This window comes from Bacillus cereus (genome assembly GCF_002561295.1).
GTDB classification, from domain to species: domain Bacteria; phylum Bacillota; class Bacilli; order Bacillales; family Bacillaceae_G; genus Bacillus_A; species Bacillus_A cereus_S.
Genome location: NZ_NTUG01000028.1, coordinates 1 through 57,232, shown reverse-complemented (window position 1 = coordinate 57,232; position 57,232 = coordinate 1). Strand labels below are relative to the sequence as shown.

Below are 57,232 nucleotides of genomic sequence, written 5' to 3'. Positions count from 1 at the left end.
CGAAAAAATACCTCGTGAAGTGTTATTAGAAAAAGTAAAAGATAAACAGGGCTTACTTAACTTTGGTGCAAAAATTGATGAGGAGTTATTACAAGCAGCTCCCCATTTAAAAGTTGTAAGCAACATTTCCGTTGGCTACGATAATTTTGATTTAGAAGCGATGAAGCGTAAAAGTATAATTGGAACAAATACACCGTACGTATTAGATGATACCGTTGCTGATCTTGTTTTTGCTCTCATGCTAGCAACAGGACGCCGCGTATGCGAACTTGATTCTTATGTGAAACAAGGAAAATGGGATGATGAAATTAAAAAAGAGCATTTCGGATTAGACATCCATCATAGTACAATCGGGATTATTGGAATGGGACGAATTGGAGAGACTGTTGCCAAGCGTGCAAAATTCGGATTCGATATGAATGTGCTTTATTATAACCGTCGTCGTAAAGAAGAGGCTGAACAAAAATTCGATGCTACATACTGTGATTTAAATACGCTACTAGCGCAATCAGACTTCATTGTCCTTTTGACTCCATTAACAGAAGAAACATATCATCTCATTGGAGAAAAGGAATTTTCATTAATGAAAGAAACAGCAATTTTCATTAATGCTTCTCGCGGGAAAACAGTCGATGAGGCGGCATTAATTGAGGCCTTGCAGCAAAAGAAAATCTTTGCAGCAGGCATTGATACATTTACACAAGAACCAATCCAAAAAGATAATCCGCTATTATCTTTAACAAATGTCGTTACACTACCTCACATTGGATCTGCGACATTAAAAACGAGACACGAGATGGCAATGACAGCTGCGAAAAACCTAGTAGCTGGCTTAGCAGGCAACACGCCACCTAATATTGTACGTCTATAAAGTGAAACTTTACAAAAAAGGCAAGATGGATCTCCCATCTTGCCTTTTTTTGTTAACATAAATCTCTTCTTACTAGGAGATGATATGAAAAAAATCAATGGAGTGACAGAAAATGAACCATAAGATAGAACATCCTTACTTCACTTTTTCCACTCGCGGCACTACTGTTCACTACGAGTTATATGAGCACCATAATAAAGAGGAAAGACCTACGTTTGTACTCATTCACGGTTTTCTATCCTCCTCGTTTAGTTATCGTCGACTCGTTCCACTATTAAAAGAAGAAGGAACTGTGATTGCACTTGATTTACCCCCATTCGGAAAAAGTGATAAATCCCACCATTTCACCTATTCCTATCATAATTTAGCAACCATCATTATCGATTTAATGGAATATTTAACGCTTAAAAATATCGTGCTCGTTGGTCATTCTATGGGCGGACAAATTTCACTCTACGTCAATCGCCTGCGCCCTGATTTAATACAAAAAACCATTTTACTCTGTAGTTCCAGTTACTTAAACCGAGCAAATCTACCTTTAATTTATTCTTCCTACTTACCATTTTTCCACTTATACGTGAAGAATTGGATTATTCGAAGAGGCATTGTTCATAATTTAATGAATGTCGTGCACGATCACTCTTTAATTGATGATGAAATGATGGAAGGTTACGCTGCTCCCTTTTACGATAACCGGATTTTTCCTGCCTTAACACGAATGATTAGGGACCGAGAAGGTGATTTATCGTCAGCTGAATTACGAAAAATTGAAACACCTACTTTACTTATTTGGGGTGAAAAAGATCGTGTTGTTCCCCTTCATGTCGGACAACGGTTACACGAAGACTTACCAAACTCTACATTCATTTCATACGAAAATACAGGTCATTTACTACCAGAAGAGAAGCCCACGCATGTATATGAAGAGATTATGGCATTTTCAGCACAGTAGTATTCAGATATCAATTTATACTTGAATTATAGAAAAAACAAAGGCTGCCGGAGCACATCCGACAGCCTACAATGAACAACTTCCACCTTCTTTTAATAGCAGTAATGCCTCCGCTAACTTCTCGCATTTTTCGATAGCAAGAACTTCCTCAAACGACATGAAATAAATATGTTGTATTTTTTTCGCAATATATTTCGGGTCTTCAAACGTGCTTACTACGTACACAACATCACTTGCTTCTGTTTCATAAAATTCCGGTCCCATTTGAAAAGGGTCCCAATCCTTCACCATTTCTACCATCTTTTCATATGTTCCCATTTCCTTCCCGCCTTTTCCTGTTTTTCGCTCTTTTCTTTATCGTATCACATCGGCTATGCTAGAAGAAGTAAGGAACTTTTGCAAAACAATAAAGGGGGCAAAAAATATGCAGCAATTTCATAAAACTTTAAATCGCCGTGGGACCCATAGTGTAAAGTGGGATACCTATAAGGATGAAGCATTATTACATGCATGGATTGCAGATATGGATTTTCCTATTCCAGAGCCAATTCAGGCAGCACTACATAAACGCCTGGAACACCCTGTTTTCGGCTATACAATACCACCAGAAGAAATCACCGAGACGATTTGTCAATGGACAAAAAAACAATACAATTGGGAAATAAAAAAAGAATGGATTGTATTTAGCCCAGGTATCGTTCCTGCTCTTAGTACAAGTATACAAGCTTTAACAAATGAAAATGAATCTGTGCTTGTACAACCACCTATCTATCCACCATTCTTTGATATGGTCATCCAAAATCAGCGCCATCTATGTGAAAACCCGTTACATGTGCAAGATGGCTTCTACACAATGGACTTTGAACATTTAGAAGCACAATTTAAGCAAGGTGTGAAACTCATGCTTCTTTGTAGCCCTCACAATCCTATCGGACGCGTTTGGACAAAAAGTGAGCTTACAAAACTAGCAGATCTATGTGAACAGTATAATGTAACCGTTGTCACGGATGAAATCCATGCAGACATCATTTTCTTAGATCATACTCATACACCGTTTGCTTCCTTATCTAAATCATTGGCGGCACGTACAATTACTTGTATGGCACCAAGTAAAACATTTAACATTGCTGGATTACAAGCATCCATCATTATTATTCCAGATCAAAAGATTCGAGATGCCTTTACATCTGTCCAACATCGCCAAGGCTTTCATGGGCTAAATATATTTGCTTATGTGGCAATGCAAAGTGCCTATACAGAGTGTAACGAATGGTTAACAGACATTCGTTTATATATAGAAGAAAATGCTCAATTTGCTCGTGAGTTTATTGAAACGCATATCCCTTCACTTTCTGTCATTCAATCGGAAGGAACTTTTTTACTATGGATTGATTGTTCTCGCCTTGGACTCTCTCAAGAAGCGCGCACAAAACAACTTGAAGAAAAGGGAAAAATTATCGTTGAACCAGGTGAAAAATACGGAACAGGCGGAGGACAACATATTCGGATTAATATTGGCTGTCCAAGAAAGCAACTTGAGGAAATATTGCACAGACTGAAATATACCTTTTCATGATCAACTAAAAAGCTACCCTTCCAGGTAGCTTCTACTCTTTCTTAACCTCTGATGCTTTTTTTACAATAACACCACAAGCTATTCGATTCCCTGCATTTCCAGCAGGCTGGGTCATACCATCATCAGGCTTGTCCGTAATAATAATAGATGCACCATCTTTTCGATGAAGTGTCGTTCTTCCTTCTTCAAGCGATACATTTGGTGCCGCAATTTCCGCTTCAATCGTACCTTTATCATCTGCAATTACGTTCGGTAAATCCCCGTTTTCTGCACCTTTTGGATTCATAAGTCCATGCTTCTTCTTCTCATCCAAATTAAAATGACTACCAGCTGATATGAAACGAGGTGCTTTACATTCTCCAATCTCATGAATGTGCAATCCATGAGCTCCCGGCTCAAATCCTTCTGCTTTAATGGCTATCTTGACTCCACTCGTTTGTTGTGTCACCTTCGCTGTTCCCACTTTATCACCGGAAGCATTATATAATTTCACATCAATTTCTTTCGGATTTCCTTTATCACAGCCTGTCATAAGAAATAGCAAACAACATCCAAATAAAAGCTGCTTTTTCATCACAATTCCCTCCAAAATACATTCTGCCCTTAGATTGTCCGAGCATAGAGGGAAACATACTACGTTACCGTTTCTTCTCAGCTAATAACTTCTTTTCTATCTTCTGCAAACGTTCTGCTTCTTTCTTTGATACGCGAATAAACATGCGCCACGTTGCAACCGCACCAACGATAAATAAAACGCAAACAATCCCTGGAATAATATATTCCGTTTTATCTTCTGGAAAATATAAAGGCATCATAAAGATCACTCCTTTGTTTTTCGGCATTATCTTATTCTGTAAATTCCAAGTGGAAATATATCTCTATCTGTACATTCATCGACGTAAACGATACACACCTTTTGAATTATTAAGATTTTTGTCGCATTATTTTGAATTATAACATTTCTAACAAACAAATTCATTCTCAACTAAACGATTTCTTTGACTACATCTCGCTCTTTCCTTACTATAAAATTGAGGTGAAAAATATGAGCGAAACATTCCAAATTGGTGAAATTGTCACTGGTATTTATAAAACAGGAAAGTATATCGGTGAAATTACAAACAGCCGACCTGGGAGTTATGTGGTCAAAGTCTTAGCTGTTTTAAAACACCCTACGCAAGGCGATTTACATAATGTGAAACAAGCTGATGTTCCATTTTTCCATGAAAGACGCGCTTTAGCTTTTCGCGAGCAAACAAACATTCCGCAACCAATGGTAAAAAAATATGAAGGGGATATCCCAGATTATAAAGAATCGCTGCAGATTGCATTAGAATCACAAATGAATGCATTCTCAGAAGATGATTCTCCGTTTGCAAAGCGCAGTTTACAGACGCTTGAACAGTTAAAACAAGATTATAAGTTGTAAAAACAAAACGACCAAATTACACAATTTGTAATTTGGTCGTTATTGTGTGCTCACTTTCTTTAACACTTTTGAAAAATCAATAAGCTCTCCTAAAGTGGGTGGCGATGGCTTTACTAAATATTCTTTGTCCTTTTCAACCAGCTTAAAAATGTTATAAGTCGTCATGGCATCATCAAGCGCACAATGATGCTTTCCTGTTCCTACTTTCCCGTATGCCTCAATTGCTTTCCATAATCCTGTTTGATTCCGTTCTCCAAAGAAACGTTTATACTCGAGAGATAAATCTCGGCACTCCCCGGAAAAAGGAAACGTTACACCTACTGCCTCACAATTATGCTTCAATACTTTCATATCCATATTGCCCCACGTTACAATCGTCGTTTGACAACGCTTTTCATATTGGGCAAGTTTTTCGACAAGTTCCAAGAAAGAAATTCCTCCATCTACCGCTTCCTGTTTAATCCCTAAAAATTTTTTGCACCGCTCTGTTAAACATGAAAAAGTTTCAGGTCTTACATAAGAAGCATACGTATCTTCCACTACACAATTCACAACTGATACGAGCCCTACTTCAATAATCTCTGGGAAAAACCCCTTTGGTTTTTTCCTATTTTGTGGCATCGTGAACTCGAAATCTAAAAATATAAATTGTTGTTCATCCATACAATCCCTTCCTTATCGTTTCATCTACTTTTTTCCTCCTACACGAACAGGCTCGAATACGAATCATTCAGATCGGATGTATCTTATGTATATGTCAAATAACCGCAAATATTTTCAAAAAGGAGAAAAATTCATTTCCATAGAAAATATGACAAAACAAACCCTTCCATTTACATCCGACATTTTTCTACTTTATAATGGCTTTAAGTGTGTTTCTTCCCAAAAATTATGACACACTAAGAAAAATGACCCGGAGGGAGATGGAGTTTTTGCACGAAACAACGCAAGAAATCGCAAACTGGCAATATTACTTTGCACTCGCAGTCTTTTTAATTACATATGCCATTATCATTTCAGAAAAAATTAATCGTGCTGTTATCGCACTTCTTGGTGCGGCAATTATGGTAATAATAGGTGTTGTTGATCTGCACAACGCTTTTACAAAACATATCGAATGGGGAACAATTACACTACTAATCGGTATGATGATTTTAGTTAACATCACGAGTAAATCTGGTGTGTTCCAATACGTCGCAATTAAAGCAGCTAAGCAAGCAAAAGGTGATCCAATTAAAATTTTAATTTCTCTTTCTTTGCTTACAGCAATTGGTTCCGCATTTCTAGATAACGTAACAACTGTACTTCTTGTTGTTCCTGTTACTCTATCTATTACGCGCATTTTACAAGTAAATCCTGTTCCATATTTACTTTCTGAAATTATTTTTTCAAACATTGGAGGAACAGCAACATTAATTGGTGATCCCCCAAACATTATGATTGGTTCTGCAAATAAGCATTTAGATTTCAATGCTTTCTTATTCAACTTAGCACCAATCGTAATTATCATTATCGCTGTAACAGCAATAATGTTTTACTTTATGTATCGCAAACAATTAATCGCTGATCCTGTACAAGTAAAAAAATTAATGAGTTTAGATGAGAAACAATACATTAAAGATCCTGTATTAATGAAAAAGTCTTTAACAGTTCTTGGGCTTACAATTCTCGGATTCATGACTCATTCTATTTTCCACATTGATGCAGCGGTAATCGCACTAACAGGTGCTACTGTACTTATGCTAATCGGTGTAAAAGAACATGAAGTCGAAGAAGTATTTGCTCACGTAGAGTGGGTTACAATTTTCTTCTTTGCTGGTCTATTCGTCCTTGTTGGTGGACTTATCGATATCGGACTTATTAAAATGCTAGCTCAAAAAGTAATTAATTTAACTGGTGGGGACATTTCTTACGCATCTATCCTTATTTTATGGGTATCTGGTATTGCATCCGCAACCATTGATAACATTCCATTCGTTGCAACAATGATCCCGCTTATTAACGATATGGCAGTCGGCCTTGGCCTATCACCTTCTGATCCACAAATCGACGTACTATGGTGGTCATTAGCATTAGGAGCTTGCCTAGGTGGAAATGGAACATTAATCGGTGCTTCCGCTAACGTAATCGTAGCAGGAATCGCAAGCCGTGAAGGTCATAAATTTAGCTACATGGAATTCTTAAAAGTCGGTTTCCCAATTATGATCGTTTCATTAATTATTTCTCACATTTATATCTACTTCCGTTACTTAATGTAGATATAAAAAGCGGCAGTGGCTCGCTTAGAAAAGAAAGGCTATCGCATACAGCGATAGCCTTTCTTTTATTATATATCAGCGATTTTTTCAATATATCGACTGTTCGACGATGTTCAACAGAACACCTTAATTAAATCCTAATATTTCGTTGGCTCGTTTCGAATTAAAAACAGGTGAATCGGAAGAAAAATAGAGAATGTTATCACATGAATAACAGTAAATAAGATTGCGTTCGTACTATACCTCTCCAAAATGGCATATATCAAATAAACGGATAGAACGAGTGATACTCCTGTCGCTAAAATACTTATAATTGGAATAAAGTTCAAAATAAAACAAGCAACGTATATCCCAAATACTTTCCACCCTGCCTCTTCCTTTAAAAAACTAGGCAACTTCTCCTTCGCTAAATCCCCCCATATTTTACTATTTAAAAATGGAATAAACGCCAATACACCATCATTTGCACCGTCATTTTTCGCCATCGTATAAAGTGCAAATGCAGTTAATACATACGCAAGAAGTGCCCATACTAAAATAATAACAATTGCGGCGAAACTAAGAGCAAATAAACTCGCTAATACACCTTGATCCTCCATTTTCCCCTCTCCTCTCAGCATATTTTACATTTCTATTCCTTATATTCCCTTGTATAATATGAACAAGAATAGGAAAGGAGAACCATTTTATGCACCCATTTGTAGCAGCCTTACAGAAACATTTCATTGCACATCAAAACCCTGAAAAAGCAGAACCAATGGCTCGATATATGAAAAATCACTTCCCCTTTCTCGGTATTCAAACACCGGAAAGAAGACAGCTATTACGCGAAGTCATACAAGTACATAAGCTTCCAGACAAAGAGGAGTTTCAAATTGTCATTCGTGAACTTTGGTCTTTACCAGAACGCGAATTTCAAGCTGCCGCTCTCGATTTATTACAAAAATACAAAAAACATCTCGATAAAACCCACATCCCTTTCTTAGAGGAGCTCATTATAACAAAGTCATGGTGGGATTCCGTTGATGGTATCGTCCCTACATTCTTAGGAGAGATCTTCTTAAAACACCCAGAGGCTATTCCTACCTATATTCCGAAATGGATTGCTTCAGAAAATATATGGTTACAGCGTTCTGCAATTTTATTTCAACTAAAGTATAAAAAACAAATGGATGAAGACCTTCTCTTCTCAATCATTGGACAACTCAAATCTTCAAAAGAATTTTTCATTCAAAAGGCAATTGGCTGGGTACTTCGTGAATATGCAAAAACGAGCCCAAATGTTGTATGGGAATACGTTCAAAGCAATGAACTTGCCCCCTTAAGTAAACGAGAAGCGATTAAGCATATTCGCTCTACTATGAGCACCTCTTCAAACTAAAAGGATAGTAAAACAAGTGAAACACTACCGTATATATCCCTTTAACCCCTTGCTATGAAAACAAAAGAAGATATCCACTCATTTCCTCCTTCTGTTTTTACATGGCATGGGGCTAAAAAAAGCACTGTCCGCTTCTATCCATGAGCGGATTCTCTCTTCCACCAAAAAAGAATGGTTTTACATCTGTTTTTCTTTTGTATCGTTCCTCTATTGTGATTTAAAAAGGAACGTGATAGAATATGGTCATTATTATTAAATATAGTAGCGATGACGGACTTATAAGTACTTGCACAAAAAGCGATTCAGGGATAGTGAAAGCCTGAAAAAGCGAGGAAACGGCAGTCTCGAGCAATACGTCATAAAGTGGTTGTGTGTTACGCGCACAACAACTAGGGTGGAACCGCGGGTATATACAAGCTCGTCCCTAGGCATAAATGCCTAGAGACGAGCTTTTTTGTATTTAAAAGCGCAAGCGGCTTGTTTAGAACAGGAGGACATTGGAGGCCCTGACGAAGAGGCGTTGTTTGCCTCACAGGAAGGGGTGAAATGACCGACTGTTCTAGCCGCTGGAGCTGGATACATTTAAAAGCGCAGGTGGCACGTTCAGCTCTGACTGGCTAAGGTTCTTTCGCACAGAAAGTGTTTTTTACTTTCTCGTGCGGAAGGTTCTTAGACACGAAGAGCTTGCCACCGGAGCTAGATATCCCTAAAAGCGCAAGCGGCTTGCTCAAGAAATTACCCTTTTCACAGGTACCCCTGTCATCGCCAATACGTTAACTTTCAAAAGGAGGATTTTATTATGTATTCAATGGAACAAGTTGTAAACTTAGCGAAGCATCGTGGTTTTGTTTTCCCTGGTTCTGAAATTTATGGTGGTCTTGCAAACACTTGGGATTATGGTCCACTTGGTATCGAATTAAAAAATAACGTTAAAAAAGCTTGGTGGAAAAAATTCATTCAAGAATCTCCATACAACGTTGGTTTAGACGCAGCAATTTTAATGAATCCCAAAACTTGGATCGCTTCTGGTCACGTTGGTAACTTTAACGATCCAATGATCGACTGTAAAAAATGTAAAGCGCGTCACCGTGCTGATAAATTAATCGAAGATGCTTTAGATGCAAAAGGTATCGAAATGATCGTCGATGGTTTAACTTTCGATCAAATGGCTGACTTAATGAAAGAACACGAAGTAAAATGCCCAGACTGCGGTAGCCAAGAGTTCACAGAAATCCGTCAGTTCAACTTAATGTTTAAAACATTCCAAGGTGTTACGGAATCTAGTACGAACGAAATTTTCCTTCGTCCTGAGACAGCACAAGGTATTTTCGTAAACTTCAAAAACGTACAACGCTCTATGCGTAAAAAACTTCCATTTGGTATCGGCCAAATCGGTAAAAGTTTCCGTAATGAAATCACGCCTGGTAACTTCACATTCCGTACGCGTGAATTCGAACAAATGGAGCTTGAATTCTTCTGCAAACCTGGTGAAGATTTAGAGTGGTTCACATTCTGGCGCAACACTTGTAAAAACTGGTTGCTTGCACTTGGTATGAACGAAGAAAGCATGCGTCTTCGTGACCATGGTGAAGAAGAGTTATCTCACTATAGTAACGCAACAACTGATATTGAATTTAAATTCCCATTCGGCTGGGGCGAACTTTGGGGCGTTGCATCTCGTACAGACTTCGATTTAAAACGTCACATGGAACATTCTAACGAAGACTTTAACTATATCGATCCACAAACGAACGAACGTTACGTACCATACTGCATCGAGCCATCTCTTGGCGCAGACCGCGTAACATTAGCATTCTTATGTGATGCATACGAAGAGGAGCAATTAGAAAACGATTCTCGTACAGTTCTTCGTTTCCATCCTGCTTTAGCACCATATAAAGCAGCAATCTTACCACTATCTAAAAAGCTATCTGAAGGTGCTGGTGAAGTGTTCGCAGAACTAGCAAAAGACTTCGTAGTAGACTTTGACGAAACTGGTTCTATCGGTAAACGTTACCGTCGCCAAGACGAAATCGGTACACCGTTCTGTATCACATATGACTTCGATTCAGTTGAAGATAAAGCTGTTACAGTACGTGACCGTGACACAATGGAGCAAGTTCGTATGCCAATTAGCGAATTAAAAGGCTTCTTAGAGAAGAAAATTCAATTCTAATTATGAAAAGGCTGCCCAAGGGCAGCCTTTTTGATTTCATATATTATAGAATTAACGATATATTGATGCTCTCATAAGAAATAGGCTACCTACCGATGGCCTATTTTTCTCTCTTCTCTTTAATTGCGACTGTACATCTTGAAATACATAGTAAATCATCATTTTCATCAATGATTCTTACATCCCAAACCATCGTCGTTTGTCCTTTATGGATAGGTGTACCGATTGCTGTTACGATACCATCACGTTTCGAGCGAATATGATTCGCATTAATTTCTAGACCAAAGCAAATACACTTTTCTTGATCAATTAAATTATAGGAGCCTACGCTCGCTACCGTTTCTGCAAGTGCAACTGATGCGCCACCGTGTAAAAAACCAAATGGTTGATGTGTACGTCCATCTACTGGCATCGTTGCTACCACTTTCTCCTCTGTCATTTCTAACAGTTCAATCCCAAGTGCATCCATTAATGTTTTTGTCATGCTACTTCCCCCTTTTTCTTATTTAAAAATGTATAATTTCCCCTATTTATTTTCAAACTATCCATAGCACTTATATAAGGAGGTTCTATCTACATGAAAAATAAATTTTGTATTCTACTACTCTTTTTCTCCTTGCTCATTATTGTACCAAATTGTACGAATGCAGCACACCCTTCTAACCTGACAATTGATATTAAGACTATTACGCAAAAAGGTAAAAAACCGTATTTAGAATATCAAATTAGTAGACCTTACTTTCATAACTTCTACGATCAGGAATTTCAAAAGAAGTTAAATACATACTACAAAACAATGACAAGCCGTTTTAAAACAACATTAGCAAACGAAGCGAAAAAATACTATAAAGAATCTCAAGAATCAGATGCTCCTTTCCACCCATATGTTGCAAACGTTGATTATAAAGTCACATTACAGCAGTCCCCCTTGCTTAGCTTATATTTAAATTATTATCAATACACAGGCGGAGCACACGGCATCTATACATGGAAAGCAAACACATTTGATTTAAAAGAAAAGAAAGTACTACGTTTAGCTGATTTATTTCAGAAGAATAGCAACTATAAAGATACCATTCGTACAGAAATCGTTAGACAAATTAAACAAAATGAAAGTATTTACTTTCCAGATGCGGCTGAAAAAGTGATGAGTACAAAGAAATTCAACTACTTTTTAGAGCCAGATAATCTTGTCATCTATTTCTCTTTATATGAGATTGCTCCTTACGTAAGTGGAATTCCGCAATTTCGGATTCCATACACATTACTTAGGGATTCACTAACTCCTAACTATCAAAACATTTTGATTGACAACAAATAGATACATTCGCTACGATAATGTTAACCAAACAACAACAGGAGGTTAACATTATGAAACAATTACGCGCTTTAGATTTAGCACTAGCTGCTATGTTCGTTGCCCTCATGGCAATTGGTGCAAATATCGTATCTTGGGCACCGTTTTTACAAGTTGGTGGAGTTCCCCTTTCTATGCAACCCTTTTTCGCTATTTTAGCAGGACTTCTTCTTGGGAGTAGACTTGGTGCCTTATCTATGTTTGTTTATATGCTTGTTGGCGTTGCAGGAGCACCAATTTTCGCAAATTTCAAAGCTGGGTTTGGAGCACTTTTAGATCCTACTGGTGGTTTTATTATCGCATTTATTATTGTTGCTTACGTATCAGGAAAACTAGTAGAACAAAGAGAAAAACCACAGTTTGGTACATTTGCCATTGCATCTTTTACTGGAATTATTTTAACTTATATCATCGGTACTACTTATATGTATGCAGCTGTAAACTTTTGGATGGGTGGAGATATGAGTTACAAAGCGGCTTGGGCAATTATGATGTGGTTTGCCGTTAAAGATATTATCTTCACCATTATCGGCGCTGTCATTGCACCTCGTATATATTATGCAGTTCGTCGTTCTGCTTATCAGCATTCTCATTCGACACTATAATGCAAAAAAAGAGTTACTCCATACGTTGAGTAACTCTTTTTTCATTAAGATTCTTACTTCATTTGCTCTTCTAAAATCTTCTTCATCATCACAAGCATGTCATCTCTTAACTCTTCATGCTGCAGTGCCATTTCGATTGTCGTTTGAACAAAGCCTAATTTTTCACCAACATCGTAACGCTTTCCTTCAAAGTCATAAGCAAACACACGTTGAATCTCATTTAAACTTTGGATTGCATCTGTTAATTGAATTTCCCCACCAGCACCAATATGCTGTTGCTCTAAGAACATAAAGATTTCAGGTGTTAAGATGTAACGTCCCATAATTGCTAAGTTTGAAGGTGCTGTGCCTTGCGCTGGTTTCTCAACAAACTTTCGTACTTGGTAACGACGTCCTTCTTGTTCTAGTGGATCAATGATTCCGTAGCGATGTGTTTCTAATTCAGGAACTGTCTGCACACCGATAACAGAAGAAAGTGTTTTATCATATTCATCCATTAATTGACGTAAACATGGTTTTTCAGCTTGAACAATATCATCACCTAGTAAAACAGCAAATGGCTCATCACCAATGAACTTACGTGCACACCAAACCGCATGCCCTAGACCTTTTGGCTCTTTTTGACGAATATAGTGAATATCAACCATTTTCGAAGAAGCTTGTACTTTTTCAAGCAACTCGTATTTTTTCTTCTCTAATAGATTTTGTTCTAATTCGAATGCATTATCAAAATGATCTTCAATAGAACGTTTACCTTTACCCGTAACGATAATAATATCTTCAATTCCAGATGCCACTGCTTCTTCTACAATGTATTGGATCGTTGGCTTATCCACAATAGGAAGCATTTCTTTTGGCATTGCTTTTGTTGCTGGTAAAAAACGAGTTCCTAGTCCTGCGGCGGGAATAATCGCTTTCCTTACTTTTTTCATAATAAATACCCTCTTTTCTAATCATCAAATATCTTTTTACGATATAATCCGTATTCTTTCGTTCTTAAATTTCCATACAAGAAAGAGGAGGCGTTCTACGTTCTCCTCTTTCTTCCTCTATTAATGGAGGTAATACCTTATCTTATTATAAACGATTCATAATATCTTCTTTAATAGCAAGCAACTTTTGTTCACTATTTTGTAAGGAATCATCTTTTACGCCAAAATAAAACTTGATTTTTGGCTCTGTTCCTGATGGACGTAAGCAGAACCAAGAACCATCTGCTAATTGATATTTTAACACATTTGATTTCGGTAAGTGAATCTCTTTCTTACTTCCATCTTCTAGCATTGTAATCATGCTTGCTTTATAATCCTCTACTGAAGTTACCGCTAAACCAGCTACTTCTTTTGGTGGATTTGCACGGAATGATGCCAGCATTTCTTGAATCTTCTCTGCACCATCTTTTCCTTTTAACGTTAACGATACAAGGTCTTCGCGGAAGAAACCATACTTCGCAAATACTTCTAATAAACCGTCGTATAGCGTTTTTCCTTGTGATTTATAGTATGCTGCAACTTCACACGCAAACAATACAGATTGTACTGCATCTTTATCACGGCAGAATGGACGAATTAAATAACCATAACTTTCTTCATAACCAAATTGGAATTCATATTGTCCACTTTCTTCATATTGCTTAATTTTTTCACCGATAAATTTAAATCCAGTTAATGTATCTACTGTATCTAATCCGTATGCTTTTGCAATTGTACGACCGATTTCAGAAGTTACAATTGTTTTTAACACGACGCCGTTTTCAGGAAGCGTTCCGTTTTCTTTCTTTTGTGATAATAAGTAATCGAGCATTAATGCACCTGTTTGGTTACCCGTTAACACCTGGAACTCACCATCATGATTACGAACAGCTACACCAAGACGGTCTGCGTCCGGATCTGTTGCGATTAACACATCCGCACCTACTTCTTCCCCATCACGAATCGCAAGCTCAAATGCTGCGTGCTCTTCCGGGTTTGGTGATTTTACTGTTGAGAAGTTTGGATCTGGTAACTCTTGTTCTTTTACAACTGTTACGTCCGTAAATCCAACAGCTTCTAAACCACGGCGTGCTGGAATATTAGATGTTCCGTGTAATGGGGTAAAGACGATTTTTAAGTCTTTTCCAACTTCTTGGACCATTTCTTTATTAATGATGACTGTTTGTAACTCCGCTAAATATGCATCATCTACTTCTTGTCCAATAATATGTAATAAACCATTTGCTTTTAATTGTTCTACATCAGCAACTTCTACTGTTAATTCATCTGCTACTTCGTTTACATAGCTAATTAACTCGTCTGCCTCTTTTGGGGGCAATTGTCCACCATCTTCTCCATATACTTTATAACCATTATATTCAGGTGGATTATGACTTGCTGTAAGAACGATTCCACTTACTGTATGTAAATAACGAACTGCGAAAGAAAGCACTGGTGTTGGACGCAAGCTTTCAAATACATATGTTGTAATACCATGCGCACCAAGTGTTGCCGCTACTTCCATTGCAAATTCAGGTGATTTATGGCGAGAATCATACGCCACAACAACGCCGCGCTTCTTTGCTTCTTCACCTAATTTTTCAATAAAGTGTGCTAATCCTTTTGTTGCCTTTCGAACAGTATATACGTTCAAACGGTTCGTACCAGCACCAAGTTCTCCGCGCATACCACCTGTACCAAATTCTAAGTTTTTATAGAAGCTATCTTCTATTTTCTTTTCATCTTGCTTCATATTTTCTAGCTGCTCTTTTAATTCTGCGTCTAAGCTTGCATAGGATAGCCAGCGACTATATTCTTGTTTCCAATCCATTTTCTAATCTCCTCTCGCATGTCATAATTACATTATATGAAAAAAACGACAAGTATCTCAATATATTTTAAAATCTAACAGGATTTTACTTTTACGATTTGTACACACTAACCCTATATACTTCAAATAAAAAGGTGAAAAAAATGGAAGAATGGGGATTATCTGAAGAATTAAAAGTAAAGACGAAACAAATGATCGAAGTTGTGGAAGCTGAATTACATATCATGAAGCAAGCGGTTGAACAAGATGGCGAATGTATTTTGTGTAAGATGGAAGAAATTCATCATTTGCTAAGCAATGTGCAAACATTGGCAGCTTCCTATTATTTAAAGGCATATTTATCACCTTATACAGCTGGTTATGCTCCTATTACAACAGCCATTCAGCATTTAGGTGATAGAAAGCACGGTGCGTTAATTGTTGTAGAAAGAGACGATTCACTTGATTCTCTTATTCAAACTGGAACAAAACTTGAAGCATATTTAACCGTTCCATTGTTGGAATCTATCTTTTATCCTGGCAACCCACTTCATGACGGAGCTGTTCTCATTAAAGAAAACCACATTGTTTCAGCAGCAAATATTCTCCCTCTAACGAAAAGTAGCGAAATCGACTCAAAACTAGGAACACGCCACCGAGCTGCAATTGGTTTATCAGAAAAAAGCGATGCACTCATATTAGTTGTATCCGAAGAAACAGGTCGCACATCCTTTGCTTTAAATGGGACCTTATATACAATTTCATTATAAAAAAAGGCAGCGTAATCCGCTGCCTTTTTTAAAACTTTCTTATTCTTCTCCAAAACGCTCAACAAATGTTGCAAGTGTACGAACCATTGCACCCGTCGCTCCTGCTGGTCCTAAATCATGTGCACTCATTGTATCAGAAGTACCTGCGATATCTAAATGTACCCATGGTGTTTCTTCTGCAAACTCGCCAAGGAATGTTCCAGCCATTACCGCATGACCTTCGCGACCTGGTGAGTTATTTAAATCTGCAAATTTACTGTTACGAACGCGCTCTTTATCACGCTCAAAAATCGGTAATTGCCAAATTGGTTCATCTGTTTCCATCGATGCTTCCAATACGTTTTCAAACAATGTTTCATCATTTGTCATCGCACCTGTTGTATGATTTCCAAGGGCAACGATAACACCGCCTGTTAATGTTGCAATATCAACAAGATAATTTGCACCAAGTTTCTTTGCATACGTAATACCATCTGCTAATGCAAGGCGCCCCTCTGCATCTGTATTTAATACTTCAATTGTCTTACCGCTCATAGACGTAATAACATCATCTGGTTTAAATGCTGTACCGCTCACAACATTATCTGTTGACGGGATAACAGCGACTACGTTTTGCTCTGGGCGAAGTTCTCCGATAATTTCCATCGCACCAAGAACCGCTGCAGCACCGCCCATATCTCCCTTCATACCAACCATGCCTTCGCGTGGTTTTAAAGAATATCCACCTGTATCATATGTGATTCCTTTTCCAACGAATCCAATTACATCTGTCCACTCTTCTTTTCCTTTATAAATAAGAGCAATCATTTTTGGCGGCTCTGTAGAACCTTGGTTTACTGCAAGTAACGCACCCATCCCAATCTCTTCCATTTCTTCTTTCTCAAGCACTTTATAATCCATATCGTATTTCTCAGCTAATTCAACTGCATACTCTGCAAGTTTTGTTGCTGTTAATACGTTAGGTGGCATATTTACAAGTGTACGAGCGGAATTTGTAGCACGTCCATGCACATACCCTACTGTTAATGCAGCTTCGATTTCTTTTGCATCTTCCGCTGTAATAACCGTAAAGTTTTCTAACTCTACACTTTCTTTTTTGTCCGTTTTATATGTTTGTAAATCATATGTACCTAGGCAAGATACTTCAGCCGCGATATGCGCAACATCAATTGCGTCTAATTTATCTGTTACGAAAGAATCCAGTAAAATAGCTGCATCTTGTACCTTTGCAGTTTTTAAAGTTTTAAATGTTTTACTAAGTGAAGCACGTAATATTTCTGTTGAATACGATTCTTTTTTACCAAGGCCAACAAAATAATAACGTTTCACATTTGTTTTCCCTAAGCTATGTACTTTAGAAATGGCTTTTTTCTTTGCAGAAAGCTCTTTTTCTTCTAATAAAACTTGTAACTGTCCTTCAAATGCTTTGTCTAATTCCTGTACAAAGCTATTCACCTTTTCTTCTTCAAATAAAGCAACGATAACCGCTTCATGATTTGCTAATTCTTTTTGTACTTGAAACATATTCAAACCCCCTAGATTTCTCTATTTTCATTATAACTGTATTTTCCCTAAAATGCGACAATTCTAATTTCTCTTTCAGTTCAATTCCCCACTGATTATCAGCCNNCGTTCAAAATCGTAGGACGTCCGAGGGGGCGAAACGGCTGGAGATTTTAGCCGCTAGAGCTGGACATTGCTTTCTCTCTAAATATTGATGTGGGGGCGTTAATGCGGGATAAATTGTGGCTATGAAGAACCAAAAGAGACTTTCACTCATTTTTCCCTTCTGTTTTTACATGGCATGGGGCTAAAAAAGGCATTGACCGCTTCTATGCATGGCTGGATGCTCTCTCCAATCTAAAGAGAATGGTTTGCTATTCGTTTTTTAATTTGGATTTATATATTACGAAACAGGACAAAGAAAAAAGTCTAGTGTTAATCTCACTAGACTATCTCTGTTTCAAATATTGGCCGCGAAATACTTGCAATGTTTCATCTTGGTTCAGCATCGTTAACTGCTCTTCCGTTAACTTACCGTTCCCCATTTTCACTACGTATACATTTACTTTTTTCTTTCCCCACTCACTATATACATCTCGAACAGTTTCATAATATAAATCGAGCCTATTTCCTTTAATAGCTCCTCCTTTATCTGCTACCACACCATAACCATAGCCTGGTACAAAAAGGATGGTCCCAATCGGAAACACACGTAAATCAGCTGCAATTGTAGAATAAATATCCCGTTTTGCCTTTACACCTGAATATGTAATACCATACTCTGGGTGACCGGGCCTTTTACCAGTTGATTCTATCCCTGACGTATAACCGGTTGCTGTCATTTCCATTACGCGATAGTTAGACCAGTCTCTTCCCTGTTCTAAAGCATTTATCACTTCTTTACTCGGAGCAACTTGTTGCCCTCTTTCTGCTGCATGTACTTCCTTTACATCGCCTTCTTGATATGTTTTTACAAGCTCCGCTAAAGAAACTCCAGTGAATGCTTGCCATGTCACACATAATGCTGCTACAAGTAAACAAGTCATCATAATGCGAATACTATAACGTTTTAACATTTTTATATTCCACACTCCTTCATCGTTCATCATTCCCTATACGATAAAGAAATATGCAGAAAAAAATCCCCAGTAAACTGGAGATTAGAACATTTGATATCCGCTTTTTCGAAGCTTCTTTATAACAACCCCTGCTAAAATGCCTCCCATTAACCCTGTCGATAGAATAAAAAGATCAGCTTGTCCAAGATGAGAGACACTTGTCCCAAATGAAGAAAATGTTTCTTTCGGTTTTGAAAAGTAATCCCAAACACTTGCTTTATTAATAATGAGCATACAAACAATCGGATAAATGATAACCATTACCCACGTCGCACGCAAAATCATGTTGAGTAAAAACCCAATTCCAAAGAACAGTATAAAAAATAACATCATTGAAATAAGTAGTACCGGAATACTCACTTGTCCTCATCCCTTCTATTTCTTATCTCCTGCCGTAAACACATGATACGCTGTGTATCCAAATTGATCTCCTGGATTTAATGTTGTATCCATCTTAAGAAAGGATTCTGCACGCCCTTCTAGTAAATATCGAATCAATATAGAAGTATCTTGATCATATGCAATATCCTTTGGGTGTAAAAATGCTACTTCAGACAATTCCTTTTCTTGTACAGTGATTTCTTCCCCTTCTGGTTCGAGTAGAAAAATAATCATATTATCGCTAATTTCATCACGAATGACACCAGAACGAATGCCAATCACTCCCTTTACATGTGCGCTAATCCCTGTTTCTTCTAAAATCTCACGTTTAACAGCTTCGTCAATCGTCTCTCCTTCATTTACGAAACCAGCAGGCAAGGACCATTTTCCCTTTAAGCCTCCATATTTTTTCTTAACGAAGAGCCAACGACCATCTTTTGTCGCCACAAGTCCACTTACAGCTAGCCAAACATTCCCACGCTTCCCCATGATGTAAAACCCCTTCCAAGTAAACGAACAGAATATTCATTCTTTTCTATGTATTATACTATATTTTTCAGTGAGAATAATATAATCTTCCTTGTTCCTTAGTTACTGCATTTCTTTCTACCTTTTTTATTTTCCATAAATTTTATATATTGTTAATATAATGTATTCATTCTTAGGTATTACATCAAGCTTATTCATTGCGAAAGGAGTAAAAGGTAAAATGAAAAATCAATCAAAAAAATCCAATATTGTATTTGTAACATTAATTTCTGCATTACTCTTCTGCGCTGTCTTAGTTGCTATTTCACTTTCACCACTTGCTAATTTAGGACCTAATGCAAATCAATTTAACTCTTTAGGCATGTGGAAATCAATCGGCACAATTTTACTATTTTATATCGTACCTCTACTTCTTTATATCGCAGGAGTAAAGATAATGCGATTCATCATGGCTTTTCTTTGCGGCGCCGGGCTATTCATACATCTTGTGATACTTGCAGTCGTATTTATTACAGTACAGGTAAGTGACGATAACGCCTCCTCTTTCTTAGGAGTCATCATTCTTCGCATAGCAGTATCAATCACAAATGTAATTTGGTTTTTTGTTGCTTTTCGCTCAAAAAGAACTTCCACTCATACACTGCATGTACAATGAAATAGCAGCATAAAAAAAAGCTTGTATTACATAAAAAGCAGAAACGACTCATAGTCGCTTCTGCTTTTTTCTACTCTATACCTCTTTTGATTTTCCACCCTATAAAACACGGCATGGGTAGGAAAAGGCACTGACCGCTTCTACACATGGGCGGATGCTCTCTTCCTCCCTAAAAAGAAAGGGTTTTTCATTTATATATTAAAAGAACTTCAATTTACCTTTTTTCAGAACTAATAAAGGTCCACCAAGTAAGAATAGGTAACGGTTATCGATTACTTTCTTCATGAAGGAAGCTTTCCAACCTGTTAGTTTTTTACCCATAACAACGCCCATTGCATCGTCATGTCCTAATGAACATACAGATCCTTTATTATCGAAAGCGAATTTTTTCATTTCGCCTTTACCACGAACTAACACAGCTAAGTTGTGTGCGATATTGTAACCTTGTTGAATTGCAATTTGTGCTGTTGGTGGGTATGGACGGTTAATCTCTTCATTGATGATTAACGCTGCATCACCAACCATGAATACATCTTCATGACCTGGAGCATGCATATACTCATCAACTTTTACACGTCCGCGCATTGCTTCAAATCCAGACTCTTCCACAATACCGTTACCGCGAACACCAGCAGCCCAAACAACAGTTTCAGATTTAAGTAACTCAACATCGTCACCGTTTGCAACAAGAATACCTTCTTCAGTCGCTTCTTTAATTGCTGTACCGATGCGGAATTCTACACCTTTTTTCTCTAACTGTTTCACAGCATACTCTACTAATTCTGGATCGAAACCAGGAAGTGCAGACGGAGCAGCCTCTACACAGATGATACGTGCTTTTTCACGTGGAACATCATACTCTTTGCAAAGTTCAGGAATACGGTTTGCAAGCTCACCTACATACTCGATACCTGTAAATCCTGCACCACCAACAACGATTGTTACTAACTCATCGCGCTTTTCAGTTGCATATTGAGAGAACTTGTATTCCATATGCTCACGAATTTGACGAGTTGCATTAATGTTAGTAATAGAGAATGCATGCTCTTTCAAACCTTTAATGCCAAATGTTTCAGACTCGAAGCCAAGACCGATTACTAAGTAATCATACTCTAATTCAGCATTTTTTAAGATAACGCGTTTTTCAGCTGCTTTAACTTCTACAACTGTATCTTGTACAAAGTTTACTTTATTTGTATCAATAACGTCTTGAATATCAAGGCGAATTTTATCATGATGTAATGTGCCAGCTGCACTTTCATGTAACCAAGTTGCTTGGTAGTGATAGCTGTTGTTGTTTACTAACGTAATTTCAGCTTCACTTACAGATAATGCTTTTTGCAGACGAACAGTCGTAATCATCCCGCCATAACCTGCACCTAAAACTACGATTTTTGGAGTTTTCACTCAATCACAACCCTTTTCTTTATAATAATAGTAATGAAAAATAAGACCAAAGTGCTAAACACTTAATTTGTCAAGAATGTGGAATTCCTCACATTCTCAAGCATAACAAAACGTATTCAAAAATTCTTACGAAATTTGTCATAAAAAATTAACATAATACTTTCCTATATTAGTCGGTTTTATGTCATAATTCAAGCGCTTGACGAATTATCAATATTTTAAAATAACATAGCGTTTTCAAGGGTTTTTCATCCTTTTTTACATGGATTTTCCTGCTTGGTATATTTTATACATTTTTAACTTAACTATGCACAAGCTTACATATAATTCAGTCATTTCATGCAGTATTCCAAACTAAAATATGATATCATTTATTGTAAAGTGTAATCTTATTTGCAGGATTTCCGTATACATATGAACAATATATGGAATCAATATCTAAATTCCATCTATAGGGGGAATAAATAGTGACAGAAAATCAAAAAGTTTACGACATAACGATTATCGGTGGAGGTCCAACAGGATTATTCACGGCGTTTTATGGCGGCATGAGACAGGCCAGTGTAAAAATTATTGAAAGCTTACCGCAACTTGGAGGGCAATTATCCGCACTATACCCTGAAAAATATATTTACGACGTAGCCGGATTCCCAAAAGTACGCGCGCAAGAACTTGTTGATAATTTAAAAGAACAAATGAAAAAGTTTGAACCGACTGTTTGCTTAGAAGAAGCAGTGGATACACTTGAAAAACAGGCTGATGGTGTATTTAAACTTGTAACAAATAAAGAAACGCACTATTCTAAATCTGTCATTATTACAGCTGGTAATGGAGCCTTCCAACCACGTCGTTTAGAGTTAGAAGGTGTAGAAAAATTCGAGAAGAAAAATCTACACTATTTCGTTGATGATATGAATAAATTTTCTGGGAAACGCGTCGTTGTCTTTGGTGGCGGCGATTCTGCTGTGGACTGGACAATGATGTTAGAACCAATCGCTGAACAAGTAACAATCGTTCATCGTCGTGATAAATTCCGTGCTCATGAGCACAGTGTAGAGAGCTTAATAAACTCTCGTACAGATGTAAAGACACCTTACGTTCCAGTTGAATTAATTGGTGAAGACAAAATCGAACAAGTTGTGCTGCAACATGTGAAGACAGAGGAAAAAGTTGTGATTGATGTTGATGATGTGATCGTAAACTATGGCTTCGTTTCTTCTCTTGGTCCAATTAAAAACTGGGGCTTAGATATTCAAAAGAACAGCATCGTTGTAAATTCAAAAATGGAAACAAACATCCCTGGTATTTACGCCGCTGGTGACATTTGTACATATGAAGGAAAAGTAAAACTAATTGCATGTGGATTTGGTGAAGCACCAACAGCCGTAAACAATGCAAAAGCTTACTTCGATCCAAATGCAAAACTACAACCAATGCATAGTTCTAGTATGTTTTAATTTATAAATGAACCGGGCTCCTTTCGTATGAAAGGAGTCTTTTTTAATACATCAACTCCTCTCCATGGTTATCTAAATCTCAAGAAGTATTAAATAGTCCCCCTGTTTCTTTACATTTCCTAACTTTATAACTCCCTTCCTTTCATCTGTATAATTATGGTACAATAAATAAGAACGTTTGTTCTTTTTTTTATAAAAGGGGGAATATAAACATGAATCAACCAAAAATTGTTACAAAAGAAGCTTTTCAAGCCATCGGTATTTCCATCACAACAAATAATGCAGTGGAAACATCAGCCGAAGGAAAGATTCCTCACCTATGGAACCACTACTATCAAGAACAAATCATAAATCAAATTCCGAACAAGAACACCCAAACAACACTAGCATTATATTCAGATTATGAATCCGATGAAACCGGAACATACAGATACACAATCGGTATGCCAGTCTCTTCATTAGAATCTGTTCCTGAAAATATGAAGTCTCTTACAATACCTACTCAGACATATGCAGTATTTACAACAAGAAAAGGGCCTATATCAGAAATCGTGTACGAAACATGGCAAGACATTTGGAACTGGTCGAAAGAAAACAAACGCGCTTTTACAATTGACTTTGAACTCTATGATGAAAGAGCGATAGATCCAAATAATGCGCAAGTTGATATCTATATTGCATTAGCTTAGACCTAAAATAAGAAGGTGCTTCTGGCACTTTCTTATTTTTTTGTCTTAAAAAATCCACTGGGCAAATCTTCTATTATTGTCTACAATGAAAAAGTGCAGTATAGAAATATTAAAAACTGTATAAAACGATTGTTAACAGCTTTTTATACCCATTCAAAATTGTTACATAGAAAGGAAGCAATATGGAGGAACTACAACAAAACAAATCTGCTCAAGCAGAAAGTGGAACACCTTTGTTAAAAAACACAAACTTCCTATTTCTCTGGGCAGCTACATTATTCTCAAGCTTTGCTTTAGCCTTTTTTACATTTTCTCAAACGTGGTACATAGCGAAAACATTAAATCTTGAAGCGTCACTTGGCGTTGTCTTTGTTGCACTTAGCGTCCCAAGACTTATCTTTATGATTGTTGGAGGGGCTGTCGCAGATAAATTTCCGAAAAAAAATATTATGTTTTACTCGAATATCATTCGTGCACTTCTTGTCGCAACGATTTTAACTTGGTTTATCGTCGGTGATGTAACATTATATACGTTTGCTTTGTTTGCCTTATTTTTCGGATTAGCGGATGCCTTCTTTTGGTCAGCTGACGGTTCCATTCTCCCTGAACTTGTAGAAAAACATCGTTTAACACAAGCAAATTCACTGACTCAAATGACGAACCAAGCGTCAGTCATTTTAGGGCCAGTACTTGGCGGAATCCTCATTGAGTTTAGTAATTATGAGACGATCTTTACCATTACCATCTTGCTCCTAATTGTTGCCGCTATACTTGTCCAAAAAATTCAATCTACCGTTCAAGTAGAAGATGATACAGATAAAGGAATGTTTACATCTATTAAAGAAGGGATTTTATACGTAAAAGAATCACCTTTTCTTTCTACATTTCTCATCTGTAGTGCTTTTCTAAATCTATTTTTAATTGGTCCGATGCAAGTTGGTTTCCCATTATTTGTTAAGAATGTCCTTCATGGCGATTCACTTCAATTTAGTTATTTAGAAGCAGCTGTCGGAGCCGGAATGGCAATTGGTGCTGTCATTGTTGGTCTTAGAAATATTAATCGCAGGCGCGGTCTATTCTGCATCATTATGATGCTATTATCCGGCATTTTCTTTTTATCGATTAACTTCAGTACAGCGCTTTGGCAAGCACTACTCGCAGGCGCATTTTATGGCATTACGATTGCCATGGCCATCGTTCCATTAATGGCGATGATTCAATCTACTGTCAAAGAAGAAATGATGGGGCGCGTCATGAGTTTATTAATGCTGTCATCTATGGGCTTCATCCCGCTTTCCTATGCATTCACATCGCTTGCACTTGCAGCTGGTATTCCAATTGTCACAATTATGAAAAGCGGTGCTATTGCAGTTATTGTCTTCGTACTATTTGTGGCAATTCGCGTTCCCGTTGTACGAAAATTCGATTGATCGAAAAGAGTCATGTATTATACGCATGACTCTTTTTTAAACGGATCGAATAAGGTCACCTTAGTACTTCTTCTTATAGCCGCTCCCCATTCTAGTCCGATCTCTAAAAAGAAATCTCGCATCGTACTATACAAAAGAGCCCCAACGTCTTTACGGATTTCCCCATACTTATACGCTCTCACAACACTTTTTACCCGCCAAATTAAATTTCCATACACTTCTTCATCAGCTAAGATTTGTTCTAGTAAAATACCTTGTTCAAGTAATCCACTCTTTTTATAAGCAAGCTCCACTTTACTCCAAAACGCATTAATTTTCTTCGGATTACTCGTCATCGGTATAAGCGCAGAGATATAAGCTTTTGGTATATCATGACGACAATACGTCTCATCAAGCTCGTACGTTATTACTCTTTTCTCTTTTATTTGTGGAATGTTTTTAGAAAAAACTGTTTCCCCCTCGTTTTTTCGTACGTTTACACTACAGCCACCTGCATGATTACCACTTTCGCATGCGGACATTTTCATGCGGTCATCCATACGGTCAATCGCAGATTTAAGAAATACATATAAGTTAGCACTATACCCACCACGCTTATGTCTCTCTTTCGTCGCAATCCGCTTCATAATTCCCATTTCCTCTAATTTCGCAATAGAGCGGCGTACAGTACGAATACTCTTTCCGATTTCCAACGCAATTGTCTCCATTAACGGACAAGCAACACCAACTGTTTTTTGTTTCTCATTAATCGCATACCTTCCTAAAAAATGAATGACTAAAGAATCCGTTCTATTTAGCTGAAACCGATAACATTTAAAAACTTGTTTTTGATACACATTAAACTCTTCTTTACTTCTAAATTCACTATACTCTTTCATTAAACGATACAAAGATCCCATTTTCATCACCCCATATATAAATAGATGCGAAAAAGCATAATGGGCAATTTTTTTAAAATTATTGATGAACTGAGGACGTAAAACAAAAAACAGGCCACATGTCACCATGCGGCCTGCCTTCCTTATCCATGAAGCTTACTACTTATTCATTAACCAATCCAAACACCATTACTATCAAACTTATAATACTTACCATTAATCCATTTCTTTCCTGTTGCCATTTCACCAAAAGAATCAAGATAATACCACTTATTGCTGAGCTTTAACCATCCGTGGTATTCAGATCCATTGCTGTTAAAATAGTGCCAGTAATTACCGATTTTTTGCCATCCTGTTTGCATTGCCCCACTTTTATCAAAGTAGTAATATGTATTTTTTATATAGCGCTTTCCTGTTTCCATAATTCCATAGTCGCCAAGATAATACCATTTCCCACCATTTGATAGCCAGCCTGTTTGTTTTACTCCACTATTATTTAAGAAATACCAATTTCCTTTAATTTGCGCCCAACCTGTTTGCATTGCTCCACTTTTTTCATTGAAATAGTAATACGTATATTTTCCTGTTTTTTTATTTTGGAATGAAACCCAACCCTTTTGCATACTTCCATAATCGCCAAGATAATACTTTTTGCCTCCATTTGATAACCAACCCGTTTGTTTTACTCCATTATTGTTGAAGAAATACCGGTATCCGTTAATTTGTACCCAACCTGTGCGCATTGCTCCGTTTTTTTCATCAAAATAGTAATCTGTATATTTCTTTGTTTTTTTATCTTGAATTGACATCCATCCTGTTTGCATAACTCCATAAACACTAAAATAATATTTTTTACCACCAGTAGATAACCAACCTGTTACCTTTTTCCCGTTTTTATAGTAATACCATTTTCCATTTTGTTTTACCCATCCTTGAGCTTTGGTAGCCTTACTTACACTTGTAACTTTAGAAGTCGTACTAGTATTTTGAGCCGTCTTGTTTCCTTCCGCATGAGCAATAGTTGGTACTAATAGTGCAGTTGAAAGTAAAGATGTAATAATAACTTTTTTCATTCTCTTTCCCCTTTTCAGAAAATTTATAACCTATAATATTCTACCAATAAAATCCAAGGAAACAAATGTTTTTTTACAATTTTTATAAAAATCCAACAAATAACTACAATTTACTGTATGCTTTCATAAAGAGTAATGAACCATAATTTTATACTCCCTACTGAAATGAGGTGAAAAATATGATCGTGGTAAGTGCCTGTTTAGCTGGCATTGCTTGTCGTTACGACGGAAATGATAATTTAATCGCAAAAATAGAAGAGCTATTGCAGAAAGAAGAAACCGTTTTGATCTGCCCTGAAGTATTAGGTGGATTACCAACACCGCGCCCTTCAGCAGAAATCATCGGCGGCAATGGGGACGATGTACTAGATGGCAAAGCAAAGGTAGTGGATAAAGACGGGAACGATGTAACAGAAGCTTTTGTACAAGGAGCTTATAAAGCTTTAAAAGAAATAAAAGATTTAAATCCCGAATATATCGTTTTGAAAGAGCGAAGTCCGTCTTGCGGGAGTTCTACCATTTATACGGGCGAATTTAATGGAAACAAGCAAGAAGGCTATGGCGTAACAACTGCTTTATTTCGTAGACACGGATTTACAGTCATTTCAGAAGAAGATTTTGAAAATAAATAAAAGAGTTGGCCTTTTGGCCAACTCTTTTATTTCACGCCTAATTTTTCTTTCACTTTCGCAGGAAGCTCGTCTTTTTTCACTTCTTCCCAAGCTGTTACGCCTTTTTTATCAGAGTAGAATACACGCAAGAATGCTTCCTTACGAAGATTTTTCACAGCTGTAAATTCCATTTCTTTTTCTTTACCATCTTTATCAAATGCAGGTAACTTATACTCAAATGATTTGTGCTTCCCACCACCATCAGCTTGTTGAATTTTTTCTTGTCCGTCAACTGTAATTTGAACATAGTACTCATCTTTTCCCATACGGTTTAAATCGCAACCAACTAACATTGTCGCAAATACAACTAAAATACTAAACAGTGCAATATATCTTTTCACGTCATTCACCTCATGTGTTTTTTATTATGTTGTTATCATAATCTCTTTTCGCCTAAGGAGAAATTCAAAAACGTGACATGAATATTACACTTTTGTAAGATTAAACACTGAAAAAACAAAAAAGATAACCAACCACTGCATCTAGTCGATTATCTTCTTTTTTGTATATCAACAAAGTTTTCGTATCTTAATTAGGAAGCCGATTTATTAATTGTATAACGTTGTTCAATACGCTGTTCAATTTTTTCCATCTCTTGTTTATCATTCAATATCTTTTGTTTATTTTCTTGTATCAATTCTTTAAACGATTTATGAAGCAGTTTACAACGTTTGTTCGCCATAATCATTTCTCCTTATTGTCTGTGTAATCACAGATATAAAATAAAATTTTTCGATCACTATAAATTTTTTGTCTTTATTTGTCGAAAAATTATTCTTAATTCAAGAATACTATAACTTCCGAGTTTTCAGACCTATTTGTTTGAACATTATGTGAATTTAACAAAAACAATTATATACAAATTAAAAAACGAACATAATAATCCTTTTTTAAGGAGGATCAAGAGGTTTTCGAAGAGGTTAGATTCTTTTTCTGCCACATGCACCGGTAAAGTAAATAGAACAAACGAGTGCCTATCATCTTTTGTTTCATATAACTGCAATGTCCATGTTCAATAAACAAAATGAATTTATATATAAAGAGTGGTCCTTGATAAAGTGAAACTTCAATCAGTGGGGGTTTTCTCCATCCCCCACTGATTGTCAGCCCTCACCAATCGGGCTTTTATGGGCTGTTTATCTCTCGCCTAAACTTCTTCGCATTTTCTTAAGTTTTGAGGTGGGAGTATTACAGCCCGTTAATGCGGGATAAAATGATATACTTGCCTTTCTGTACCTAAATTAACCATGCTAAAGACAAAATAATAAACCCTCTTTATGCTGTGTNNACACAGCATAAAGAGGGTTTTGTAATATTTAATCCTATTTCATAATCCATTAGCTTGCGGTTCCGCATAGCAATAATTGTGTACACACGAAGATCATTTGCACTCCGTAACCATCGCCAATGAAATAGTACTTTAGTAATTAGCAAAAAACTAGCACTCTTCCGGCTTACCAGCATTCGACGCTGTACGGAAAGATGATCCACATCCGCATGATGCGATTGCGTTCGGATTATCAATTGTGAATCCGCCGCCAAGCATCGATTGTTTGTAATCAATGTTGACTCCTTTTACAATCGGAGCACTTTCTTTATCAATAACAAATTCAACACCGAAAAACTCAAGAACTGTGTCGTCTTCATTTGGTTCTCTTTCAAATCCTAAGCCGTAAGAAAGTCCACTACATCCACCGCCATGTACAGCAAGGCGAACATATTTCTCTCCATCTTCAGCATCTTTTAACATATCTTTAATTTGATATGCAGCTTGTTCTGTTACATTAATCATGAAATCCACCTTCCTTTCTTCTCTCGTTCTATTATACATCTTTACGCTTCTATCTTGTACTCATACACTCCACGGCAAATGACTTCCGCTGGACCTTTCATTAAAACGTTACCTTCTTCTGCCCAAGCAATCATTAAATCGCCGCCCGCTAGATGAACTGTAATTTCTTCGCCACGCTTCATTTTTTCATTTAAAACCGCTGCGACAACAGCTGCGCATGCACCTGTTCCACATGCCTGCGTAATACCTGACCCACGTTCCCAAACACGGAAGTTCATTTCATTGCCATTTACAATTTCAATAAATTCCACATTCACTCGTTCTGGAAACATTTCATGTGTTTCTAAAACAGGTCCTAGTGTTGTAAGCGGTGCTTCCTCCACATCATCTACAAAAATAACAGCATGTGGGTTCCCCATTGAAACACCTGTAAAAACATAGCGATGATTATTGTATAAAAAATCTTCACGAATAAATGGTGTTTCTCCCTCACCAAGCATCGGCAACTCTGCACGAGTTAATCGAGGGGCTCCCATATCAATTTTTACTAATGTTACAATCCCCTCTTCTACTGTCACTTCCGCTGTTACAATCCCAGCTAATGTTTCAATTGTAAAAACAGTTTCTGCTACTAGTTTATGCTCATACGCATATTTCGCTACGCAGCGCAGCCCGTTCCCGCAACTCTTTCCTTCTGATCCATCACTATTAAACATACGCATTTTTACTGGCGCTACTTCCGATGGACAAATTAAAATCATGCCATCTGCCCCAATGCCAGTATTAATATTCGAAACCTTTTCCGCTACAAGAGCTAACTCTTCCTCTGGAATTTGTTCTTCAAACATATTTACATATATATAACTATTTCCAAGACCATGCATTTTTGTAAAAGAAAATTGTTTCATCCTCATTCACTCCAAAAAAAATTTGTTGTTTTAAGTATAAAATGCATGCTTTTGGAACACAATAAGAACGTCCCCCGTTTCTCATATTTGGCAACATTTTGATGGCTTTTAGATAACAGCCACTCTTACACAAATCGTGTAAGAAAAAAGCCCTTCTCGAAAAGGGCCTTTTTTTTATTTCACACAAACATCCCGGCAATTGCGGCACTTAACAAGTTAGCAAGCGTCCCGGCAATAATCGATTTTATTCCAAACTTTGCAATATCACTACGACGAGTCGGTGCCATTCCTCCAAGTCCTCCAAGTAAAATGGCAACTGAAGATAAATTAGCAAATCCGCAAAGCGCAAACGTAATCATCGCTGTTGTTTTCTCAGAAAGTTTTCCCATATTCGGTGCAAAATCAGTAAACGCTACAAACTCATTTAAAATTAATTTTTCTCCAATAAAACTTCCAGCTGTAATCGCTTCTGACCACGGTACACCAATAACAAAAGCAAGCGGTGAAAAAATATAACCTAGTATGAGTTGCAATGACAAATCTGGATACCCGAAAAGACCACCGATTCCACCAACAATCCCATTTAACAATGCAATAATCGCGATAAATGCAATTAACATCGCCCCGACATTTAAAGCAAGTGATAATCCATCAGCTGCGCCGCGTGCCGCCGCATCAATAACATTGGCCGGCTTTTTATCATCATCGCGATCATCATCTTCATGCTTATGATGTACTTCTGGCTTTTCCGTTTCTGGAAATAGTAATTTCGCCATAATAAGACCTGCTGGTGCCGCCATAATGCTTGCAGCTAATAAAAATTTAAGTGGTACGCCAAGCGCAGCATATCCAAAAAGTGTTGAACCTGATACAGATGCCAATCCCCCCACCATCACCGCAAACAACTCTGACTTTGTTAGACGCGGCATGTATGGACGAATTACAAGTGGTGCTTCCGTCTGTCCTAAAAAGATATTTGCTGTTGCAGATAACGATTCAGATTGACTTGTACCTAAAAGTTTTGCCAATGCTCCTCCAATAATACGAACAATCCATTGCATAATCCCTAAATAATATAAAATCGCAATAACCGAAGATAAAAAAATTAAAATCGGTAATACGCGAAATGCAAACACAAATCCAGCCATCTTTGTTGGATCCCCTAAACTACCAAATAAAAACAAAATTCCTGCATTTGCAAAGTCCATAATCTTTTGCACAAACTGTGTTATCTTCTCTAACACCATTCGGCCTATATCCCACTCTAACACGATATAACCAAATATTAACTGAATAGCAAGTCCGCCAAATACAGTACGTGGCGAGATAGCTCTTCTATTATTTGAAAGTAAGTATCCAATAAGAAGAATAACGATAATTCCAGCTAGTCCCCAAAGAATATTCATTCTGTCACCTCAAAGATTCAAATTCTTTGTTAGCATTTCCTCGCAAAGAATTTTTACTCTGTTTGAACAGATAACAAAAAAAGGTGCTGCTTATTTGCAGACACCTTAAAACATTGGGTTTTCATCTAAGTAGTCATATACATTTTTCACAAGTTCTTCTACCGTTGCACCTTGTACAACTTCTCCGTTTACAAGTGCAAAAGGTCCTTCAAAACAAATACCACAATATCCTAGACAACCGTACTCCATAACATCTAAATTTGGATCTTTTTCAAATTTTTCTAATGCTGCTTGTGAGCCACTCGCAAGGTTACCTACGCAAAATTCGATTAATGGCTTAATCAAAACTATCCCCCCTGTATTTCCAAACATAAATCTATACTAAGAAAACTAAGTTGTTTCTTGTTGTTCTCATTACACGTACTAAAATATTTAGTTGCTTCACTGTTTCATTTCAAAACAAAAAACCTTCTCTATATCAATCCACTTTGATTCCCCAGCATACAAACCACTGCTATGAAAACAGAAAAAGATCTCTACTCACTTCTTCCTTTTGGTTTCATACGGCATAGAAACAAATAGGCACTGAACGGGCGCTCTCTTCAACCTGAAAGAAAGGGTTTCTATTGTTTTTCTAATCTACATGTTGATTCCCAGCTTACAAATTGAAACAGTTTGCCCACTTTTCTTCTTATTGTACAACAGAGTACACATTCATGCATTGTTATTTGTTCACAAATTCGATATAATTTGATTGAGTAAAGTCAAAATATTTTTTCAATATATAATTGTATGATTAGGGGATATTTCAACAGAAAAGGGGTAATCCATCATGAAACACCTCGTATTACTGGGCGGTGGCTACGGTGGAATGAGAATTCTACAGCGGCTTCTTCCGAACAACCAACTTCCAGATGATGTCCAAGTGACATTAATCGACAAAGTACCATACCACTGTTTTAAAACAGAATATTATGCATTAGTAGCGGGAACAATTTCAGAAACGCACATTCGTATTCCGTTTCCAGAACACCCGCGCCTCAACATTCAATACGGAACCGTAACAAATGTTGATTTGGAAAACAAAGCCGTTCATCTTGATGGCGGTGAAGAAATTCACTATGATGATTTAATTATCGGACTTGGCTGTGAAGACAAATATCACAACGTTCCAGGCGCAAAAGAATATACACATAGCTTGCAATCTATTGAGCAAACACGTAAAACATACGAACGATTAAATAGTTTAGAACCTAACGCAACAGTTGCAGTTGTCGGTGCTGGATTAAGTGGCGTTGAGGTGGCAAGTGAGCTTCGAGAAAGTCGTTCTGATTTAAAGATCTATTTATTTGATCGAAAGGATCGTATTTTGTTCCCTTTCCCAGAAAAATTAAGTAGATATGTAGAAGATTGGTTCGTAAAGCATAATGTTACAATTATACGAAACTCTAACATTACAAAAGTAGAACCAAACATTGTGTACAACCATGATGAACCGCTTGAATGTGACGCAATCGTATGGACAGCTGGTATTCAAGCAAATGAAGTTGTTCGAAACCTTCCAGTTGAACAAGATAGTAGTGGACGGGTCGTATTAACAAAATATCATAATATTCCGAATAATGAGCATGTTTATGTTGTAGGCGACTGTGCTTCCCTTCCACATGCACCATCTGCACAGCTTGCTGAAGGCCAAGGTGAACAAATTGTCCAAATATTATTAAAACGTTGGAATAATGAAGCACTTCCTGATGAACTACCTGTTATTAAATTAAAAGGGGTTCTCGGTTCTCTCGGTAAGAAACACGGATTCGGACTATTAGCAAATCAACCATTAATGGGTCGTGTACCTAGACTTTTAAAGTCCGGTATTCTTTGGATGTATAAATATCATAACGGTTAAGCAGAAAAACAAGGGCAGCTTGCTCTTGTTTTTTTCTATTTTTCTCCTTTTTTGATACGATATGAATATATAATTTTTTCAACATATAAGTCGCTGCTATGCATGGCTGGATCCTCCCTTCTAAAAAGAAGGGTTTTATCTTTTTAAAATTTATAGAGAATCAGAAAGGAGCAAATTATGTTTCTATTAAAAGACGTAACTTATAAAGACATCTTACATATTCCTTACTTAGAGATTCCCAAAGAACAAATCACCTGCATAATCGGTGAAAGCGGCAGCGGAAAAAGTACACTACTTCGCATGCTTAATGATCTACAATCACCAACAACTGGCGACATTGAATATAACGGTGCCTCCATTTCGTCTTATCCACCTATTCAATTACGCCGTGAAGTTGTTATGTTAGGGCAAACCCCTCCTATATTTGACGGAACAGTAAAAGATAATTTATTAATGGGACTTCACTTTTCCGAAAAACCTTTTCCACCTGATGAAGCACTGCAAGAAGCGCTCGTAATTGTAAACTTAGAAAAAGATTTAACAAGTACCGCCTCTTCATTATCCGGTGGTGAAAAACAAAGACTCTCCTTAGCTCGTGTATTATTAATGGACCCGCCCGTTTATTTATTAGATGAACCCACCTCTGCATTAGATGCAGATACAGAAAGACGTGTCATGAAAAATTTCACTACAATTGCGAAACAAAAAAAGAAAACTGTTATCTTTATTACCCATTCACAAAGTCTCCCAGAAGAAATCGCAGACGACATTATTAAAATCAGCGAAACAAAAGGTGCTATTAGAAGGGAAGTGCACGCACTTGAAGGGCGTTATTGAACTGCAAATTTGGCAACTTGCTGCGGCATATATTTTCATTATCGTTTTAATCGGACTTGTCAAACTAAAAGGAATACCTCGTGAAAAACAAATTACGATCGCTACATTCCGTATGACCATCCAGCTTGTTCTCGTTGCATACGTACTTACATACATATTTGAAAATAGTAATCCATTTTATACAATTGCTATTATTACTTCTATTACGACATTCGCTATTTTTAATATTTATAAACGAGTTAATATCCCTATGTCAAAAGAGCTAAAACGTGTAGCCGCACTCTCAATGATTGCAGGGTCAATCGGACCACTTTTATTATTTATCTTTGTCATTATTGGACACGATCCTTGGTATGCTCCGCAATATATCGTTCCAATCGCTGGGATGCTTATTGGTAATGCCATGACTGGTGTGTCGCTTGGTGCAAATTCATTCTTAAACAATATGAAATCAAAGCGTGAGCAAATTGAAGGTGCACTAATGCTAGGAGCAACTCCAAAACAAGCAACCGCTCTCCTTGTAAGAGATGCTTTCGATTCAGCTATTTTGCCAACCATTAATTCTATGGTCGGAATGGGGATCATTAGTCTACCGGGTATGATGACAGGACAAATTTTATCAGGAATTTCACCATTTACTGCCATTCAATATCAAATCGCCATTATACTTGGTATTTCCGGAAGTACTGCTTTTTCTGTCATTATCTTTTTGCAACTTGGGTATAAAACCTTCTTTAATAAACGATGTCAATTGAAAGAGATGGTATCTTAAATGCTAATTGTGCCTCTTAAGAAAACATACTATAATCATTGAGACTATACATAAATTAAAGGCGAATTTCATGAAAAAACATAAGAACTGTCAAAGCTGTGGCATGCCATTTTCAAAAGATGAAAAAGGCGGCGGCACAGAAAAAAACGGAGAAAAAAGTACGACATATTGCAGTCATTGCTATGAAAATGGAGAATTCACTCTCCCTCATATTACAGTAGATGAGATGAAAGAACTTGTTGAAAATAAAGTGAAACTTCAATCAGTGGGGGTTCTCCCCCCACTGATTGTTAGTTGAACCAATCGGGCTTTTATGGGCTGTTTATCTCCCACCTAAACTTCTTCGCATTTTCTTAAGTTTTGAGGTAGGAGATAAACAGCCCGTTAATGCGGGGTAAAATCGTGTCATTTGGTTTCCCTAGATTTTTATCTAAATTTTTCACAAGAAGTATTCCTAAATTAGAACGATGGAAAAATAGTTAATATAAAAAAAGTTCACATTCTATTGTGAACTCTTTTTATATTATATATCTCCTTTTAGGTATCCCAATCCAATTTATGGATATTATAATAATGAATCTTTCAATTTGCATCGTTCTATAACGGAGGTATATATGATGTATTATGTTAAATTAATAAAAGGACAATCCTTCTATGCTTTTGATCATCGCTTCTTATTAGATCAAGAAGAGCAAGTTACACAAAGAATTTTTAAATACCTGTGCAAAAATGAGTTTTTTGAAGTACGTAAAGACGAGGATACTTCTACAGCGTAATAATGACTAGCTAAGTAGTATGTACGTTAAGAACCTTTATCTACAAACCGACCTCTGTAGTATGTAATAACTACAGAGGTCTTACTATTTTATCTCTTTTATATCGATACAATAATCACTTTTTATTGGCACTATCTAAACTTTTGAAATGAATTAATCTACCTATTTTCTTTCATAAATGTTTTTGCAGCTTGGCTACTCGGGTTCTCTTGCAAAATATCTTCCGCTAGTTTTAAGGCTATTTTCTTGTCTAAAAGTTTTTCCGGAATTTCAGCAAAAAACAATAAAAATTCTCTATAGCTTACATTCTCAGGAGCTAGTCGTACACACTCTTGTGCATGATAAAAACTTGATAGATAAGCCCCCTCTAAATGACACAGGGGATGACATAAAATATCTGCTGCTAAAGAATGTAACTCGTCACTCTCAGCCTTTTCTAACCGTCTACATATAAAGGTATAAATAATCATACTAGGCTCTTCAAAAGCCCACTCCATTAATAAGCCCTCTAACTCAGGAATCTCTATTTTATATGATAATTCCACAGCCTCTAAAAGTTCACCATTATAAATTTTTCTCCTTAATAAATTTTGCATAAACTAAGCCTCCCACTTCCGCCGGCATGCCTCTATCCCACTAAGCAAATACTTCTTCGTCATATCTGCCCGCTTCCAAATGGAAATCGTTCGTTTTGCCCCCTTATTATGACGTATCCTCTCTACCTCTTGTAACAAAGGTTTCCAGTTATCATTGGACGATCTCATCATATATTGTAATCCTTCATCCTTCGAAACAATCGTTTCATGCTCTAACGTATACAAAATACGGCCCAGTGTGACAACAGCTGATTCTACCCATTCCTCGATTAGAAACAAGTATGGGTTTGACGCCTTTTCTCTCCAGTACTGCTCTACGTTATATTTCATTGTTTCTACAACCTTACTCCATGGGACCTCAAACGGAAGTTTATTTGCTTCTTCTCCAGTCACAGTAATTCCACGGTTCTTTAACGTCCACCATGTCACATCATTCACATCCCAGTGACCTACGTTAACTTTCCCGTCAGCACAATAGACATACTGCGCTATTTCCTTATTAGACTTTCCTAAATCAGTAAGCGGAATATACATACCGTCCATCCGTTCTCCGAGCTTACTTTTACTCAATCTTTTATGTAAATCACTTATTTGCGACTTCTCAATTTCACTGACTGTCTCTCTCGTTACCGTTACAAAATCAACATCACTTGTATCCAAATGAAATGCTCCTAAAGCGATTGAACCGTATACATATACCCCTACCAATTGTTCATTAAAAAATATGTCTTGCAGTCCATTCACATATTGATCCATTAGATCCTTTACTTCTTTTGGTAATTCTTGTTTCACTATACCCTCCACATTCATCCCCCTCAATAAAATTACCTTTAATAACTATTTTTTCCACATACATATATAAGAAAAGCCTTTGCAATCACAAAGGCCTCTATATTATAAATATTTCTCAATTTCTTCGTATACGTCCTTCAAACGAGGATTCCCTTCTCCAACGATTTCCCCGTTTACAAGCACAACTGGATAAAATAAATCTTCCTCAATTACACGCTCTACGAATGCTTGCTTCTCTGTATCTTCTTGCTCTTCTTGAATATCGACGTATTCAAACTTAAATTTATCATCTTGTCCTTCATATTTACGACCAATTGCCGCTTGTAGCCATTCAAATGTTTCAGTCGAAGATGGCATTCCAACGCAGCTCGCACAAATTACTTTTGCCCCATATACTTGAACATTAACCATTCCTTTTCCCCCATTTCTCCGCTTTCACAGTATGTTGAGATAACTTGCTGCATAAACACTTCACTTTACAAATTTCTTTCGTATCCCCTATACTGAAAAAACACGTTGTAAACATGATACAAAATTTCGATAATAAAACAAGAACAGAAAAAATAGATTTTCCCCTGCATCTTGATTATAATAAAATGGATGAAAGGAGTCGATAAAAATGGAAAACCCAAATATGCAAGAACAAGTACTAGAAGTATTAGATAAATTACGTCCGTTCTTACTTCGTGATGGCGGTGACGTTGAATTAGTAGATATTGAAGAAGGTATCGTAAAACTACGCCTTATGGGTGCATGTGGTAGCTGCCCAAGTTCTACAATCACATTAAAAGCTGGTATCGAACGCGCACTACTTGAAGAAGTACCAGGCGTAATCGAAGTAGAACAAGTATTTTAATCTAAAAGCGGAAGCGGCTTGTTTAGAATGTGAGGAGGATGGAGCTTCTGACATAGAGGCGCTTTTTGCCTCGGCGGAAGAAGCGAAGCCACCGAACATTCTAGCCGCTGGAGCTGGATATCCTTAAAAGCGGAAGTGGCACGTTCAGCTCTGGCTGGCTAAGGTTCTTTCGCACAGAAAGTGCTCTTTACTTTCTGGTGCGGAAGGTTCTTAGACACGAAGAGCTTGCCACTGGAGCTGGATATCCTTAAAAGTGCAAGCGGCTCACTTAGAACCGCTGAAACAAAATATCCATAAAAAAGAGACCACCATTGGTCTCTTTTTTATAAATTCCGATTAGGATAACCAGTCTAATTTTCGAATCCCTAGCTTATCAACGGGCAAACGAAGAAACTCATAAAAATTCTTCATAAATTGCTCTGAACGATTCACATCGTGTAAAATATCTTCTAAGTGATTTCGGTACATACTTTTTTGTTCTTCATTTGCCGTCAAATAGTACTGTTCTACCGTTTCAAAATAGCGAAGCGGAAAGAGAAGGCGTGCAAATAGGAGACGCCATCCAAAAGAAGAAAGTGGGTAATTTTTTTCATAATCTGTTACAAACTGAAAAATTGTTTCTTCCCAATCTTTCTCCTTTTCCATCGATACGTAGCGGATCCATTCTGCTAAGTCTCTACTTGGATGATCATATACCCAATCGATGGGGATTTTTAATTTATTCGTTTGCTGCCATAATAAAGGAGTAAAGCGTTCTTGGCAGATTGTTGCTGCATCAGCCAGCTGAGGTGTATCATCTATTTCTGTATCAACAACATATTGAATTGCATTTTCAGCAATGCCTAAATAGTACGGGAAAGACTCAATAAATAATTGATCGAATACATCTGATGGCTGATTCATAAGTTGTGATTGCCAAAATCGCTCTAATTGATCAAGTCTTTTTTCCCATAATGACTTCCATTCACCGATGCGACTTAATTGTTCTATTTCTTCAGGAAAAAAGGCGCCTCGTTTATGGAATAAGGAAAGCTCACTACCTAACGAAATAGCATGTCGATCAAGTAATCGCATACCTTTTAATAAACAGTAATTTTTTTCTTCTATTTCACTTACATAATAACCGTGCACAGTCGGAACAAAAGTCGCAACAGTAATATCCCCTTGTTGGTTCATATAATCGCTTAATTTTTTCATTTCAACAAGTACCTCTTCCTCCATATCTCCAATTGGAAGAAGCACATAAATTTTATTGCGAATCCAAAAGCTTTTATAGGGGCCAAGAGGAATTAATTCTTTGACATGCATTTGATAATGCTCATAAATATGTTGAATCATCATAGTCGCCACCTATGGTTTTTCTATATGTATATGAGCTTGTGCTCGCCTTTCATTCCTATCTATGCACATGATACAGGATCAAAACGTATACAAATAATAAAAAGAAAAAAAGGTGATAACATGAAAGAATCAAATCAACTACAAGAAAGAGCATTACAACTACTACAAGAACGCGGCGTAACGATCGATGATATTGCGGAACTTGTTCATTTTCTGCAAAAAAAATATCATCCTGACTTAGCTATGTCAGAATGTCGTTACAACGTAGAACGTGTATTATCCAAACGCGAAGTACAAAATGCACTCATTACAGGAATCGAATTAGACGTTCTTGCTGAAAAAGGCATGTTAAGTGAACCATTACAAGATATCGTAAAACGTGACGAAGGCTTATATGGGGTCGATGAAATCATTGCACTTTCAATTGTAAACGTGTACGGCTCTATCGGTTTCACAAACTTTGGATATATTGATAAATTAAAACCAGGTATTTTAGAATACTTAAATGATAAATCATCTGGAAAAGTTCATACATTCCTTGATGATATTGTAGGAGCAATTGCGGCCGCTGCATCTAGTCGTTTAGCTCATCGTGCTGAGCATTCAGAATAAGATAAAACCGTAAATAAAAGAACCCACCTCTTTGCACAAAGAGGTGGGTTCTTGCAATAAGCGGAACATGCTCTATCGCCATACTCTCTTACATTATTTTTTCGTTTATATTATACGATTCATTCGGGCCGAGCCATAGCATATTTGTTAACAACGACATGTATCTAAATCATACGCCATGAGCAAGAACTCTCTTCCCCTGCTCATAAATGAAACATGCTTTTGAAACCCGGCATCCTCATACAATGTAATCGCCCTTTGATTAAAAGCAGCAACACTTAAACGGATTCTTTGCGGCTGAAACTCTTTTAAAGCAAACTCTAGTCCAACTTGAAAAAAGGACTTCCCCATCCCTTTCCCTGTTAGCTCTGGCTTCATTCCAAGTCCAATATCTACAGTACCTTCTCCTACGTATAACCTCGCATCCCTTCCTCCTGGCACTTGTGCGTTTTCTCCAAAACAAAAATAGCCAATTAGTTCTCCGTTCTCATTACAACACCCATAATATGTACCATCTAGCAGTTCCTCTATTGCCTCCTCACTACCTGAAAAACTGTATAACGCATACGGTTCCTCATACTGCCACTTATTGATTTCTATTGCTTCTCTTTCTATCAGTTTGTGTATATTCATCCCTCTGCTTCCTTTCTAAAAACGATTTACTAACAAAGTTCTACATAAGTCCTGAAATTCTCCTTTTGTTTTTAAAAACTTTGTAAATTTTCAAAATATAAAATTGGAAAAGTTTTGTAAGCGTGTTACGATTGAATTAATTATTTTAAATGAGGTGAAATCGAAATGCCCCTACAGTTATGTAAAGGACAAAAAGTAGATTTAACTAAAAAGAATCCTACACTAACTCATATCAAACTTGGTCTTGGTTGGGATCTTCCTACAACTTCAACTTCAAATTCACATGCATTCGATTTAGATGCTGCCGCTTTTTTACTAGATGCAACTGGAAAACTAACAACCACGGAACATATTGTATTTTATAAACAGCCATCTGTTCTGCAAAATGCAGTTGCGCTTTCAAAAGATAATCGGACAGGTGAAGGTTCTGGAAATGATGAAGAAATCTCCATTTCACTCTCAAAGCTCCCAACACATATCGAACGAATTATGTTCACTATTACGATTCATGAAGCATTGAGACGCACACAAACATTCGGCCAAGTCAAGAACCCCTATGTCCGTATTATCGATACAGCGAATAATGAAGAAATGTTTCGCTATAACCTTGCAGAACCGTTCTCTACCGAAACTGCACTCATTGTCGGTGAGTGTTACCGTTATAAAGGGGAATGGAAATTCGGAGCGATTGGTAGAGGCATGCAGGGTGGGCTTATTGAACTAGCTAATCAATTCGGACTATCTCATATACCACCTAACCTTTTTGAAAAGACGAAAGAACAAATGAAACCTTCTTCTAGTCCTAAAAACATTAACCTTTCAAAAATCGAACTAAAGAAATCAGGAGATACAATCAATTTACAAAAAACAGAAAAGCCTCTTGGTGAAATTACAGTAAACTTAAATTGGAGTAAACAAAACGCTCCAAAACAAAAAGGATTCTTCTCATCTTTAACTGCAAATCTCTCGCCTCAAATAGATTTAGACTTAGGCTGTTTATTTGAATTTAAAGATGGTTGGAAAGGTGTTATACAACCACTTGGAAATGTATTTGGTTCCTATCATAGTGAGCCTTATATTCATTTAGATCAAGACGACCGCACAGGCGCTTCAAATAAAGGAGAAAATTTGCGTATTAACGGAAACATGATTCATGAAATAAAAAGAATATTAATTTTCTCTTATATATACGAAGGTGTTGCTAACTGGTCACAAGTGGATGGTGTTGCTACATTGAAACAGGAAAACGGACCAGACATTGTTGTAAAAATGGACGAACACCGCAATGGTTTCAACACATGTGCAATTGCAATGCTCGAAAATGTAAATGATGAGACATTCAAAGTACAACGGCTTGTGAAGTATTTTAAAGGGCACCGAGACATGGATCAATATTACAAATGGAACATGAATTGGGTCGCAGGCTCTAAATAAGGTGGTGACAACATGCAACACTTTTCCTATCTATCCCTTGAAGAAAAGCGAAACCTTTTCTACCAAGAACCAATTACCTTTTCAAAAGACATCTCAAAAGACCAATTAGCTTACGCATTAGGAGCTACTCTATATACACCTGGAACAAAGAGAACCATCGCAGATGACATCGTGAGAAAAAAGCATGAAGGCATAACATCAATTGTACTTTGTTTAGAGGATTCCATTAGTGATGGAGAAGAGGAACTTGCCGAGCAAAACGTCGTCATACAAATACAACTACTTGCTTATATGATGAATGCAGGAAAGCTCCACCCTTCAAATATGCCGCTTCTCTTTATCCGGATTCGTGAGCCAAAACAAATGCGCTCACTCGTTCGCGAACTAGGCAACGCCGTTCATTGTATAAGCGGTTTTGTTTTTCCTAAGTTTACTCCAGCCAACGGAATGTCTTATATTCATGAACTATCAGATATAAACGAAGCATACTCACTTTCACTTTACGGGATGCCTATTTTAGAGTCTCCTGAAATCATTTATAAAGAAAGCCGTATTGAATCCTTGTTATCAATTAAAGCAATTCTAGACTCTTACCGCGATTTTATTTTAAACGTTCGAATTGGTGCTACCGATTTTTCTGGCATATTCGGCATTCGCCGCAATAAAGATACGACTATTTATGATATTTCTGTCATTCGTGATTGTATCTCTGATATTATTAATATCTTTTCTAGAAAAGCAGATGAATATATTATCTCTGGACCTGTGTGGGAGTACTTTGAAAGCAAACAGCGCGTTTTGAAACCTCAACTTCGGCAAACGCTATTTCACGAATCACTCGGGAACGCTGGCCTAACCATGCGTGAGGAAATGCTTCATCGCTATGAAGATGGCCTGATTCATGAAGTCTTGCTCGATCAATCAAATGGATTAATTGGAAAAACGGTTATTCACCCTTCCCACATTAAGCTCATACAAGCGATGCACACTGTCACACTAGAAGATTATTTAGATGCAAAATCTATTTTTGAAAATGCCCATGCATATAATGGCGTAATGAAAAGTAGCTTTTCTAACAAAATGAATGAAGTGAAACCACATTATAATTGGGCGCGAAAAACATTGCTAAAATCTAATATTTATGGGGTGCTACATGAACAAAAAACTTTCATCGATCTCCTTACCGAAAAGACAACAGAGCACATGCCACATTTTAAATAAAATAACTGTTCACCTAGACATACTTCATAATCCATATTTATTATCATCCAATGAACTCTTTCAAATGGCAGCAAGAATCAATAAGAAGCGTAGCTTTTTGTTTGTCAGCACGATTTTAGGAAAACACCTTCCTGTTCCACCTGCAGTCTCATTAGCCAGTGGTTGCGCTCTTGCCGCAAGATATATGGAAGTTCTTCATCATACGCATCACCCGTTTCAAAAAGAGATTCTTACTTTCATTACTTCAAAAAAAGATAATCGTGATAAGCTAAAGGACATCCTGCAGTATCAATTTCCCTTGAAAGAAGAAGTGCTATTTATCGGATTTGCTGAAACAGCCACCGCATTAGGACAAGCAATGTTTCAATGTTTTCAACATGCAAAATATGTTCATACAACGAGAGAAATCATTTCCGAAGTAGAACCAATCATTACATTTGAAGAAGAACATTCTCACGCTACATCGCATCGTTGTTATGTCGATGCAAGCTATTTCCAAAATGAGCACCCAATCGTTCTTGTAGATGATGAAATGACAACCGGAAAAACTGCACTGAATATCATCCGGTCGATTCAAGAGAAGTTCCCTCGAAAAGAATATACGGTCGCTTCTCTACTAGATTGGCGTTCAAATGAACACCGAGAAAGATTTACAGAACTAGAAAAGGAGCTTGATATAACGATTCATACAATTTCTCTATTAAGTGGTTCAATTGAAGCCATCGGCAAGCCGATTGCTTCAACTTATTCAGAGGATAAAACTGTTTATCACCCAATACATTCACAAATAGAACAACATATAATTTCATGTCCTACTTTACCTTACACATCTACAAAGCATGGCACTAGCTACATAAACTACACAGGGCGCTTTGGCATTTCATCGGATGATCAAAATCATATCCACTCTTTCGCTAGAGAAATTGGTCATCATTTAAAGAGAAAACGAAAAGGTCAACATACACTCTGCTTAGGAACCGGCGAATTTATGTATCTTCCAATGCGAATTGCTGCTGAAATGGGCGAAAACATTTCTTATCAATCAACAACACGTAGTCCAATTCATCCTTACGCAGGTAATGCGGAATATGCCATTCATAGTCGTTTTTCCTATGAAAGCCCTGAGGACAAGGCAGTAACAAATTATTTTTATAATATCGAGCCGGGGGACTACGATGAAGTCTTTCTTTTTATCGAGCATGATTTACAAGAAGATGCTTTCCATCCTCTTCTCGCGCAATTACAAACCGTTATTCCGTTCGTTCATATCGTCTCATTCAGTAGCTTAGTAGAAAGTGAGGAAAAAGAAATATGACAGAAGCAAACACTGTAGATCGCCTTGGTAGTTACAAAGCAGAGGATGTCATTTTTCTATTAAAAAATATTAGTGATGTTATGGAAGAAAGCAAAACAGAAGATAGAGAAGAAGCCATTCAATCGGGCACACATTACTCTGAGATGCTACCAATCGAATACACACCATCTAAAGCTTATATGGATTTATTTTTCGCTTCACTCACGCAATACAAACGGAAACTGGCCATTGCTATCGGCGTTGTAGCTGAGCAAATTATAAAGACGAAAGGAAAAAATCTCGTTCTCGTCTCACTAGCAAGAGCTGGTACACCAATTGGTATTTTAATCAAACGATATATTCGTTATCAATATCATCTTGATTTGCCGCATTATTGTATCTCGATTATTCGCGGACGCGGTATTGATGAGAATGCCCTTCACTATATGCTAGAGCGACATCCAAACCAAACACTTCAGTTCATTGATGGTTGGACTGGGAAAGGAGCGATAAAAAAGGAACTGCGCCAATCTGTACATACATTTAACGAAAAGAATCATGAATATATTTCCGATTGCATGGCAGTGCTCTCCGATCCAGGGCATTGCACTTCTATATATGGAACGCGAGAAGATTTCCTCATTCCAAGCGCCTGTTTAAATGCGACCGTATCTGGATTAATTAGTCGCACAGTTTTAAATGAAGCCTATATTGGCCCAAAAGACTTTCACGGTGCTAAGTATTATAAAGAACTAGAAACAGAGGATTTATCTAACTTCTTTATTGATGAAATCGCAGCGCTATTCCCTTCCATTAACGCTGATGTAACAGAAAAACTAGAGCACCTTATCGCTACCTATACGGACCCATCTTGGCAAGGTATGCAAGATATCACCTCTATTCAACAGCATTTTGGAATAGAAAATATAAATTTAATTAAACCAGGAGTTGGAGAAACAACGCGCGTTTTATTAAGGCGAGTCCCGTGGAAGATTTTAATCCGCGATGAAAATAACCCAGACTTAAAACATATTTTACTTCTAGCAAAAGAAAAAGATGTTCCAGTAGAACTCTATAAAGATATGACCTATTCATGTTGCGGACTTATCACACCTCTTGGGAGGAAAACTTTATGATTTTTGCAAGTGACCTTGATCAGACGCTCATTTATTCTCGGAAATCGTTTCGCGTTCCGATAGACGATGAACACATTCAACTCATTGAAACGTTAGATAACAATGAAATTTCTTTTATGACACATAAAGCCATTTCGTTATTAAAAAAACTGCAATTACAAGCGCACTTCATCCCAGTTACAACGCGAACAATCGAACAGTTTCAGCGCATTACACTATTTCAAACAGAAGTTATTCCTGAATATGCAATTACGAGCAATGGTGGCAATATTCTTCATAACGGCAAACAAGATGACACTTGGAGAAACATCCAAGCAGAACGCTTAGCGGCATGCATGGAAAAAGAAGACGTTCTCACAGAATTTCAAAATATTTCTCATGAAGAATGGGTTATTTCACAAAAAACAGCGGATGACTTATTTCACTACTGCATCATTAAGCGTGACAATATTCCATACGACGAATTACATTCATTCACCACTTGGCTCGATAAACAAGGGTGGACTCATTCCTTACAAGGCCGAAAATTATATTTTGTGCCAAAGCCTGTGAACAAATGGGATGCTGTCCAGTATGTACAAGAAAAACTTCAGGCAAAAACCGTTATTACAGCTGGAGATTCCTTACTTGATCTATGCATGTTAGAAAGGGCGAATCATGCAATCGCTCCTCTTCACGGCGAACTTGAAACAAAACAAAGAAGTTTATTACCTCACATTGCAAGAACAAATGAAATAGGTATACATGCAGCGGAAGAAATTTTGAGTAAAGCACTCCAAGTGATCCATCATTCTCTTCCTACTGCGTAATCTATACATCCACCAAGAGCCCAGCATCCTTGTTATATAATGAAAAAGGAGCGATTAACTTGAGTACAATTACACTACGAAAAGAAGCAGTACGCGTTGTATTAGAGAAAAAGAAATTAACAGGCGTTGTCGCAAAAGTTGCACTTGTATTAGACATTTCCGGTTCTATGCGAACACTTTATAACAATGGTACCGTACAAGAAGTCGTCGAGCGTGTTCTTGCTGTAGCAAGTCAATTTGATGATGATGGTTCACTAGATATTTGGGTATATGATAACGAATTTTCAAGGTTACCAGCCGTTACTGAAAAAGACTTTGCTAATTATGTAGAAAAACATATTTTAAATAACTCTGCCATCCATAAGTTTGGCCGAAATGAAGAACCACAAGTGATGGAAGATATTATTAAAAAGTATACGGTTGAAGAAAAAAGCGAAGAGCCTGCCTTTGTTATTTTTATTAACGATGGCGGCTGTAAAAAAGGAATTCAAAAACCAGTTGTGTTCTCTTCTAACCAACCGATTTTTTGGCAGTTTGTTGGGATTGGAAACGGCAAATTTGATGTCCTTAGAAAACTCGATGAAATGGAAGGTCGTTTCATTGATAACGCAAATTTCTTCTACATTCGCGATATCGAAAAAACAACAGATGAAACGTTGTATAACAACTTATTAAATGAATTTCCGCTGTGGATAAAAGAAGCGAAGGAAAAACGAATTTTACGCTAATTTAGAAGGTGTTACTTTGAAAATAGGAGAAAAGATACGTCAAATCCGGATACACCGGGAAATGACACAGGGTGAATTAATAGATGGAATTTGTTCCATCCCATATTTAAGTCGTGTTGAAAATGGAACAGCCAAACCTTCTCTTTCTTTTTTAGAGAAGGTTTCGGCAAAACTGGATATTAGTGTGGATTATCTCACAAAGCAAAATAAAACTGACTTCGAAGCAACTATACTAGCAATTACGATAAACTATAAAGAGAATAACAAATTAACAGAAAGCGAAATTTCCCTTTTAGAGTTACACACTCGGGAAATGCATCCACTGCCAATTCTTTTAAAGATTTTTGGCATACTACTTCACCATTATGTTTGTACTGATGCATCAAAGAAAGCGAATTCCATTTATCAACAATCAATACATTTAATATCCAATCAGCCAAATCAATTGTTTGCTGAAGATTTTTCCTATTATTACATAGCATGTGGTAATTACTTTTATATGAAACAAGATTTTATCAAAACAAATGAATACTATGAACAAGCAAATCAATTATTGACCTCTGAAGAGAACTTACAGCGTGCCCACCTATACTATAATCTAAGCTTAGTTAAACAACGTCTCATTAAAGATCAAAGTATTAGCCGGAAGTATTCAAAAAAAGCATATGAACTATTTAACAAATTAAACAACAAAGTTCCAATGACAGATGCACTTATTACAATGGCTGTACAATATCACCTGGATGGAAAATATGAAGAATCTTTACAATGCTTACAAGAGGCTGAAGGATATGTAAAAGAATTTCAAGAACCCGCTATGTATTTTGCAATGATTTATTACAATTACGGAAGGGTATATCAAGGATTAAAACAATTCGATCAAGCAATTCAACATTTCAACCACTCCTTACAAATAAATGCATCACTCGATCACCAAAAGGAAAACATCTACTCATTGCGAAGTCTCATTGAAATTTACTTACACTTAAAAGAATGGGAGCAAATGAATAAAGTAATGCTTGAAGCCATCAAAATCTTAGAAGCTTACGATACGCCTTCTGTGTCCATCGAAATTCATGCATACAAAGCACATCTCTATAAAATGCAAGGTGACTCTTATAGCTACGAGAAGGAAATGCAAAGAATTATTGATTTTGGAATAGCCAACAGACAATATATACAGGTTAAAAAGCTAGCTACTGAATTAGGGGATCATTTTTATGAATTACGTGCTTATAAATTAGGAGCAAAATATTTTAAAATCGCCTTACAATGTGATCTTGATATAGAAGATTTCCAAAACAACTTCTAAAATGACAATTCCCCTCTTTGCATACAATCAAAGAGGGTGAAAATGATAATTAAAACACAACACTCTTTTGTTTCACCCTCTGTGAACTCTCTTCCCTAGGAGCGATTTCTATCGTAATGAACCCATAGTAGTAGGCTCGAATTCCAATTTCTACACGATGATGAATTCTCCACTTTTCCTTAATAGAAGCGATTATTTCTCCTACTCTTCTTCGGCTAATATACAGCGTTTGAGCAATTTCTTTATCTTTCATTCCTTTTGAGACGAGAATGGCTACTTCTTTTTCTTTTGCACTTAACCTAACACTCATTTTTCATTCTCCTTTCTCCACTTTCAATTCCTTACTATTACTTTATAATGCAAGGTTAGTTAATTTATAGTAGTTAAAAATATCGAAAAAATAGAAAGAATTCCTTATTATTTACTAGAAAAAGTTAACCATATTCAAAAGAAAAAAGACCGTTGTAAAACGGCCTTCCTTACGCTGACAATTCTTTCAGCGTATCACTTAATTTAAACTTCCTTAACTGGAATAAAGCAATCATCGCTGCACTTGTTCCAAGTATAACGCTCGCTACTGCCAGTAATAGCACTTGATTATATGGGATTGTAATCACTGTTAATTCTAAACTTGATAATACAATATAACTGAAAATCACTCCGCCTCCAATCCCTATGATTCCAGCTATCGCACCAAGTAATGCACCTTCTAACCACACAATTCTTCGCATCTGCGTAGGGATTGCTCCTACGGCACGAATCATACTTATTTCAGCGCGTCTTTCATGTAAACTTGCAACAATTGCGTTCATTAAGCCAATGCCTGAAATAATAAAGATAATGACTACTAATAAACGAATTAACATAACCATTTGAGATAAGAGCTGTTCTTGTTCCTTTAACAAATCGGTACTATTTATAACCTCGACATTCTCTTTCCCTTTTGTTATCTGTGTTACTTGCTTCTTAATTGTTTCAAAAGGCACCTTAGAATCCGTCATAATTTGAATCGATTCATAGCCTTTTACACTGAACATATTTCGTGCCCATTCTTCATTTACAAAGACGTAAGACCCCCGAAATCGTAAATCTTTCTCTATAATAGAAACAACTCGAATTTGCTGTTTTTCTTTCCCTTTTCCTTGTACTTCAATTGTGTCCTGTAATTTAATCCCTAAATTTTTTGCTGTATCTTTTGTAATGACTCCTTCCCCATCTTTTAATGGCGTACTCAAGCTTTGTCCAGAAGCAACTTTCATCTGTGTTACTTTTTGAAATGAAGTAATATTCGTACCTACAACTTCCATTCCTTCATAATCATACTTGTTTTTCCTCATAAACTCGTACCATTCTTGATTTGCCTTTTTAAAGTCATAATTTACGAGTTTTGATGTGAAGTCAGGCGCTGCTCCGACAATTTCTTTTACTCCTTCAACCTTTTGTATCTTTTCTAACCAATGCAATGGTAGACTTTCAATCCCTTGTGATTGCATTGGAACACGAATGACTAAATCTGCTGGTAAATTCTTTTGTAATCCTTGTTTCGTTCCTTCATACATCGCATTCACATACATCGTTCCAACTAGCGATAACATAAATCCAAATGCTAAGATCGCGACTGACACAGCTGCCTTTTTACGATAACGAATTACATTTCTACCACTAATCGTTGTCTCAATGCGAAATAGCATTTGGAATGGTTTTGCAATAACGGGCGTAATAACACGAATACATAACGGAATTGCAAACAACAAACCTACTGCAAATAACAGAGCCCCTATCGCACTTGGATTAAAACCAATATATTCTTCAGTAAATCCACCACTTAAACCAATTCCGGCACCTACTATTAAAATAACGAGACTGAAAATGCTCCATTTCCGTTCTTTCTTTTGATGCCCCGGAATTCCTGGTCTTAATGCTTCAACAGGAGGAATTTTTCTTACCATAAATGCTGGTATAATCGCACCTACTACAGACATAACAATCCCTAATAAAAACGGAATGAGTAAAGTCTCACCTGAAATAGAAAACGATTCTCCTCCTGTACTTTCTACATTCATCCACTTGTTCATAACAGAAGCTGCGAGCTGATGTGTACTAGCACCAAGAATGACTCCTGCCAATGAACCAATCGCTCCAATACATAACGCCTCTAATAAAACAACAAGAATGACTTGGTTTGGATTACTACCAAGTGCACGTAATAAAGCCCATTGTTTAAAACGGCCCCTTACAGATAAAAAGAAACTTCCCATAATTAAAAGTGCTACAACAAATAAAGCAATCCCGCCTAAGCTAAAGATTAATGGCTTCATTACATTTAATCTTTCAAATGCTTTATCTACATATGTACGCTGATCTATTTTGATATTTTCCAATCTCTTATTGGCATCATTAGCAATCATTGTCTTTCCATTAACATCAGATACTTTCACTTGAACGAGGTTAAATTGACCTTGTAAATTTAATTCCTTTTGCATCCAAGCAATCGGAAAGTATGCGCTATGCCCCATTGCTGCCATCAATGGTGGATTCAAAATCCCTACAACTTTAACACTTTTTTCACCATGCGGTGGAAAAGGGAGGCGAATCATATCTCCGACTTTTATATTTTCTCGATCTGTATACCCTTTCGTAAGTGCTACCTCCGCTCCTTCTTTCGGGTATCGTCCCTCTATAACTTTATAAGCATGCATATCTGGAGAATCTTGTTCAACGCCCCAATAAGACGGTTTTCCAGAAAGCTCTTTATGATTTGGTAAAGGATAAGGAATAAGTACTTTTGTTATTTTCTCAGCATTTTCAAGACTATCCAGTTCTTTTAAGTTCTCATTATTTAAGTACATATCATTTTTTATATAACCAAATTGCAAATTGTAATCTCCGTAACGACTTACAACTTGCTCTTTAACACTTTGTTCTACAGATTGATTCCCAAGTAGAAGCATCGTTGCTAACATAACACCTAGTGCAGCCCCAAGAGCGATTAACATGTTCCTTAGCCAATTCTGTCTAATAGACTTGGCTGCATATTTAATTATCCAAAACATCGCTCTTATCACCTACCTTAAAGTGCCGATTCATAATGTCTTGAATGTGTGTGACTTGCTGCGGAATATGACGGAATTTCCATCCTTTTCTTTCTACATGTTCATGAATGACTTCACCATCTAGTAAAAAAATAACTTTATCTGCATGTGCAGCTACAAACGGATCATGCGTTACAACAATTGCTGTTTGCCCTAATTCATCACAAGCATTACGAAGAGCCGCAATAATACTTTTGCTATTTTCAGAATCTAATGCTCCTGTCGGTTCATCTGCTAATATAATCGCTGGTTCATTTGCAAATGCCCTTGCAATAGCAACTCTTTGTTGTTGACCACCTGATAATTGCGATGGTAAATGTTTTTCCTTTCCTTTCAAACCAACAAGCTCTAATAATCGATTTGCCGTTATCGTCGCTTTCTTCTGTGATACATTATCCAATAATAATGGTAGTCCCACATTTTCTTCCGCATTAAATACAGGTATTAAATTAAACTGCTGAAAAATAAAACCGATTTGATGTCTTCGAAATAATGCTAGCTCTTTTTCTTTTAACGATGAAATTTCTGTACCATCTACTCGAATGCTTCCCGTAGTCGGAATATCTAATCCTCCAAGCAACTGTAAAAGAGTTGTTTTCCCCGATCCACTTGCTCCCATAATACAAACGAAATCACCTTTTTGAATTTGAAGATCAATCTCCTTTAATACCTTTACTTTACTATTACCAATATCAAATGATTTTTCTAATCCTTCAATTTCAATAATATTCATCTTTTAACCCCTTCTTTTACATTTAATTATCTTTATATATGTTCTCCCACGAAACCAAATTCCCTATCATCTTATACTTGTAGTGTAATAGAAATATATTTTGAAACACACTTCGCAAAATGGCACATCTCACATTTTTAAATAAGAAATCGAATTTCTTGACTTCACCCTTAAACCGTAATAGTTACAATAATATTTTCTTTTTACGTAAAAACTATCAACATATCCACAAATAGGAGGAACAAACATGAAACATGTAATCGTTTATGCACACCCAAATCCACAGAGCTTCAATCATGCGATTTTAGAAACTGTAAAAGGTGAATTAGAAGAAAAAGGCCATGAAGTACGCGTTCGCGATTTATATGAATTAAACTTTAATCCAGTATTAGGGGCCTCTGATTTCGTCTCATTTTCTCAAGGAAATACACCAGAGGATATTAAAGAAGAACAAGAACATATCACTTGGGCTGACAGCATTACATTTATTTATCCAGTTTGGTGGGCAGGGCTTCCAGCAATCTTAAAAGGATATGTTGACCGTGTCTTTAGCCACGGCTTCGCTTATGCTTACGGTGAGAATGGTATTGAAAAATTATTAAGTGGTAAAAAAGGATTACTATTATCCACAATGGGAAATTCAAAAGAAGCTTATACAGCAAGCGGGATGTTTGAAGCAATGAAGAAAACGACTGATGCTGGTATTTTTGAATTTACAGGAATCGAAGCATTAGAGCATACATTCTATACGAGTGTTCCTTCTGTGGATGGTGACGTACGAAAAGAATATCTTGAAGAAGTAAAAGAAGTTGTGAATCGCGTATTTTAATGAAAAAAACAGGCAATCAAAAAGATTGCCTGTCCCTTATTACATCTTCTCAATCCACTCCGTCAAGTTATGCACAACCTCTGTTGGCTGTACGTCATACTCTGTTAACTTCTCCACAGTTGTGACTCCAGTGTGGACAAGAAGTGTATGCATACCAGCATTTATCCCTGCTAAAATGTCTGTATCATAGTTATCCCCAACCATTAGCACTTCTTCTTTCTTCATGCCGAGCACTTTTAATGCTTGTTCCATAATAATGGATTCTGGTTTTCCAATGAAGATCGGTTCTACACCTGTTGATACTGTCACAACAGATGTTAATGAACCGTTTCCTGGTAATAAACCACGCTCAGTTGGGATTGCAATATCTCCATTTGTCGAAATAAATGTCGCACCATTACGTACTGCAAGGCATGCTTTCGCTAGCTTTTCATATGTAATTTCACGATCTAATCCAACAACAACAAAGTCCGGATTTTCATCCACAAGCTTAAATCCTTTTTCCACAAGTGCATCGTGCAAGCCTTCTTCACCAATCATATACACGGACGCATCTTGTTTACGTTCATAAATAAAGTTCGCTGTTGCCATACTTGTTGTGAATACTTGGTCTGGCTTAGCTGGAATATCGAAACGAACAAGTTTTTCTGCTACTTGTTCTGGTTTACGAGTTGAGTTGTTTGTTACGAATAAATATGGAAGATCGCGCTCATTTAAAGCTTTTACAAAATCACTAGCTTCCTCAATTTGCTCTTCACCGCGATACATCGTACCATCTAAGTCGATTAAATAGCCTTTATACATCCATCTGTCTCTCCTTTTTGTCTAGCGTTCATACCCTTCTTATATTAACCCCTTTTTCCAAAGAAAAAAACGCTTCATCAAAAAGCGTCCCATAACGTTCATTTTTTCTCTTGTATATGATACGAACAATGGCAGTCACCATCGCACATATTTGATAACACCTTTACATTTTCATCAGAAAACAACCGCTTATACATATTTTCTTCCTCTAAACAAAGCTGTGGATATTTTTCAGCAACAGCCTTTAATGGACAATTTTGTTTTTGTAATATGTATGATTTTTCTTCTTGCTTCACTTGTACCATATATCCATTTTCCTCTTGCATAATGGCAACTTCTCTAAGCTTCTGCAATACATTATCCTGGCGACTCACTCGTTTTTGTAATTGCTCCTCCATCCGATTCGTCCGCGCCTTTAAGATAGCATTTACAAGTGTTTCATCACCAATTTGCTCTAAGTCCTCTAACATCTCTAAAGCAAATTTCTTATAATCCTTCGGAAATGAATCTTCTCCTCTTTCGCTTAAAGCATATACATAAGTCGGTCTCCCAACATGCTGGCGCACCATTTTCGATTGAATCACTTGTTCTTTCTCAAGCTTACTTAGGTGCCGACGTACTGCCATCTCTGTAATTTCCAAAGATTCAGCCAATGATCCAACTGTTTGTTCACCATGCCTTTTTAAGATTTGCACAATCTCTTCCTTCGTTGTACGAGCTTGCTTCATCGCTCACCCCTTCTTCCTATTGACCTATGATAAAAAGTAGAAGATCCCCAAAAGGTGATTGGGGATCTTCTTACATTTATTCTGCTACAAATGCAGATACAGGTCCTAATTCCTTTTCTAAATAACGACGAATATTCGCAGGGTATTTCTGTACCACAGCGATTTGTCTTTGAATCGTTGTATATAATTCCTCATGGTTCATTTGAATATAATCTTGCATAAGCATTTTACGAAGAAGAATCACTTCTTTAATTCCTTTTCCTTCTTCATCACTTATGACTTTTTCATCCATTAAAATATCAATAATATCTTCATAGCTTCCTGGATCACGCATAATAAATCCATCTATCATTGCATTTCCAACATCTAATATGCAATCCATGATAAGATGCGACATACGCTCTAATGCGTAATATTCAAAAGGCGTTTCATATTGGTGCTTCTCTTGAAATGTATCTACCGCTTGTTCTAAACATGTTAACATTTGTTCTATTTTTTTTCTGTCTACAAAGTACATGAATGTCACCCACCTAGAAATAAAAGCATTTATATTTCAATTGTAACCGTTTCCCTTGAAAAAATCGACAATTTTTCGAATTCACCTTTTCCTTGTTATTTGTTATAGTTATAATTGTATGATTTTTGAAATTGGAGGAATGTCACCTTGGAACGTGAACTCGCATTAGAAATTGTCCGTGTAACAGAAGCAGCAGCCTTAGCATCCGCACAATGGATGGGCCGCGGAAAGAAAAACGAAGCAGATGATGCAGCAACTACAGCTATGCGTGATATGTTTGATTCAGTAAACATGGCAGGTACTGTTGTAATTGGTGAAGGAGAGCTTGATGAAGCACCAATGTTATATATTGGTGAAGAATTAGGAACAGGTAACGGACCAGAAGTTGATATCGCCGTTGACCCGTTAGAAGGTACAAACATTGTTGCGAAAGGTCTTGCAAACGCAATGGCAGTTATCGCAATCGCAGATAAAGGAAACCTTCTTCATGCTCCGGATATGTACATGGAAAAAATCGCGGTTGGTCCAAAAGCAGCTGGTAAAATTAGCTTAGATGATCCAATTGAGAAAACCATTGAAATTGTAGCAGAAGCAAACAATAAAAAAATTCGTGACCTAACGGTTATCGTCCAAGAACGTGAACGTCATCAAGATATTATTGACCGTGTTCGCGCAAAAGGTGCACGTGTAAAACTATTCGGTGATGGCGATGTTGGTGCGTCAATCGCAACAGCTCTTCCTGGAACAGGTATCGATTTATTCGTTGGTGTTGGCGGCGCTCCAGAGGGCGTTATCTCTGCAGCCGCACTAAAATGTCTTGAAGGCGAAATGCAAGCACGCTTAGTTCCAATGAATGAAGAAGAAGAAGCACGTTGCCGCGAAATGGGATTAGAAGATCCTCGTCAACTTCTTATGTTAGACGACTTAGTATCTGGTGATGACGCAATCTTCTCAGCAACAGGCGTATCTGCTGGCGAGTTATTAGATGGTGTAAAATTCCTTGGCGGAGATTTAGCAGAAACATATTCTATCGTTATGCGTTACAAAACGAGAACAGTACGCTTTATTAAAACGCATCACCATTTAGATTATAAGCCTCACTTAAACTTAGATATTTAAAAAAGGAGCCTATGTGTATGGAAGAACGTTTCTTTCTTTACGACGATACAGTCGATACAAAAACACGTTTCGTTAGCTTTATGGGAGAAAATGAGCGCCACGATTTAGCGCTTTTATATTCCGATCGTCATTACGATAAAACAATTGTCCTTGATATGCAACGCAATAAATTTGCCATCATCGGCACTGATGACTTAAACGAACCGGGCTACTTAGAGCATGCATTTTCCATGTCTGAAGAAATTGCAGAAGAACTACGCTCATTCTTATTTGAACTTATATAAAGTGAAACTTTAATCCGTGGGGGGCTTTATCCCCCACGGATTATTAGCCCTCACCAATCGG

General features: G+C 37.0%; 64 protein-coding genes (1 of these 64 cut by a window edge). 32 read left to right on the top strand and 32 right to left on the bottom strand.

Features of this window, described 5'->3' with window-relative positions:
- Both CN373_RS16285 and CN373_RS16280 read left to right on the top strand, forming a co-directional pair.
- Positions 1-871: the 3' portion of a 2-hydroxyacid dehydrogenase gene (locus tag CN373_RS16285; RefSeq protein WP_000802971.1), read on the top strand. 92 nt of this gene lie to the left of the window's left edge; the window shows 871 of its 963 coding nt (coding positions 93-963); its start codon lies beyond the left edge, outside the window; its stop codon occupies positions 869-871.
- A gap of 112 nt (positions 872-983) precedes the next feature.
- The gene (locus CN373_RS16280) at positions 984-1,823 is read left to right on the top strand and encodes an alpha/beta fold hydrolase (protein ID WP_001015797.1); all 840 of its coding nucleotides are present in this window, start codon (positions 984-986) and stop codon (positions 1,821-1,823) included.
- A 66-nt stretch (positions 1,824-1,889) separates the two neighbouring features.
- On the opposite strand, the gene CN373_RS16275 is transcribed toward CN373_RS16280, so the two are convergent.
- The gene (locus CN373_RS16275) at positions 1,890-2,141 is read right to left on the bottom strand and encodes a DUF1871 family protein (protein WP_000537647.1); all 252 of its coding nucleotides are present in this window, start codon (positions 2,139-2,141) and stop codon (positions 1,890-1,892) included.
- Positions 2,142-2,247: 106 nt separating this feature from the next.
- Between CN373_RS16275 and CN373_RS16270 the strand changes: the two genes are divergently transcribed.
- Positions 2,248-3,399 (top strand): MalY/PatB family protein, encoded by a 1,152-nt coding sequence (locus CN373_RS16270; RefSeq protein WP_098359731.1) that lies wholly within the window; start codon positions 2,248-2,250, stop codon positions 3,397-3,399.
- 31 nt (positions 3,400-3,430) lie between these two features.
- Here the strand turns inward: CN373_RS16270 and CN373_RS16265 are convergent, their stop codons facing one another.
- Both CN373_RS16265 and CN373_RS25595 read right to left on the bottom strand, forming a co-directional pair.
- Complete coding sequence (locus tag CN373_RS16265) at positions 3,431-3,973, bottom strand: superoxide dismutase family protein (RefSeq protein WP_098359730.1); 543 nt, start codon at positions 3,971-3,973, stop codon at positions 3,431-3,433.
- 64 nt (positions 3,974-4,037) lie between these two features.
- Positions 4,038-4,214: a hypothetical protein gene (locus tag CN373_RS25595; protein ID WP_000982768.1), complete on the bottom strand. Its 177-nt coding sequence runs from the start codon at positions 4,212-4,214 to the stop codon at positions 4,038-4,040.
- A 230-nt stretch (positions 4,215-4,444) separates the two neighbouring features.
- Here CN373_RS25595 and CN373_RS16260 point away from each other — a divergent pair, with 230 nt between their 5' ends.
- Positions 4,445-4,828, top strand: a complete 384-nt coding sequence (locus tag CN373_RS16260; RefSeq protein ID WP_000004948.1) for a kinase-associated lipoprotein B — start codon at positions 4,445-4,447, stop codon at positions 4,826-4,828.
- Between the two features lie 39 nt (positions 4,829-4,867).
- On the opposite strand, the gene kapD is transcribed toward CN373_RS16260, so the two are convergent.
- Positions 4,868-5,491 carry a 3'-5' exonuclease KapD gene (gene kapD, locus CN373_RS16255; protein ID WP_000344314.1) on the bottom strand — a complete coding sequence of 208 codons (624 nt, stop codon included), beginning with the start codon at positions 5,489-5,491 and terminating at the stop codon, positions 4,868-4,870.
- A 269-nt stretch (positions 5,492-5,760) separates the two neighbouring features.
- Here kapD and CN373_RS16250 point away from each other — a divergent pair, with 269 nt between their 5' ends.
- Complete coding sequence (locus CN373_RS16250) at positions 5,761-7,086, top strand: ArsB/NhaD family transporter (protein ID WP_033664829.1); 1,326 nt, start codon at positions 5,761-5,763, stop codon at positions 7,084-7,086.
- Between the two features lie 137 nt (positions 7,087-7,223).
- Here the strand turns inward: CN373_RS16250 and CN373_RS16245 are convergent, their stop codons facing one another.
- Positions 7,224-7,685, bottom strand: a complete 462-nt coding sequence (locus CN373_RS16245; protein ID WP_000390068.1) for a hypothetical protein — start codon at positions 7,683-7,685, stop codon at positions 7,224-7,226.
- An 89-nt stretch (positions 7,686-7,774) separates the two neighbouring features.
- Between CN373_RS16245 and CN373_RS16240 the strand changes: the two genes are divergently transcribed.
- Positions 7,775-8,467, top strand: coding sequence for a DNA alkylation repair protein (locus CN373_RS16240; RefSeq protein ID WP_098359729.1), 693 nt, complete (start codon positions 7,775-7,777; stop codon positions 8,465-8,467).
- Between the two features lie 799 nt (positions 8,468-9,266).
- Positions 9,267-10,643 (top strand): glycine--tRNA ligase, encoded by a 1,377-nt coding sequence (locus CN373_RS16235; RefSeq protein WP_000287150.1) that lies wholly within the window; start codon positions 9,267-9,269, stop codon positions 10,641-10,643.
- A 100-nt stretch (positions 10,644-10,743) separates the two neighbouring features.
- Here CN373_RS16235 and CN373_RS16230 read toward each other — a convergent pair whose 3' ends face one another.
- Positions 10,744-11,127, bottom strand: a complete 384-nt coding sequence (locus tag CN373_RS16230) for a hotdog fold thioesterase (RefSeq protein ID WP_000169209.1) — start codon at positions 11,125-11,127, stop codon at positions 10,744-10,746.
- Positions 11,128-11,220: 93 nt separating this feature from the next.
- On the opposite strand from CN373_RS16230, the gene CN373_RS16225 reads away from it, so the two are divergent.
- Together CN373_RS16225 and CN373_RS16220 are read left to right on the top strand one after the other, a co-directional pair.
- On the top strand, positions 11,221-11,964 hold the full coding sequence (locus CN373_RS16225) for a DUF3298 and DUF4163 domain-containing protein (RefSeq protein ID WP_098359728.1): 744 nt from the start codon (positions 11,221-11,223) through the stop codon (positions 11,962-11,964).
- Positions 11,965-12,014: 50 nt separating this feature from the next.
- Complete coding sequence (locus tag CN373_RS16220) at positions 12,015-12,605, top strand: biotin transporter BioY (RefSeq protein WP_000811687.1); 591 nt, start codon at positions 12,015-12,017, stop codon at positions 12,603-12,605.
- A 53-nt stretch (positions 12,606-12,658) separates the two neighbouring features.
- Here the strand turns inward: CN373_RS16220 and galU are convergent, their stop codons facing one another.
- Positions 12,659-13,537: a UTP--glucose-1-phosphate uridylyltransferase GalU gene (gene galU, locus CN373_RS16215; RefSeq protein ID WP_000757820.1), complete on the bottom strand. Its 879-nt coding sequence runs from the start codon at positions 13,535-13,537 to the stop codon at positions 12,659-12,661.
- A gap of 145 nt (positions 13,538-13,682) precedes the next feature.
- Positions 13,683-15,407 (bottom strand): phospho-sugar mutase, encoded by a 1,725-nt coding sequence (locus CN373_RS16210; protein WP_098359727.1) that lies wholly within the window; start codon positions 15,405-15,407, stop codon positions 13,683-13,685.
- A gap of 143 nt (positions 15,408-15,550) precedes the next feature.
- Between CN373_RS16210 and cdaS the strand changes: the two genes are divergently transcribed.
- Complete coding sequence (gene cdaS / locus CN373_RS16205) at positions 15,551-16,156, top strand: sporulation-specific diadenylate cyclase CdaS (protein WP_098359726.1); 606 nt, start codon at positions 15,551-15,553, stop codon at positions 16,154-16,156.
- A gap of 39 nt (positions 16,157-16,195) precedes the next feature.
- Here the strand turns inward: cdaS and CN373_RS16200 are convergent, their stop codons facing one another.
- The 4 genes from CN373_RS16200 to CN373_RS16185 form a co-directional block, all read right to left on the bottom strand.
- A complete protein-coding gene (locus CN373_RS16200) occupies positions 16,196-17,680 on the bottom strand; it encodes a leucyl aminopeptidase (protein WP_098359725.1) in 1,485 nt (494 codons plus the stop codon).
- A 428-nt stretch (positions 17,681-18,108) separates the two neighbouring features.
- Positions 18,109-18,735 (bottom strand): 3D domain-containing protein, encoded by a 627-nt coding sequence (locus CN373_RS16195; RefSeq protein WP_000920138.1) that lies wholly within the window; start codon positions 18,733-18,735, stop codon positions 18,109-18,111.
- Between the two features lie 84 nt (positions 18,736-18,819).
- On the bottom strand, positions 18,820-19,137 hold the full coding sequence (locus CN373_RS16190) for a YuiB family protein (protein WP_000027004.1): 318 nt from the start codon (positions 19,135-19,137) through the stop codon (positions 18,820-18,822).
- Positions 19,138-19,152: 15 nt separating this feature from the next.
- Complete coding sequence (locus CN373_RS16185) at positions 19,153-19,647, bottom strand: NUDIX hydrolase (RefSeq protein WP_098359724.1); 495 nt, start codon at positions 19,645-19,647, stop codon at positions 19,153-19,155.
- A 220-nt stretch (positions 19,648-19,867) separates the two neighbouring features.
- On the opposite strand from CN373_RS16185, the gene CN373_RS16180 reads away from it, so the two are divergent.
- On the top strand, positions 19,868-20,302 hold the full coding sequence (locus CN373_RS16180; RefSeq protein WP_098359723.1) for a DUF5391 family protein: 435 nt from the start codon (positions 19,868-19,870) through the stop codon (positions 20,300-20,302).
- 198 nt (positions 20,303-20,500) lie between these two features.
- Here CN373_RS16180 and CN373_RS16175 read toward each other — a convergent pair whose 3' ends face one another.
- A complete protein-coding gene (locus CN373_RS16175) occupies positions 20,501-21,709 on the bottom strand; it encodes an NAD(P)/FAD-dependent oxidoreductase (RefSeq protein ID WP_000856625.1) in 1,209 nt (402 codons plus the stop codon).
- A gap of 467 nt (positions 21,710-22,176) precedes the next feature.
- Here CN373_RS16175 and CN373_RS16170 point away from each other — a divergent pair, with 467 nt between their 5' ends.
- The 3 genes from CN373_RS16170 (at position 22,177) to CN373_RS16160 (ending at position 25,285) form a co-directional block, all read left to right on the top strand.
- Positions 22,177-23,166, top strand: coding sequence for an NAD(P)/FAD-dependent oxidoreductase (locus CN373_RS16170; RefSeq protein ID WP_098359722.1), 990 nt, complete (start codon positions 22,177-22,179; stop codon positions 23,164-23,166).
- 212 nt (positions 23,167-23,378) lie between these two features.
- Positions 23,379-23,855, top strand: a complete 477-nt coding sequence (locus tag CN373_RS16165) for a GyrI-like domain-containing protein (RefSeq protein ID WP_098359721.1) — start codon at positions 23,379-23,381, stop codon at positions 23,853-23,855.
- A 182-nt stretch (positions 23,856-24,037) separates the two neighbouring features.
- A complete protein-coding gene (locus tag CN373_RS16160; RefSeq protein ID WP_098359720.1) occupies positions 24,038-25,285 on the top strand; it encodes an MFS transporter in 1,248 nt (415 codons plus the stop codon).
- A gap of 17 nt (positions 25,286-25,302) precedes the next feature.
- On the opposite strand, the gene CN373_RS16155 is transcribed toward CN373_RS16160, so the two are convergent.
- Together CN373_RS16155 and CN373_RS16150 are read right to left on the bottom strand one after the other, a co-directional pair.
- A complete protein-coding gene (locus tag CN373_RS16155) occupies positions 25,303-26,184 on the bottom strand; it encodes a helix-turn-helix domain-containing protein (protein ID WP_098359734.1) in 882 nt (293 codons plus the stop codon).
- Positions 26,185-26,333: 149 nt separating this feature from the next.
- Positions 26,334-27,236 (bottom strand): N-acetylmuramoyl-L-alanine amidase family protein, encoded by a 903-nt coding sequence (locus CN373_RS16150; RefSeq protein ID WP_111901910.1) that lies wholly within the window; start codon positions 27,234-27,236, stop codon positions 26,334-26,336.
- Between the two features lie 179 nt (positions 27,237-27,415).
- On the opposite strand from CN373_RS16150, the gene CN373_RS16145 reads away from it, so the two are divergent.
- The gene (locus tag CN373_RS16145; protein ID WP_000637628.1) at positions 27,416-27,868 is read left to right on the top strand and encodes a DUF523 domain-containing protein; all 453 of its coding nucleotides are present in this window, start codon (positions 27,416-27,418) and stop codon (positions 27,866-27,868) included.
- Positions 27,869-27,894: 26 nt separating this feature from the next.
- On the opposite strand, the gene CN373_RS16140 is transcribed toward CN373_RS16145, so the two are convergent.
- From CN373_RS16140 to CN373_RS16115, 6 genes are all read right to left on the bottom strand, one after another.
- Positions 27,895-28,248 (bottom strand): YxeA family protein, encoded by a 354-nt coding sequence (locus tag CN373_RS16140; RefSeq protein WP_000833164.1) that lies wholly within the window; start codon positions 28,246-28,248, stop codon positions 27,895-27,897.
- A gap of 191 nt (positions 28,249-28,439) precedes the next feature.
- Positions 28,440-28,595 (bottom strand): FbpB family small basic protein, encoded by a 156-nt coding sequence (locus CN373_RS16135; RefSeq protein WP_002058286.1) that lies wholly within the window; start codon positions 28,593-28,595, stop codon positions 28,440-28,442.
- Between the two features lie 750 nt (positions 28,596-29,345).
- Positions 29,346-29,699 (bottom strand): HesB/IscA family protein, encoded by a 354-nt coding sequence (locus tag CN373_RS16130; protein ID WP_000611448.1) that lies wholly within the window; start codon positions 29,697-29,699, stop codon positions 29,346-29,348.
- Positions 29,700-29,740: 41 nt separating this feature from the next.
- A complete protein-coding gene (gene dapF / locus CN373_RS16125) occupies positions 29,741-30,607 on the bottom strand; it encodes a diaminopimelate epimerase (RefSeq protein WP_000808865.1) in 867 nt (288 codons plus the stop codon).
- A 179-nt stretch (positions 30,608-30,786) separates the two neighbouring features.
- Positions 30,787-32,013, bottom strand: coding sequence for a NupC/NupG family nucleoside CNT transporter (locus CN373_RS16120; protein ID WP_098359718.1), 1,227 nt, complete (start codon positions 32,011-32,013; stop codon positions 30,787-30,789).
- Positions 32,014-32,118: 105 nt separating this feature from the next.
- Positions 32,119-32,358 (bottom strand): YuzB family protein, encoded by a 240-nt coding sequence (locus tag CN373_RS16115; protein ID WP_000595023.1) that lies wholly within the window; start codon positions 32,356-32,358, stop codon positions 32,119-32,121.
- Positions 32,359-32,845: 487 nt separating this feature from the next.
- Here CN373_RS16115 and CN373_RS16110 point away from each other — a divergent pair, with 487 nt between their 5' ends.
- The 5 genes from CN373_RS16110 to CN373_RS16090 all read left to right on the top strand — a co-directional run bounded on the left by CN373_RS16110 (position 32,846) and on the right by CN373_RS16090 (position 36,301).
- Positions 32,846-33,916: an NAD(P)/FAD-dependent oxidoreductase gene (locus CN373_RS16110; protein ID WP_000682084.1), complete on the top strand. Its 1,071-nt coding sequence runs from the start codon at positions 32,846-32,848 to the stop codon at positions 33,914-33,916.
- Between the two features lie 177 nt (positions 33,917-34,093).
- A complete protein-coding gene (locus CN373_RS16105; RefSeq protein ID WP_098359717.1) occupies positions 34,094-34,753 on the top strand; it encodes an ABC transporter ATP-binding protein in 660 nt (219 codons plus the stop codon).
- Entirely contained in the window at positions 34,737-35,525 is a 789-nt protein-coding gene (locus tag CN373_RS16100) for an ABC transporter permease (RefSeq protein ID WP_098359716.1), read from the top strand. Before CN373_RS16105 ends, CN373_RS16100 begins: the two co-directional genes overlap by 17 nt.
- Positions 35,526-35,595: 70 nt before the next feature.
- On the top strand, positions 35,596-35,823 hold the full coding sequence (locus CN373_RS16095) for a zinc ribbon domain-containing protein (RefSeq protein WP_098359715.1): 228 nt from the start codon (positions 35,596-35,598) through the stop codon (positions 35,821-35,823).
- A gap of 319 nt (positions 35,824-36,142) precedes the next feature.
- The gene (locus tag CN373_RS16090; protein ID WP_000291903.1) at positions 36,143-36,301 is read left to right on the top strand and encodes a YqbF domain-containing protein; all 159 of its coding nucleotides are present in this window, start codon (positions 36,143-36,145) and stop codon (positions 36,299-36,301) included.
- 158 nt (positions 36,302-36,459) lie between these two features.
- On the opposite strand, the gene CN373_RS16085 is transcribed toward CN373_RS16090, so the two are convergent.
- From CN373_RS16085 to CN373_RS16075, 3 genes are all read right to left on the bottom strand, one after another.
- Positions 36,460-36,897 carry a hypothetical protein gene (locus tag CN373_RS16085; protein ID WP_098359714.1) on the bottom strand — a complete coding sequence of 146 codons (438 nt, stop codon included), beginning with the start codon at positions 36,895-36,897 and terminating at the stop codon, positions 36,460-36,462.
- A gap of 3 nt (positions 36,898-36,900) precedes the next feature.
- A complete protein-coding gene (locus CN373_RS16080) occupies positions 36,901-37,707 on the bottom strand; it encodes an aminoglycoside adenylyltransferase domain-containing protein (RefSeq protein ID WP_430794191.1) in 807 nt (268 codons plus the stop codon).
- 84 nt (positions 37,708-37,791) lie between these two features.
- Complete coding sequence (locus tag CN373_RS16075) at positions 37,792-38,100, bottom strand: YuzD family protein (RefSeq protein WP_000248584.1); 309 nt, start codon at positions 38,098-38,100, stop codon at positions 37,792-37,794.
- A gap of 208 nt (positions 38,101-38,308) precedes the next feature.
- Between CN373_RS16075 and CN373_RS16070 the strand changes: the two genes are divergently transcribed.
- Positions 38,309-38,545, top strand: coding sequence for a NifU family protein (locus tag CN373_RS16070; protein WP_000431179.1), 237 nt, complete (start codon positions 38,309-38,311; stop codon positions 38,543-38,545).
- Positions 38,546-38,881: 336 nt separating this feature from the next.
- Here the strand turns inward: CN373_RS16070 and yutH are convergent, their stop codons facing one another.
- The gene (gene yutH, locus CN373_RS16065) at positions 38,882-39,883 is read right to left on the bottom strand and encodes a spore coat putative kinase YutH (RefSeq protein WP_098359712.1); all 1,002 of its coding nucleotides are present in this window, start codon (positions 39,881-39,883) and stop codon (positions 38,882-38,884) included.
- Between the two features lie 123 nt (positions 39,884-40,006).
- Between yutH and CN373_RS16060 the strand changes: the two genes are divergently transcribed.
- Entirely contained in the window at positions 40,007-40,498 is a 492-nt protein-coding gene (locus CN373_RS16060; protein ID WP_000665096.1) for a phosphatidylglycerophosphatase A family protein, read from the top strand.
- A gap of 147 nt (positions 40,499-40,645) precedes the next feature.
- Here the strand turns inward: CN373_RS16060 and CN373_RS16055 are convergent, their stop codons facing one another.
- Positions 40,646-41,131, bottom strand: coding sequence for a GNAT family N-acetyltransferase (locus tag CN373_RS16055; RefSeq protein ID WP_001020821.1), 486 nt, complete (start codon positions 41,129-41,131; stop codon positions 40,646-40,648).
- A gap of 165 nt (positions 41,132-41,296) precedes the next feature.
- Between CN373_RS16055 and CN373_RS16050 the strand changes: the two genes are divergently transcribed.
- The 7 genes from CN373_RS16050 to CN373_RS16020 are packed head-to-tail and all read left to right on the top strand — an operon-like array spanning position 41,297 to position 49,065.
- Entirely contained in the window at positions 41,297-42,565 is a 1,269-nt protein-coding gene (locus tag CN373_RS16050) for a TerD family protein (RefSeq protein WP_098359711.1), read from the top strand.
- Between the two features lie 12 nt (positions 42,566-42,577).
- The gene (locus tag CN373_RS16045; RefSeq protein WP_098359710.1) at positions 42,578-43,786 is read left to right on the top strand and encodes an HpcH/HpaI aldolase/citrate lyase family protein; all 1,209 of its coding nucleotides are present in this window, start codon (positions 42,578-42,580) and stop codon (positions 43,784-43,786) included.
- A complete protein-coding gene (locus tag CN373_RS16040; RefSeq protein ID WP_098359709.1) occupies positions 43,719-45,101 on the top strand; it encodes a phosphoribosyltransferase family protein in 1,383 nt (460 codons plus the stop codon). The genes CN373_RS16045 and CN373_RS16040 overlap by 68 nt, the downstream gene beginning before the upstream one ends.
- A complete protein-coding gene (locus CN373_RS16035) occupies positions 45,098-46,216 on the top strand; it encodes a cysteine protease StiP family protein (RefSeq protein ID WP_000133615.1) in 1,119 nt (372 codons plus the stop codon). Before CN373_RS16040 ends, CN373_RS16035 begins: the two co-directional genes overlap by 4 nt.
- A complete protein-coding gene (locus CN373_RS16030) occupies positions 46,213-47,025 on the top strand; it encodes an HAD family hydrolase (RefSeq protein ID WP_000575388.1) in 813 nt (270 codons plus the stop codon). The genes CN373_RS16035 and CN373_RS16030 overlap by 4 nt, the downstream gene beginning before the upstream one ends.
- Positions 47,026-47,084: 59 nt before the next feature.
- Positions 47,085-47,753, top strand: a complete 669-nt coding sequence (locus CN373_RS16025; RefSeq protein WP_033664828.1) for a vWA domain-containing protein — start codon at positions 47,085-47,087, stop codon at positions 47,751-47,753.
- A gap of 16 nt (positions 47,754-47,769) precedes the next feature.
- Entirely contained in the window at positions 47,770-49,065 is a 1,296-nt protein-coding gene (locus CN373_RS16020; RefSeq protein ID WP_098359708.1) for a helix-turn-helix transcriptional regulator, read from the top strand.
- Between the two features lie 49 nt (positions 49,066-49,114).
- Here the strand turns inward: CN373_RS16020 and CN373_RS16015 are convergent, their stop codons facing one another.
- The 3 genes from CN373_RS16015 to CN373_RS16005 form a co-directional block, all read right to left on the bottom strand.
- The gene (locus CN373_RS16015) at positions 49,115-49,375 is read right to left on the bottom strand and encodes a response regulator transcription factor (protein WP_000116260.1); all 261 of its coding nucleotides are present in this window, start codon (positions 49,373-49,375) and stop codon (positions 49,115-49,117) included.
- 169 nt (positions 49,376-49,544) lie between these two features.
- Entirely contained in the window at positions 49,545-52,118 is a 2,574-nt protein-coding gene (locus CN373_RS16010) for an FtsX-like permease family protein (RefSeq protein ID WP_098359707.1), read from the bottom strand.
- Positions 52,102-52,890, bottom strand: coding sequence for an ABC transporter ATP-binding protein (locus CN373_RS16005; RefSeq protein WP_098359706.1), 789 nt, complete (start codon positions 52,888-52,890; stop codon positions 52,102-52,104). Before CN373_RS16005 ends, CN373_RS16010 begins: the two co-directional genes overlap by 17 nt.
- 247 nt (positions 52,891-53,137) lie before the next feature.
- Here CN373_RS16005 and CN373_RS16000 point away from each other — a divergent pair, with 247 nt between their 5' ends.
- A complete protein-coding gene (locus CN373_RS16000) occupies positions 53,138-53,719 on the top strand; it encodes an NAD(P)H-dependent oxidoreductase (RefSeq protein ID WP_000683401.1) in 582 nt (193 codons plus the stop codon).
- Between the two features lie 39 nt (positions 53,720-53,758).
- Here CN373_RS16000 and CN373_RS15995 read toward each other — a convergent pair whose 3' ends face one another.
- From CN373_RS15995 to CN373_RS15985, 3 genes are all read right to left on the bottom strand, one after another.
- Positions 53,759-54,523, bottom strand: a complete 765-nt coding sequence (locus CN373_RS15995) for a TIGR01457 family HAD-type hydrolase (RefSeq protein WP_098359705.1) — start codon at positions 54,521-54,523, stop codon at positions 53,759-53,761.
- A 98-nt stretch (positions 54,524-54,621) separates the two neighbouring features.
- Entirely contained in the window at positions 54,622-55,251 is a 630-nt protein-coding gene (locus tag CN373_RS15990) for a helix-turn-helix transcriptional regulator (RefSeq protein ID WP_000806435.1), read from the bottom strand.
- Positions 55,252-55,327: 76 nt separating this feature from the next.
- Positions 55,328-55,768, bottom strand: a complete 441-nt coding sequence (locus CN373_RS15985; protein ID WP_098359704.1) for a DUF86 domain-containing protein — start codon at positions 55,766-55,768, stop codon at positions 55,328-55,330.
- 147 nt (positions 55,769-55,915) lie between these two features.
- Between CN373_RS15985 and glpX the strand changes: the two genes are divergently transcribed.
- On the top strand, positions 55,916-56,887 hold the full coding sequence (glpX, locus tag CN373_RS15980) for a class II fructose-bisphosphatase (RefSeq protein WP_000439097.1): 972 nt from the start codon (positions 55,916-55,918) through the stop codon (positions 56,885-56,887).
- Between the two features lie 17 nt (positions 56,888-56,904).
- Positions 56,905-57,171: a DUF3055 domain-containing protein gene (locus tag CN373_RS15975; RefSeq protein WP_098359703.1), complete on the top strand. Its 267-nt coding sequence runs from the start codon at positions 56,905-56,907 to the stop codon at positions 57,169-57,171.
- Positions 57,172-57,232: the final 61 nt, after the last annotated feature.

What these genes read in the sequence shown, in the direction of transcription:
- CN373_RS16280 (WP_001015797.1), top strand. Translation starts at nt 984, where the DNA reads ATGAACCATAAGATAGAACATCCTTACTTCACTTTTTCCACTCGCGGC.
- CN373_RS16275 (WP_000537647.1), bottom strand. Translation starts at nt 2,141, where the DNA reads ATGGGAACATATGAAAAGATGGTAGAAATGGTGAAGGATTGGGACCCT.
- CN373_RS16270 (WP_098359731.1), top strand. Translation starts at nt 2,248, where the DNA reads ATGCAGCAATTTCATAAAACTTTAAATCGCCGTGGGACCCATAGTGTA.
- CN373_RS16265 (WP_098359730.1), bottom strand. Translation starts at nt 3,973, where the DNA reads ATGAAAAAGCAGCTTTTATTTGGATGTTGTTTGCTATTTCTTATGACA.
- CN373_RS25595 (WP_000982768.1), bottom strand. Translation starts at nt 4,214, where the DNA reads ATGATGCCTTTATATTTTCCAGAAGATAAAACGGAATATATTATTCCA.
- CN373_RS16260 (WP_000004948.1), top strand. Translation starts at nt 4,445, where the DNA reads ATGAGCGAAACATTCCAAATTGGTGAAATTGTCACTGGTATTTATAAA.
- kapD (WP_000344314.1), bottom strand. Translation starts at nt 5,491, where the DNA reads ATGGATGAACAACAATTTATATTTTTAGATTTCGAGTTCACGATGCCA.
- CN373_RS16245 (WP_000390068.1), bottom strand. Translation starts at nt 7,685, where the DNA reads ATGGAGGATCAAGGTGTATTAGCGAGTTTATTTGCTCTTAGTTTCGCC.
- CN373_RS16240 (WP_098359729.1), top strand. Translation starts at nt 7,775, where the DNA reads ATGCACCCATTTGTAGCAGCCTTACAGAAACATTTCATTGCACATCAA.
- CN373_RS16235 (WP_000287150.1), top strand. Translation starts at nt 9,267, where the DNA reads ATGTATTCAATGGAACAAGTTGTAAACTTAGCGAAGCATCGTGGTTTT.
- CN373_RS16230 (WP_000169209.1), bottom strand. Translation starts at nt 11,127, where the DNA reads ATGACAAAAACATTAATGGATGCACTTGGGATTGAACTGTTAGAAATG.
- CN373_RS16225 (WP_098359728.1), top strand. Translation starts at nt 11,221, where the DNA reads ATGAAAAATAAATTTTGTATTCTACTACTCTTTTTCTCCTTGCTCATT.
- CN373_RS16220 (WP_000811687.1), top strand. Translation starts at nt 12,015, where the DNA reads ATGAAACAATTACGCGCTTTAGATTTAGCACTAGCTGCTATGTTCGTT.
- galU (WP_000757820.1), bottom strand. Translation starts at nt 13,537, where the DNA reads ATGAAAAAAGTAAGGAAAGCGATTATTCCCGCCGCAGGACTAGGAACT.
- CN373_RS16210 (WP_098359727.1), bottom strand. Translation starts at nt 15,407, where the DNA reads ATGGATTGGAAACAAGAATATAGTCGCTGGCTATCCTATGCAAGCTTA.
- cdaS (WP_098359726.1), top strand. Translation starts at nt 15,551, where the DNA reads ATGGAAGAATGGGGATTATCTGAAGAATTAAAAGTAAAGACGAAACAA.
- CN373_RS16200 (WP_098359725.1), bottom strand. Translation starts at nt 17,680, where the DNA reads ATGTTTCAAGTACAAAAAGAATTAGCAAATCATGAAGCGGTTATCGTT.
- CN373_RS16195 (WP_000920138.1), bottom strand. Translation starts at nt 18,735, where the DNA reads ATGTTAAAACGTTATAGTATTCGCATTATGATGACTTGTTTACTTGTA.
- CN373_RS16185 (WP_098359724.1), bottom strand. Translation starts at nt 19,647, where the DNA reads ATGGGGAAGCGTGGGAATGTTTGGCTAGCTGTAAGTGGACTTGTGGCG.
- CN373_RS16180 (WP_098359723.1), top strand. Translation starts at nt 19,868, where the DNA reads ATGAAAAATCAATCAAAAAAATCCAATATTGTATTTGTAACATTAATT.
- CN373_RS16165 (WP_098359721.1), top strand. Translation starts at nt 23,379, where the DNA reads ATGAATCAACCAAAAATTGTTACAAAAGAAGCTTTTCAAGCCATCGGT.
- CN373_RS16160 (WP_098359720.1), top strand. Translation starts at nt 24,038, where the DNA reads ATGGAGGAACTACAACAAAACAAATCTGCTCAAGCAGAAAGTGGAACA.
- CN373_RS16155 (WP_098359734.1), bottom strand. Translation starts at nt 26,184, where the DNA reads ATGGGATCTTTGTATCGTTTAATGAAAGAGTATAGTGAATTTAGAAGT.
- CN373_RS16150 (WP_111901910.1), bottom strand. Translation starts at nt 27,236, where the DNA reads ATGAAAAAAGTTATTATTACATCTTTACTTTCAACTGCACTATTAGTA.
- CN373_RS16145 (WP_000637628.1), top strand. Translation starts at nt 27,416, where the DNA reads ATGATCGTGGTAAGTGCCTGTTTAGCTGGCATTGCTTGTCGTTACGAC.
- CN373_RS16135 (WP_002058286.1), bottom strand. Translation starts at nt 28,595, where the DNA reads ATGATTATGGCGAACAAACGTTGTAAACTGCTTCATAAATCGTTTAAA.
- CN373_RS16130 (WP_000611448.1), bottom strand. Translation starts at nt 29,699, where the DNA reads ATGATTAATGTAACAGAACAAGCTGCATATCAAATTAAAGATATGTTA.
- dapF (WP_000808865.1), bottom strand. Translation starts at nt 30,607, where the DNA reads ATGAAACAATTTTCTTTTACAAAAATGCATGGTCTTGGAAATAGTTAT.
- CN373_RS16120 (WP_098359718.1), bottom strand. Translation starts at nt 32,013, where the DNA reads ATGAATATTCTTTGGGGACTAGCTGGAATTATCGTTATTCTTCTTATT.
- CN373_RS16110 (WP_000682084.1), top strand. Translation starts at nt 32,846, where the DNA reads ATGAAACACCTCGTATTACTGGGCGGTGGCTACGGTGGAATGAGAATT.
- CN373_RS16105 (WP_098359717.1), top strand. Translation starts at nt 34,094, where the DNA reads ATGTTTCTATTAAAAGACGTAACTTATAAAGACATCTTACATATTCCT.
- CN373_RS16095 (WP_098359715.1), top strand. Translation starts at nt 35,596, where the DNA reads ATGAAAAAACATAAGAACTGTCAAAGCTGTGGCATGCCATTTTCAAAA.
- CN373_RS16090 (WP_000291903.1), top strand. Translation starts at nt 36,143, where the DNA reads ATGTATTATGTTAAATTAATAAAAGGACAATCCTTCTATGCTTTTGAT.
- CN373_RS16085 (WP_098359714.1), bottom strand. Translation starts at nt 36,897, where the DNA reads ATGCAAAATTTATTAAGGAGAAAAATTTATAATGGTGAACTTTTAGAG.
- CN373_RS16080 (WP_430794191.1), bottom strand. Translation starts at nt 37,707, where the DNA reads ATGAATGTGGAGGGTATAGTGAAACAAGAATTACCAAAAGAAGTAAAG.
- CN373_RS16075 (WP_000248584.1), bottom strand. Translation starts at nt 38,100, where the DNA reads ATGGTTAATGTTCAAGTATATGGGGCAAAAGTAATTTGTGCGAGCTGC.
- CN373_RS16070 (WP_000431179.1), top strand. Translation starts at nt 38,309, where the DNA reads ATGGAAAACCCAAATATGCAAGAACAAGTACTAGAAGTATTAGATAAA.
- yutH (WP_098359712.1), bottom strand. Translation starts at nt 39,883, where the DNA reads ATGATTCAACATATTTATGAGCATTATCAAATGCATGTCAAAGAATTA.
- CN373_RS16060 (WP_000665096.1), top strand. Translation starts at nt 40,007, where the DNA reads ATGAAAGAATCAAATCAACTACAAGAAAGAGCATTACAACTACTACAA.
- CN373_RS16055 (WP_001020821.1), bottom strand. Translation starts at nt 41,131, where the DNA reads ATGAATATACACAAACTGATAGAAAGAGAAGCAATAGAAATCAATAAG.
- CN373_RS16050 (WP_098359711.1), top strand. Translation starts at nt 41,297, where the DNA reads ATGCCCCTACAGTTATGTAAAGGACAAAAAGTAGATTTAACTAAAAAG.
- CN373_RS16045 (WP_098359710.1), top strand. Translation starts at nt 42,578, where the DNA reads ATGCAACACTTTTCCTATCTATCCCTTGAAGAAAAGCGAAACCTTTTC.
- CN373_RS16040 (WP_098359709.1), top strand. Translation starts at nt 43,719, where the DNA reads ATGAACAAAAAACTTTCATCGATCTCCTTACCGAAAAGACAACAGAGC.
- CN373_RS16035 (WP_000133615.1), top strand. Translation starts at nt 45,098, where the DNA reads ATGACAGAAGCAAACACTGTAGATCGCCTTGGTAGTTACAAAGCAGAG.
- CN373_RS16030 (WP_000575388.1), top strand. Translation starts at nt 46,213, where the DNA reads ATGATTTTTGCAAGTGACCTTGATCAGACGCTCATTTATTCTCGGAAA.
- CN373_RS16015 (WP_000116260.1), bottom strand. Translation starts at nt 49,375, where the DNA reads ATGAGTGTTAGGTTAAGTGCAAAAGAAAAAGAAGTAGCCATTCTCGTC.
- CN373_RS16010 (WP_098359707.1), bottom strand. Translation starts at nt 52,118, where the DNA reads ATGTTTTGGATAATTAAATATGCAGCCAAGTCTATTAGACAGAATTGG.
- CN373_RS16005 (WP_098359706.1), bottom strand. Translation starts at nt 52,890, where the DNA reads ATGAATATTATTGAAATTGAAGGATTAGAAAAATCATTTGATATTGGT.
- CN373_RS16000 (WP_000683401.1), top strand. Translation starts at nt 53,138, where the DNA reads ATGAAACATGTAATCGTTTATGCACACCCAAATCCACAGAGCTTCAAT.
- CN373_RS15995 (WP_098359705.1), bottom strand. Translation starts at nt 54,523, where the DNA reads ATGTATAAAGGCTATTTAATCGACTTAGATGGTACGATGTATCGCGGT.
- CN373_RS15990 (WP_000806435.1), bottom strand. Translation starts at nt 55,251, where the DNA reads ATGAAGCAAGCTCGTACAACGAAGGAAGAGATTGTGCAAATCTTAAAA.
- CN373_RS15985 (WP_098359704.1), bottom strand. Translation starts at nt 55,768, where the DNA reads ATGTACTTTGTAGACAGAAAAAAAATAGAACAAATGTTAACATGTTTA.
- CN373_RS15975 (WP_098359703.1), top strand. Translation starts at nt 56,905, where the DNA reads ATGGAAGAACGTTTCTTTCTTTACGACGATACAGTCGATACAAAAACA.